Genomic DNA, 56,787 nt, shown 5'->3' with positions numbered 1-56,787 from the left:
CGGTAGCGCCTATGGGGTCGGACACGCCGAACGTTAAGATCAGAGGAGAAGTTTGGATTTGCACGGCCGGTAGATTAAGATGCCTGATTCGGCATTTTACTAGATAGAAGGGTAGTCCAACGTGAGCAGCAATGAATCAACCGGCGCAGCAGGCGCCGCTTTCCAGACCTGGATGTGCCTGATCTGCGGCTGGGTCTACGACGAAGCCGCCGGCATCCCGGAAGAAGGCATCGCCCCCGGCACCCGCTGGGCCGATGTGCCCATGAATTGGACCTGCCCCGAGTGCGGCGCCCGTAAAGATGACTTCGAAATGACAGTTATCTGATTGGCATGAGGCTTATTGCCGACACATGTTGACCAGCCGCAACATTAAGGGGACAAAAGGGTTGCCCTATGATATCGTTCATGCTCATGCCGAGTGAAACTGAATATGACGACATTGCCGCAACCGAACGTACTGAAAATCATGGTGATCGACGACAGCAGCACGATTCGTCGTTCGGCCGAGATTTTCCTCACCCAGGCGGGTTATCAGGTGTTGCTGGCCGAAGATGGCTTCGATGCCCTGGCCAAGATTAACGACCATCATCCGTCGCTGATCTTCTGCGACATCCTGATGCCGCGCCTGGATGGTTACCAGACCTGCGCGCTGATCAAGCGCAGTGCGCGTTTTCACGCCACCCCGGTGTTGATGCTGTCGTCGAAAGACGGGCTGTTCGACCGGGCGCGCGGCCTGATGGTCGGTTCCTCCGCCTACCTGACCAAACCCTTTAGCAAAGACAGTCTGCTTAGCGCGGTGCGCGAGCACACTGCCGATACCGTTTCAAAATAATTACTGGAGCCTCCCGTGGCCATACAAAAAATCCTGATCGTCGACGATTCCCCGACCGAGCGTTACTACCTGACCGACATCCTGGTCAAAGCCGGCTTCACCGTGACCACCGCCGAAAACGGCGAGGAAGCGCTGCTCAAGATCAAGGACGACAAACCTGAACTGATCCTGATGGACGTGGTCATGCCTGGCGCGAACGGCTTCCAGGTCACCCGCACCATCGCGCGCGACCCTGAGCTGGGCGACGTGCCGATCATCATCTGCAGCAGCAAGAACCAGGAAACCGACCGTGTCTGGGGCCTGCGCCAGGGCGCGCGCGACTACATGGTCAAGCCGGTCGACGCCGAACTGCTGCTGGCGAAGATCGCCGCCCTCGGCGGCGCCTAAGCCGTGAGCGACGTCGATTTCGCCCCAGTCGCATCCGCGCCCACCGATGGCGCCGGCCGCCGCACCCGCCTGCGCCAGTACCAGGTGCAGCTGCTCGAACGCATGCAGGCGGCCCGTACCAACAGTGGCGCGCGCGTCAACCAGCTGGGGGTCTTGATCGGCGCCGAGCGCTTCCTGCTCGACCTCACCCAGGCCGGCGAAATCGTGCCGGTGCCGCCGGTGACGGTGGTGCCGCTGACGCAGCCGTGGTATCTGGGACTGGCCAATATCCGGGGCAATCTGGTTGGCCTGATCGATTTCGCGCGCTTCCAGGGAGGCTCCGAAACGGTGGCCGGCCCGGACAGCCGCATCGTCACCCTGGCCACCCACCTGGGCTTTAACTGCGGCCTGCTGGTGGCCCGCGTGTACGGCCTGCGCCACGCAGGTGACATGGAAGTCACCGGCGACAGATTACGCGATACCGACGCAAACGAATGGATCCCGCTCGACCTGGCGGCCCTCGTCACCGATGCGCGGTTTTTGCACGTTGGATTTTAAGCCGCAGTCATAAGTGGCCATACCTTAAGAAACTGGGAGCTGGAATGGGATTTGCATGGAAGAGTACGCCAAAGGGTGAGCCGGTACCGGATACTGAATTCGGTCCCGACCTGGAGGCTGCGGCCTTGAACAAGGACGACGCGCCGGCGCTGGCCGGCGAGCAGAATGTGATCGACGACAGCCATCGCGCCGAACTCGATCAGCACGACGAACTGCGCCTGGCCAATATCATGGGCCGCAAGCGACGCGACGACGATGACGACGGCGAGGCCGAAGCGCGCCTGCCGCTGATCGGCCATTTGTCGTTGCCGCGCCAGCTGCGTATTTTGCTGATGGTGTTCGTGGCCGGTATCCTGGTCACCGTGGTGGCGCTGTGGCGCAACGCGGCCAGTAGCTCCGACGCATCGGCCCAGACGCAGATCGCGTCCGACGCCCTGATGCACTCCCAGCGTATCGGTAAAGCGGCGCCTAACGCGATCCAGGGTAACCAGGAAGCGTTCGTGCAGCTCGAACAAAGCCGTGGCCAGCTCAAGGCCGACCTGGACGCGCTCCAGCGCGGCGGCAAGATCGGCGGCGTCCAGCTGCCGACGCCACCGGCCAGCATGAACCGCCTGATCAGCGCGGCGAAAACCAAGTGGGTCAGCACCGACAACGCCGCCGGCACCATCATGCGCATGAAGCCGGAATTGACGGGCTTTGAAAAGACCCTGCGCCAGCTCGACACCCTCTCGCCAGAGCTGTTGACGATGACGGAAGAACTGCTCAACGACAAAGTCCAGCGCGGCGGCACGCCACGTGAACTGGCGGCGATCGGCCGTTTGATGATGCTGACCCAGCGCCTCTCGCGCAGCGCCAGTGAGTTCCTGACCTCCGGCGGTATTCGTCCTGAAACCGCGTTCCAGCTGGGCCGCGACACCACGACCTTCCGTACCACGGTCGAAGGCTTCCTGAACGGGAACGAGACGATGCAACTGTCCGCAACCAAGGATGCGGAACTGCGCGTCAAGCTCGAACAGATCAAATCGAAATTCGACACCTACCAGAAACTGGTCGCCTCGATCCTCGACAACCTGCCGAAATTCACGGCCGCAAAAGGCGCCGAACAGTCGATCTTCTACGAAAACGAAGAATTCAAATCGCTGCTGACCAAGGTGCAGGTGGGCTTTCGTAACGAGCAGGATTCGAACAACGTCTGGTTCTGGGTAATGGCCCTGGCCACCATGTTCACGCTGGGCGTCGGCGTCAGTATCGCCCGCGTCATGCTGCAAGACTCGCGTACCCGGGCTCGCGGCGCCGATGTGCGTCGCCAGGAAGCGGAATCGATGCGCCAGCTGGCGCAGACGAAGGAAGAAGAAGCGAAAGCGACCAACGACCAGAACCAGGCAGCTATTTTGCGCCTGATGAACGAACTCCAGGAAGTGGCCGATGGTGACTTGACCGTGCACGCAACGGTGTCGGAAGACATTACCGGCGCGATTGCCGACTCGGTTAACTACACGGTGGAAGAGCTGCGCGGGCTGGTCGAACGCGTGACGACGACGGCCGAGCAGGTTACCTCGGCATCGACCAACGCACAGAATATTTCGACCGACCTGCTGGCGGCGACCGAACAGCAGTCGCGCGAGATTCAGGAAGCGTCCGAGACGGTTCTGAAAATGGCGAACGAAATTACCGACGTATCGAAGTCGGCGAATGAATCGGCAGAGGTTGCGCGCCAGTCGGTTGCGGCGGCATTGCAAGGTTCGACGGCGGTGGAAAACTCGATCAAGGGTATGCACGAAATTCGCGAGCAGATCCAGGAAACCTCGAAACGAATCAAGCGACTGGGCGAATCGTCCCAGGAGATTGGCGAGATCACGGAACTGATTTCCGACATTACCGAACAGACCAACGTACTGGCGCTGAACGCGGCGATTCAGGCGGCATCTGCCGGCGAAGCGGGACGCGGCTTCTCGGTGGTTGCGGAAGAGGTTCAGCGACTGGCGGAACGTTCGGCGGAAGCGGCAAAACAGATCGGCGCGCTGGTGCGTACCATTCAGACCGATACCCACGACGCGGTGGCCGCTATGGAAAAATCGACGCAGGGTGTGGTCGAGGGAGCCAGGCTGTCCGATGCTGCGGGTGCCGCACTGTCCGACATTTCGCGCGTTTCGAACCGTCTTGCGGAACTGATTCAGGGCATTTCGTTTGCAACCGAGCTGCAAGCGACATCGGCGAACGATGTGGCGCACAACATTCAGCACATCCTGTCGGTGACCGAAAATACCCAGGACGGTACGCAGCAAACCGCCCAATCTATTCGCCAGCTGTCGCTGCTGGCGCAGGAACTGAAAAACTCGGTATCGCGCTTCCGCGTGGTGGCTTGAGAACCCGGTTGATTTATCAAGGTAAGCATGACCACTACTGACAATTCGCACGTGCCGCAGTTCGACACAGGACCGCTGTCCTGGGTCATGAGCGAGATCCGCGATGCGCTGGGCCGCTCCAACACCGCGCTGTCCGAGGCGGCGGAGCATACGGCGGAAGCCCAGGCAAGTTCGCTCAAACATGCGAAAGCCTATCTGCACCAGGCGCATGGCGCCTTGCAGATGGTCGATGTCGATGGCGCCGGCGCCATGACCGAAGCCGCCGAGAGCGCGCTGGACCGCTTCAAGGATGGCCTGCTCGACTGCACGCCCGAACGCGCGCAAGTCATCGCGCACGCCTACCAGGCGGTGATCGAGTATCTCGAAGAACTGCTTTCGGGCGCGCCACAGCAGCCGGCGCGCCTGTTCCCTTACTATCGCGCGCTCAAGGAAATGCTGGGCGCCGACCGGATTCACCCGGCCGACCTGTTTTTCGCCGACCTGTCGGCGCCGGTGTCGCTCAAGCGCCACGTGGCGACCGATGCGGAGCCGGACTACGCGGCCTGCCGCACGCGCTTCGAAAAAGCGCTGCTGCCGTTCCTGAAAAGCGCCGACAAGGCCAGCTGGCAGCAGCACGCCCAGGTGTTGCTGGAGGCGATCGCCCACGTGGCCGACGCCCAGGACCAGCCTTTGCCGCGCACCTTCTGGATGGCGATGCAGGGCTTCGCCGAACTGGTGGCCCAGGGCCATCTGGCCAGCGACCTGTATGTCAAGCAGCTCTTCGGCTTGATCAATCTGCAGATCCGCCGCCTCTCGCAAGGCCAGGTCAGCCTGCCCGAAACGATGCTGCGCGACGCCCTGTTCTTCATGGCCGCCGTGCCCAATCCGCCGCCGACGGCGCTGGCCCTGCGCCGCGCCTATCATCTCGACGGCATGGTGCCGGCCGATTACGATACGCGCCGCTACGGCCGCATCGACGCCGACGCGCTGAAAACCGCCAAGGAAGCCCTGGCCAAGGCCAAGAGCCACTGGGACCGCCTGTCGGTCGAACCGCTGCCGGCGCTGGAAGCCGAATTCGTCGAACTGCTCGGCACCATGGCCACCGCTGGCGACAAGCTGGGCGCCCCGGCGCTGGCGCGCCTGCAGCGGCAGATGGTACACGTGGCCACCGCCACGGCGGCCACAAAGCACAACAGCGTGTTCAGTCTCGAAATGGCGACCGCCATGCTGTTCATCGAGAACAGCCTGGATAAAATTCGCCAGCTGCCTGACGATTTCGACGCCCACGCCGACATCATCGGCGCCCGCCTCGCCGCGATTGGCGCCGGCGAAACGCCGCCGGAAGCGCCGCCATGGCAGGGCGAACTGTCGCGCCGCATCCAGCACGAGCAAACCGTCGCCGTGCTGGCCGCCGAAATGAAAAATGGCTTGCGCCAGGTCGAAAAAGTCCTCGACGACTATTATTCCGACACCAGCAAGCGCGCCACCCTGGCCCAGATCGATCCGGTCCTGCACCAGTTGCAGGGCGCCGTCGCCATCCTCGACCAGGAAGACGCGATGCGCGCCGCCCTGCACGTCAAGGATGCGGTCCGCACCCTGGCCGCGGCCGAAGGCAATCCGGAACTGGAAACGGCCTCGCTGCAGAACATCGCCCAGAACATCGGCGCGCTGGGCTTTTTTGTCGACATGCTGGCCAAGAACGTCGACGAGGCACGCGAGCGCTTCACCTTCGACAGCGTCGAGGGCATGCTGCGCGCCGTCCCGTTCGAAAAACCGGCGCACGGCGAATCGCAATTCGACCAGGAACCGGTACTCGAGATCGAGCCGGTCCCGATGATCGACACGCCTGCGCCAGCCGCGCCGGCCGAGCCGGAAGCGCAAGTCAAGGCGCCGGTGATGGTAGTGGCAGCGCCCGCGCCGCCGGGCGACGACGAAATCGAAGCCGAACTGCTCGAAATTTTCATCTCCGAAGCGCAGGAAGTGCTCGCTTTTGTGGGCTCGACGCTGCCGGCGGCGCAAAGCATGCCGAACAACCTGGAGACGCTGACGATGTTGCGGCGCTCCTTCCACACGCTCAAGGGCAGTGGACGCATGGTGGGCCTGAACAACTTTGCCGAAGGCGCAGCCGCCGTCGAAAAAGTGATGAACCTGTGGTTGTCGGAAGAACGCGCGGCCGACGCCAACCTGCTGGCGTTGCTCACGCGCGCCACCACCGACATGACCGCCTGGGTCGAGCAGCTTGCCGCCACCGGCAGCTCGCAGCGCACCAGCGACGCGCTGGTCGCCGCCGCCGAACGCGTACAGCATGGCGAAACCTTCGCCATGGATGCAGCCCCGGATGAAGCGCCAGTCGCCACGCCAGTGGTCGAGGAAATCGTGGCCGCCGCTCCCGTGGACGAGCATCACGACGACCACTTTGCGATCGACGATTCGTTCGAACCGATGATCCTCGACGACATCATCGCCCTGCCTGCGGCCGGAAGCGCAGCGCCTGGCAATGTGATCGAGTTCCCGGTTCCGGGCACCATCGCCGCGGCCGACGACAACACCAAGCGCATTGGCGAACTCGAAATCCCGCTGCCGCTGTATAACATTTACCTCGCCGAGACCGACGAACTGGTTCGCCTGTTAAGCCAGGACTTCGCCGAATGGCGCCACGAACCGCAGCGCCAGGTCACGCCGGCAGCCGAAAAAGCCGCGCATACCCTGGCCGGCACCTCGGCCACGGTGGGCTTCCACGCTTTGCGCGAAATCGCCTACGAAGTCGAAATGGTGCTCAAGAGCCCCGCGCCGGTGTTCGACGAAGCCCAGCGCGACCTGCTCGACGAAACCATCGAGCGCGTGCGCCACATGCTGCAGCGCTTCGCGCTGGGCGAACTTGCGCCGGCCGAGCCAAGCCTGGTGGCGCGCCTGCACGTTCTGCGCGAGCAGCTTGCGGCGCAGGAAGCGGCCGCCGTGTTTGCGGGCGCCGACGAAGACCTGGCACGCCGTCTGGACGGCCTGTTCGCCGAAACGCTCGATGAGCTGGTGGCATCGCCACCGGTGATGCCGGAACGCGAAGCGGCCGTAGCCGACGCCCCGTCCGAACCGGAAATCGACGCCATCGACGCCCTGTTCGGCGAGGACGATCCGTTCGATATTCCACTGCTGGACAATCCTGAACCGGCGCAGCCGGTGGCGCAAGAAGCGCAGCAGCCATTGCTCGAAGCCGAAGAAGTCATCGACGCCGAAGAAGTCATCGAAGCTGAAGCAGTCCTCGAGGCCGAAGAAGTCATCGAAGCTGAAGCAGTCATCGAAGCCGAAGCAGTCATCGAAGCTGAAGAAGTGATCGAGGCTGAAGAAGTCATCGAGGCCGAAGCAGTCATCGAGGCCGAAGAAGTGATCGAGGCCGAGCCGGTATTCGAAGAGCCAGCGCTGGAAGCCGAGCCAGTGGTCGAAGAGCCGGTCATCGAAGCCGAACCGGTTCTTGAAGCCGAGCCGGTCATTGAAGAGCCGGTCATCGAAGCCGAACCAGTGCTTGAAGCCGAGCCAGTGGTTGAAGAACCGGTTGTCGAAGAGTCGATCGCCGCGGCGCCGGAACCGGCGCCGATGCAGCCGATGACGGCGCACGTGCCGCTGCTCGAAGCCTTGCTGCAGCCGGAGTCCGACACGGCCGCCGTGCCGGTGGCGCCGGAAACGGCCTTCGCCGATGACCTTGACGTCGACCTGCTGCCAGTGTTCCTGGAAGAGGGTACCGATCTGCTGCCGGAAATCGGCAACAACCTGCGCAAGTGGCAGCAAAATCCGTCCGATACCAGCCCGGTACAGCAGCTGTTGCGTACCCTGCACACGGTCAAGGGCAGTGCGCGGATGGCCGGTGCGATGCGCCTCGGCCAGCACACCCACGAGATCGAAACGCAGATCGAGAACATGGTCCACGCCGGAACGTCGACGCCAGCCGCGTTCGACGAACTGATGGCCAACTACGATCACGCGCTTCTGCTGTTCGAACAACTGCAGCAGCCTGCCCTCGGCCTCGTGCCGGTGCCGGGCCTGGCCGCGGCAACCGCCGGCAGCGTGGACGATGCTCACGCAGCCCAGACCCGTACGCCGTTGGTGCGGGTACGCGCCGACATCCTGGACCGCCTGGTCAACCAGGCAGGTGAAGTGTCGATCACGCGTTCGAAGCTGGAAAGCCAGGTGTCGACCCTGAAGGCCTCGCTGAGCGACTTCTCGGACAATCTGGGTCGCTTGCGGCGCCAGTTGCGCGAAGTCGAGATGCAGGCGGAATCGCAGATTTCGTCGCGTATGTCGATTTCCAGCGAACGCGAATTCGATCCGCTCGAATTCGACCGCTTTACCCGCCTGCAGGAATTGACGCGGATGATGGCTGAATCGGTGAACGACGTTGCGTCGTTCCACGAAAGCCTGACCCGCACGGTCGACGGCGCCACCGACGACTTGAACGTGCAGTCGCGCCTGACGCGCGACCTGCAGCAGGATCTGATGCGGGTTCGGATGGTGCAGTTTGCCAGCCTGTCGGAGCGTCTGTTCCGCGTGGCGCGCCAGACCGCAAAAGAAATCGACAAACGGGTCAACCTGGACATCCGGGGCGGCACGGTCGAAATCGACCGCAGCGTTCTGGAACAGATGGCCGCGCCGTTCGAGCACTTGCTGCGTAACGCCATCGTGCACGGTATCGAATCGCGTGCCCGTCGTGGTGCGGCCGGCAAAGCCGAAACGGGCGAGCTGCTGATCCAGGTCAGCCAGCAGGGTAACGAGGTGGTTATCCAGTTCAACGATGACGGCGCGGGTCTCGACCTGGCCCGCATCCGCACCAAGGCGCGTGAAAACGGGCTGCTGGCGCCGAATGCCATCGTCACCGACGCCGAAGCGGCCGACCTGATTTTCGAACCGGGCTTCTCGACCGCCGATGCGCTGACCGAACTGGCCGGCCGTGGCGTGGGTATGGACGTGGTGCGCTCGCAAGCGCAAGCGCTTGGCGGCCGGGTGGCGATTTCCACCGAAACCGGCAAGGGCGCGCGCTTCACGATTCACCTGCCGCTGACCCTTGCGGTCACCCAGGTCGTGCTGACCACCAGCGGTACCAAGACGTTTGCGCTGCCATCGATCCTGGTGGAGCAGGTATTGCAGATGAAGGAAGCGGCAGTCAACGCCGCGCACGCCGAAGGCTTTGTCGAATTCCAGGGCCAGAAGGTCGCGCTGCATTACCTGCCAACCTTGTTGGGCGATACCGAAGCTCGGCCGATGTCGCAGCGTTCGTGCCCGGTGATGGTGCTCAAAAGCGGCACCGACCGCCTGGCGGTACAGGTCGACGACGTGCAGGGCAACCGCGAGGTCGTTATCAAGAATATCGGACCGCAGCTCTCGCGCATGATCGGTATTTCGGGTGCGACGGTGCTCGGTTCGGGCGATATCGTGTTGATCCTGAACCCGGTGGCCTTGTCGCATCACCTCGACCATCATCCGCAACTGCGTCAGCGCGTGGTGGTGGAAACGGTGGCGGCGGTGCCCGAGACGCGTGCGGCCGACTTTGTGATCATGGTGGTCGATGATTCGCTGACCGTGCGTAAAGTGACCCAGCGCCTGCTGGAGCGCGAGGGTTATCAGGTGGTGCTGGCCAAGGACGGCGTGGACGCGCTCGAGCATTTGCAAGAGACCGTGCCCGACCTGATGCTGGTCGATATCGAGATGCCGCGCATGGATGGTTTCGACTTGACCCGGAATATTCGCGGTAACAGCGGCACCAACGAGATCCCGATCATCATGATCACCTCGCGTACGGCGGACAAGCACCGCAACTACGCGCTGGACCTGGGGGTGAATGCCTACTTCGGTAAGCCGTTCCAGGAAGACATGCTGCTCGCGGCGATTGCCGGCTTGCTCAATCGCGAGATGCCGGTAGCGCATTAAGCGCCAGGTGGCACAAACAAAAACGCCTTGCACCGGTTAAATGGTGCAAGGCGTTTTTTATGATCGCTACCTTCAAAACCGTCGTTCCCGCGAAGGCGGGAACCCAAGTTGGTTCCGTAGCCTGGGGCGACGCAATGAGCTTGGGTTCCCGCTAAGGGGGCCGCCGAGCCCGGGAACGACGGTATCAGCCCGCCTTCACCGCCGCATACCGCTCCAACGTCTTCGCGCGCGCCTCGTCATGCCTGACCAGCGGCGCCGGGTAATCCTTCCCCAGCACGATCTTCTTCTGCGCCAGCACCATCGGCGGCACCGTCCACGGCGCGTGGATCTCCTTGTCCGACAAGCCATCGAGCTGCGGCAGGTAGCGCCGGATGAAGTTCCCCTTGGCGTCGAACTTCTCCGACTGCGTGACCGGATTGAAAATCCTGAAATACGGCTGCGCGTCGCATCCCGACGACGACGCCCACTGCCACCCGCCATTGTTGGACGACAGGTCGTAATCGTTCAGGTGCAGCGCAAAATACGCCTCCCCGCGACGCCAGTCGATCCCCAGGTCCTTGATCAAAAAGCAGGCCGTGACCATGCGCAGCCGGTTGTGCATGTAGCCGGTCTGGTTCAACTGCGCCATGGCCGCATCGACCAGCGGATAGCCGGTACGCCCTTCGCACCAAGCGGCGAACATCGCGTCGGCCTCGGGCCCGGTCTCGAACGCAATCGCGTCATAGGCGGGCTTGAATGCGCGCTCGACGACATGCGGATGGTTATACAAAATCATGGCGTAAAAATCGCGCCAGATCAGCTCCGACAGCCACACCGGCGCGCCTTCGCCGCCGGCTCCGCGCGCAATGAGCTCCGTGACCGTGCGCACCAGGTGGCGCAGCGACAAGGTGCCGAAGCGCAGATGCACCGACAGGTACGACGGCCCCTTGACCGAAGGGTAATTGCGCGCCTCGCCATAATCGGCAATGCGGCCAATGAAGTCGTCGAACAACTGCGCCGCGCCGCTCATGCCGGTTGGGATCGACAAGGCCGACAGATTGGTCGGTTCGAAGCCGATCTCGCGCAAGGTCGGCAGGCGCTCGTCGCCGGCGGGAGGCGCAAAGCGCGCCGCGTGCGGCTCCACCGCATACGCCACCACGCAATCCGGTTCGGCCGCCATGCGTTTGAGCCAGGCGTTTTTATACGGCGTGAAGACCGAGAAGTTCTGGCCCGCCAGCGTGAGCACCTCGCTCTTTTCGAAGATGACCTGGTCCTTGTGGCTGACCAGGCGCCGGCCGTCGGCCTCAAGGCGCGCGGCCACTTGCGCATCGCGCGCGATCGCCTGCGGCTCGTAGTCGCCGTTGACGAACACCGCGTCCACCCCAAGTTGCGCGGCAAGTGTTGGAATTAGCTCCACTGGGTCGGCATGGCGCACGATCAGGCAACCGCCCATCTGACGCAATTCCGTATCGAGTTCGGCCAGGCTGGCGTGAATGAATTCGACGCGGCGGTCCGCACGCGGTAAACTGTCGAGGATTGTGTTATCGTAAATGAACGCGCAATAGACGCTATTCGACGACGTTAATGCATGATGCAGCGCCGCGTGATCGAAGGCGCGCAAGTCGCGGCGAAACCAGACGAGCGATTTACTCATAATATTGATGGTGTTTGGTATCAAGAAAGGTGGGGGAATTATCGGCTACCATCGAAGTTAGCCGCGCGCGTGATGGCGCTTCCCGTGGTGGCGGCCGCAATTCAGTGTAAACTATCGAAAAATCCATCGTTTGCAAGCCCGGATACTAGCAGCAAAGCAGAACACCAGAGAGCGAGCAGAGAGAGTGACGAATATGAAGAAAAGCAAAATCGGCAAAACTCTGCCCGTGCCCGGCATGTCGCAGGACGACGAATTGCGTCCCGACGAAGGTCACGTCATGACATCGACCTTGAATTTAGCAAATCATTTCCTGATAGCGATGCCATCGATGCAGGACCCGATTTTCGGCGGCACCGTGGTCTATATCTGCGAGCATAACGACAAAGGCGTGCTCGGTGTGGTCATCAACAAGCCGACCGACATGACCATGGAAGTGCTGTTCGAACGGATCGACCTCAAACTTGCCGACGGCTTGCGCACCACCGTCGTCAATGAACCGATCATGTTCGGCGGCCCGGTCCAGGACGACCGCGGCTTCGTGCTGCACACCCCCGGCGCGCGCTATTCGTCGTCGCTCACCGTGACCGAGGACGTGGCCTTCACCACCTCGATCGACGTGCTCGAAGCGGTGGCCAACGGCGACGGCCCGCAACGGCTGCTGGTGTCGATCGGCTACGCCGGCTGGAGCCCCGGCCAGCTGGAAGACGAAATCGGCCGCAATGGCTGGCTGACGGTGGGCGCCGACGCGCGCGTGCTGTTCGACCTGCCGATCGAAGAACGCTACAACGCCGCCATCAAACTGCTTGGCATCGACCCGATGATGCTCGCCTCCGAGGCAGGCCATGCTTGACCACTCCTGCGGGAACCGCGCGCGTGGCTGAAGCGGTGATTGAACTCGTACTCGGCTTCGATTTCGGCATCAAGCGTATTGGCATCGCCATGGGGAATACCCTGACCGGTCAGGCGCAGCCGCTCGCGGTGGTCAACGCTATCGATAACGCGGCCCGCTTCAAGCAGATCGGCGAGCTGATCGCCGCCTGGGCGCCGGCCCGCCTGGTGGTGGGCGAACCGCGCCACCCGGACGGCGCCGAACACGAGATGACCCTGCGCTGCCGCCGCTTCGCCAACCAGCTGCACGGTCGCTTCAACCTGTCGGTCACGCTGGTCGACGAACGCTATTCGTCGGCCGTGATCAACGCCAGGCGCGGCCAGATCATCGACGACCAAGCCGCCTCCATCATTTTGCAACAATACTTTGACGACCATGCCAACAACAACTAATCAGCTCGACGCAATCAAGCAGTTCGACGCCGAGGCGCTGTACCAGACGCTGCTCGGCCAGGTGCGTGACGGCTTGCACGCAGTGCAGGACGCGGCCATCATCGGAATCCATTCGGGCGGCGCCTGGCTGGCCGAACGCCTCGCGGCGGACCTGGGCCTGAAAGAGCGCCTGGGCTTCATCGACGTGTCTTTCTACCGCGACGACTTTGCCAAGAAGGGCCTGCATCCGGACGTCAAGCCGACCCACATTTTGTTCAACGTCGACCGCGCCAACATCGTGCTGGTGGACGATGTGCTCTACACCGGGCGCACCACGCGCGCGGCGATCAATGTGCTGTTCGATTATGGCCGTCCGGCGCGCATCATGCTGGCGGCGCTGGCCGACCGCGGCGGGCGCGAGCTGCCAGTGGCGGCCGATTTCGTCGCCACCAGTGTCGCGCTGGAAGCCAATCAGTCGCTTGCGCTGGCGCGTGCCGGCGACGGGCAATTTTCGCTCACCATAGAAGAAGACCATGCTTAATCCGCAACTGAATAAAAATGGCGAACTGCAGCACCTGTTAAGCATCGAAGGGCTGCCAAAATCGATCGTCAATCATATCCTCGACACGGCGTCGAGCTTCGTCGGCATCTCCGATCGTGAAGTCAAGAAGGTGCCGCTCATGCGCGGCAAGAGCGTGTTCAACCTGTTCTTCGAGAACTCCACGCGCACCCGCACCACCTTCGAGATCGCCTCCAAGCGCCTCTCGGCCGACGTCATCAATCTCAATATCCAGGCGTCGTCGGCCAGCAAGGGCGAGTCGCTGCTCGACACCATCGACAACCTGTCGGCCATGCACGCCGATATGTTCGTGGTGCGCCACGCGCAGTCGGGCGCGCCCTACCTGATCGCCAAGCACCTGATCGACACGAAGCAGTCGCACGTCCACGTGGTCAACGCGGGCGACGGCCGCCACGCGCACCCGACCCAGGGCCTGCTCGACATGTACACGATCCGGCACTACAAAAAAGACTTCACCAAGCTGCGCGTGGCCATCGTGGGCGACATTTTGCACAGCCGCGTGGCGCGCTCCGATATCCATGCCCTGACCACCCTGGGCGTGCCGGAAGTGCGCGCCATCGGCCCGCACACCTTGCTGCCGGGCGGGCTGGAACAGATGGGCGTTCGCGTGTTTACCAACATGGACGAGGGCCTGAAGGACGTTGACGTCATCATCATGCTGCGCCTGCAGAACGAGCGCATGAGCGGCGCCTTGCTGCCATCGGCGCAGGAGTATTTCAAGAGCTATGGCCTCACGCCCGAGCGCCTGGCGCTGGCCAAGCCCGATGCGATCGTCATGCATCCGGGGCCGATGAACCGGGGCGTGGAAATCGATTCGGCCGTGGCCGATGGCGCGCAGGCGGTGATTTTGCCGCAGGTGACGTTCGGGATCGCGGTACGGATGGCGGTAATGAGTATTCTGGCAGGAGCGCAAGGGTGAACGTGAACAACCATCTTCATATCAAGAACGGGCGCCTGATCGACCCGGCCAACGGCATCGACGCAGTCACCGATTTGTTTATCATCGACGGCAAGGTCGCCTCGACCGGCACGGCGCCGGCCGGCTTCAATGCCGGCAACAGCATCGACGCCACCGGTCTCGTGGTCGCTCCCGGCCTGGTCGACCTGTCGGCGCGCCTGCGCGAGCCGGGCTACGAATACAAGGCCACCCTCAAGTCCGAGATGCAGGCGGCGATGCAGGGCGGCGTGACCAGCCTCATTTGTCCGCCCGATACCGATCCGGTGCTGGACGAACCGGGCCTGGTCGAAATGCTCAAGCACCGTGCCAGCAAACTGCGGCAGGCCAATGTGCACCCGCTGGGCGCGCTGACCATGGGCCTGAAGGGCAAGGCCCTGACCGAGATGATGGAGCTGACCGAAGCGGGCTGCATCGGCTTTTCGCAGGCCGAGGAAGTCATCGAAGACACCACCGTGCTGCTGCGCGCCATGCAGTACGCGAAAACCTTCGGCTTTACCGTGTGGGTGCGCCCGCAGGATGCGCACATCGGGCGCGGCGGCATCGCCCACAGCGGGCCGCTGGCCTCGCGCCTGGGCCTGGCCGGCGTGCCGGTGATGTCCGAAACCATCGCGCTGCACACCGTGTTCGAACTGGTGCGCGCCACCGGCGCGCGCGTGCACCTGTGCCGCATGTCGTCCGCCGCCGGCCTGGAGCTGGTCAAGGCGGCCAAGAAGGAAGGCTTGCCGATCACTTGCGACGTGGCGGTGCATCATGTGCACATGACCGACGCCGACATCGGCTTTTTCGATTCCAACGCGCGCGTCACGCCACCGTTTCGCAGCCAGCGCGACCGCGATGCGATCCGCGCCGCCCTGTACGACGGCACCATCGACGCCATCTGCTCGGACCACACTCCGGTCGACGACGACGAGAAGCTGCTGCCGTTCGGCGAAGCCTCGCCCGGCGCCACCGGGCTGGAACTGCTGCTGTCGCTGGCGATCAAGTGGGCCGACGATTACGCCGGCATGCAGCACGACGCCGCCGCCTCAAGCACGCCGCTCTCGCGCGCCATCGCCAAGATCACCACCGACGCGGCGCGCATCGCCGGCCTGGACGTAGGCCAGCTGGCGCCGGGTGCTCCCGCCGATGTGGTGGTGTTCGACCCGGCCGCGCGCTGGACGGTCGAGGCCTCGGCCCTGGCGAGCCAGGGCAAGCACACGCCTTTCCTGGGCTACGAACTGGCCGGGCAGGTCAGGGCGACCATCGTCGGCGGACGCATCGCGTTCCAGCGCTAGTGCTGATTGAGCACTTGCAGTGGCATGCGGCGCGCGACGCCGCATGCACATCGGGTCGTTCGCGCTCCCGGCTTTCCCGTTTTTTTGGAGTCGTTTGAAGATCAAGCTCTATTTCCGGCTGTGCCGCGTGTTTTTCCATCTGTTGACCGGCTTGTCCGCGTGCGCATTCGTGTTCCCGTGGGCCAGCCACGCGCTACGCGACCGCGTCACGCAAAGCTGGTCGCGCCGGCTGGTGGGCATCTGCGGCGTGACCGTGACGCCGTCCACCGGCGTGGCGGCGCTGGCGCACGCGATGGTGGTGGCCAACCACGTCTCGTGGCTCGATATCTTTGTGATCAATGCGCTGTACCCGTGCCGCTTCGTGGCCAAGTCCGAGATCCGCGAGTGGCCGGTGCTCGGCTGGCTGGCCGACAAGGCCGGCACGGTGTTCCTCGCGCGCGGCAACCGGCGCGACCTGCGCCAGATTTTCAAGGGCCTGGTGCACAAGCTGGAGCAGGGCGAGCGGGTCGCCTTCTTCCCCGAAGGGACCACCGCCGCGCAGGGCAGCCTGTTGCCGTTCCATGCCAACCTGTTCGAAGCGGCGGTCGATGCCGGCGTGATGGTGCAGCCGTACGCGGTGAGCTATGTGGACGCCAGCGGCGCGCTGCATCCGTCCATCGAATTCATCGGCGAGATGACCTTCGCCGAGAGCATGGTGGCGATCCTGTCCGGTCCCGCCGTGACTGCGCGCGTGGTGTGCATGGAGCCGATCGACGCCGCCGGCGCGCACCGGCGCGATGTCTGCGCCGCCGCCCACGCTGCCGTGGGAACGGCGCTGGGGCACAAGCCCGGCTAGCAGCCTGTCGGACTTGGGGAGTCGAAGCGAAAAAATAGCTGGGCGAGGCCAGATTTTGACGATTTCGCAGTGCCAATAGCGAGCTATTGGCCGAGAAAGCGGCGAAATATGGGCCGTCCCAGGTATTTTTGCAGCCGACGATCCCAAGTCCGACAGGCTGCTAGGCTTTCGGCTTGCCCGGTTCCTTGTACTCGGGGCAGTCGACTTGCAGCAGGCTGCGGTCGTTCAGGCACAGCGCGGTCAATTTGCCGCCCCACACGCAGCCGCTGTCGAGGCCAACCACGTCATCGCGCAGCAGCAGGCCAAGCGCCGACCAGTGGCCGAACACCACAGTGGCGCCCAGGCTGCGCCGGCCCGGCAGGTCGAACCAGGGCAGCAGGCTTGACCCTGGCGGCGCGCCCGCGCTTTCCTTTTCCTTGAAATCCATGGTGCCGTCGGGCGCGCACAGGCGCATGCGCGTGAGCGCGTTGACGATGCAGCGCAGGCGCGCCAGGCCGCTGAGCGCATCGTCCCAGCGCGCCGGCTCGTTGCCGTACATGTCGCGCAAAAAATCGATCCAGCCCGGCCCGCGCAGCACCGCTTCGACTTCGCCCGCCAGCGCCATGGTTTGCGCCGCGTCCCACTGCGGGGCTACGCCCGCATGCACCAGCAGGTGGCCTTCGGCCATCATCGCCAGCGGGCGATGACGCAGCCAGTCGATCAGCTCAGCGCGGTCGGGCGCGGCCAGGATGGCGTCGAGCGTATCGGATTTCGAGGTCTTTTGCGCGCCCACCGCCACCGCCAGCAAATGCAGGTCGTGGTTGCCGAGCAGCGCCTCGCCGGCGCCCGCGCGCTCCAGCGCGGCCACCCGGCGCAGCGCGTCGAGCGAGGCCGGGCCGCGGTTGATCAGGTCCCCCACGAACAGGACGCGCGCGGGGCCGCCCGCATCTTCTTCGATGCGCTTGAGCAGGACAGCGGTTTCGTGGGCGCATCCTTGCAGATCGCCGATGACATAAGTTCTTAACAATTCAATTCCAGTACGGGCAGGGTTCACATAAAATCATGGTGTCGCATTTCCAGGCCCGGCGGATACTAAATCATTTTTGTAAGCAATGGGGCCGGTTTGAGCTGTAACATGCATTGCTGTCATGCCACTAGCCGTCGTTTGAGCCTGATCAATATGGGTATCGATTGCGCGCGCGTATTTGCGTATCATATGCTGGTGCGGGCCGGTCCGGACCGTCCCGGCCAATAAAAGATAATGCTTACCGGCAGTATTTGATGCCCTTCGATGATAGGATTTTCTGATGAAAGTCACGCCCACCGCCATTCCCGAAGTCCTGATCCTGGAGCCGCGCGTGTTCGGCGACGACCGGGGCTTTTTCTTTGAAAGTTTTAACGAGCGCAAATTCGAGCAGTTGACCGGGGTCTGCGCGCATTTTGTCCAGGATAACCACTCCAAGTCGGCCAAGAATGTGTTGCGCGGCCTGCATTACCAGATCAGCCACCCGCAAGGCAAACTGGTGCGCGTGAGCGCGGGATCGGTGTATGACGTGGTGGTCGATTTGCGTAAATCGTCGGCCTTTTTCGGGCGCTGGATCGGATTGGATTTATCTGCCGAAAACCAGCGTCAGCTATGGGTGCCGCCCGGTTTCGCGCACGGTTTCATGGTCACCAGCGATAGCGCCGAAGTCCAGTATAAAACCACCGATTACTGGGCGCCCGAACTGGAACGGGTGATTCTATGGAATGATCCCGACATCGGCATTGAATGGCCCTTGCCCGGTTTGCCTATGCTTTCCGGAAAAGACAGCAAGGGTGCGCTGCTGGCGCAGTCCGACGTATTTCCATGAAGATTTTACTCACCGGCGCCAACGGCCAGCTTGGCCATGAACTGGCGCGCAGCCTGCGCCCGCTGGGCGAACTGGTCGCGCCCGCGCACGCCGCTTGCGACCTGGCCGACCTCGACCAGTTGCGCACCGTGCTGCGCACGGTGCGGCCGGACCTGATCGTCAACGCGGCCGCCTATACGGCCGTGGACCGCGCCGAGGACGAGCCCGCGCTGGCGATGCGCGTCAACGCCGATGCGCCGGCCCTGATGGCGCACGAGGCGAGGGCGCTGGGCGCGGCGCTGCTGCATTATTCCACCGATTACGTGTTCGACGGCAAGGCGACGGGCGCCTATGCCGAGACCGACACCCCCGCGCCGCTGAGTGTCTACGGGCAGAGCAAGCTTGCCGGGGAGCAGGCCATTGCCGCCGCCGGCATCCGGCATCTGATCCTGCGTACCAGCTGGGTGTACAGCTTGCGCGGCAATAACTTCCTGTTGACCATGTTGCGCCTGGCAAGGGAGCGCGCGCAGTTGCGTATCGTTGCCGATCAGCATGGCGCACCCACCTGGAGCCGCACCCTGGCCGACACCAGCGCGCATTTGCTGGGCCTGGCGGAGGCGGGCGGCGCCCCGTGGTGGGAGCGGCACGGCGGCCTGTACCACCTGAGCAGCCAGGGCTGCACCAGCTGGGCCGGCTTTGCCGGGGCGATTTTCAGCGCTGCCGGCGTCGCTTGCGAGGTGGTGCCGATCACTGCGGCGGAATATGGCGCCAAAGCACCGCGACCGGCCAATTCCAGCCTAAATTGCGGCAAGCTGACGGCCCTGTGCGGCCCTTTGCCGGACTGGCAAACGGCCCTGGCCGACTGCCTTTCTTCAGCAGACGCCGGCAGGGGTCTTGTCCAAGACTAAGCAAAAATGCCGCAACAGGCGTCGAAAGCGCTCTTTTTTGCATAAAACCTGCGTAGCGTCGCCCGCTGGCCCCCATCCTGGCGTATTTGGGGGGCGGGTAATCCGGTACAATCATGGATTACCTTCATACCAGATCATGGCGACCGCAACACTCACCGCATGCGTTGGTCCGCCGGGTAGGGCACGAGCCTGCCCGCGTTTTAGCATATATAAATAATAATGTTTTCATTTCTCGTGAGTTTCGTCGCTTCCGCCTTGCTGACCCTGCTTGTGATCAAGCAGGCCAGGCTGCATGGTCCCGCGCTCGATGCCGATTTCTTCGGCGTTCAAAAAGTCCATTCGCATACCGTGGCGCGCATTGGCGGGCTGCCGATTTTCATGGCGGTCGTGATCAGCGCGCTCATTTCGATCTGGCGCGTGCCGGCCATGGCCGTCTGGCTGATGTCGCTGATGCTGTGCGCCGGGGTGGCCTTTGTCGGCGGCATTGTGGAAGACTACACCGGCAATGTCAGTGCGCTGCGGCGCCTGATATTGACGATGGCGGCCGCCTTGCTCGGCTATTTCTTGCTCGGCGCCAAACTCGACCGCATCGATTTTCCGTTCAGTTCGTGGCGCATCGTGTATATCTGGGTGGCCGTTCCGCTGACCGTACTGGCGGTGGCCGGTATCGCCAACGCGATTAATATCATCGACGGATTTAATGGTCTGGCCAGCGTGGTAACCATCTGTATGCTTATCTCGCTCGGTTATGTGGCGTGGCAGGTGGGCGATGTGTTCGTGCTGGTGGCGGCGCTGATGGTGGCGGGCGCCACGGCCGGCTTCCTGATCTGGAATTACCCGGTCGGCCTGATATTCCTGGGCGACGGCGGGGCGTATTTTATCGGCTTCATGCTGGGCGAGCTGGCGCTGCTGCTGGTAATGCGCAACCCCGACGTGTCGACCTGGTATGCGGCTTTGCTGCTGATATATCCGGCGTTCGAAACGATTTTCTCGGCCTATCGCCGCATGTTCTTGCGCGGAAAATCGCCGGCTATGCCGGACGGGATACACCTGCACAGCCTGATTTTCCGGCGCATTGTGCAATGGGCGGTGGGCCGCAAAGAAGCGCGCGCCCTGATGCGCCGCAATTCGCTAACATCACCGTACCTGTGGATGTTTTCCCTGATGGCGGTAATCCCGGCCACGGTGTTCTGGAAAGATACCGGAGTATTGATTTTCTTCTGCTTATTGTTCGTCGTCAGTTATGTGTGGCTGTATGCGCGTATTGTTCGATTTAAGTCACCCCGATGGCTCATTCTTCGCAAGAAGGACTAGCATTAATGCGCGGATGTAGTATATTGCGACAATTGGTGAGATTTCACTTAATCTGTTTCAACCCACTTTGAAGGAACGATGATGGATCTGTCAAATATGTCGATCGGTGATCTGCGCAACCTGCAGGATCAAATCAAGCAAGAAATGAAGAAGCGCGAGCACCAGGAAGTCGCCAAAGCCCGCGAACAGATCCTGGCAATTGCCCAGAGCGTTGGTGTGCCACTAAAGGATCTGATCGGTACCGGTATCCGCGCCAAGACCGGCAGCGTCGCCGTGCGTTATCGTCATCCGGACAATGCAGCCCAACAATGGACCGGCCGTGGCCGTCAGCCGAAATGGGTCAAGGAATGGGTCGAAGGCGGCAAGGATATCGACAAGCTGCGCGTGTAATCGATTTTCATGTAGCGGCAGGATCGGCGGGCAATTCCCAAAGGCCCCGCTTGCCGCTACAATATCAGGCATTCCCGGTCTTTTTCTTTAATCGCTGTCCCCCATCATCATCCCGACGCACTGTTTGCAAGCCAGGTTACCGCCGTTTCCGCATGGCGCTCGCCAGCATCCTGCCGCGCCGCGACTTACCTGAGGTTTCTACTCCATGCTTCCACTTTCCAAGACGATCTTCAAAGCCTACGACATTCGCGGTGTGATCGGCAGCACGCTCGACGCCGGCATCGCGCACCAGATCGGCCAGGCCTTCGGCGCCGCCGCGCTGGCCAAGGGCGAAGGCACCGTCGTGATCGGCCGCGATGGCCGCTTGTCGGGTCCGGAACTGACGGCAGCGCTGGCGCAAGGCTTGCAGGCTTCCGGCGTCGATGTGATCGACCTGGGCGTGGTGGCCACGCCGATGGTCTACTTCGGCACCAATGTGCTGGGCGCGGCCTCGGGCATCATGGTCACGGGCAGCCACAATCCGCCCAACTACAACGGCTTTAAAATGGTGCTGGCCGGCGAAGCGATCCACGGCGAGACCATTCAAGCGCTGTACCACAGCATCGCCGCGCACGACGGCAGCGTTGCCGCCACGCCGGGCGCCTACAGCACCCACGACATCCGCACCGCTTACCTCGAGCGCATCATCGGCGACGTCAAGCTGGCGCGCCCGATGAAGATCGCGGTCGACTGCGGCAACGGCGTGGCCGGCGCCTTTGCCGGCGACCTATATCGCGGCATGGGTTGCGAAGTGATCGAATTGTTCTGCGAAGTGGACGGCACCTTCCCCAACCACCATCCCGATCCGGCCCATCCTGAAAACCTGCAAGACCTGATCCGCTGCCTGCACGAGACCGACGCCGAAATCGGCATCGCCTTCGATGGCGACGGCGACCGCCTGGGCGTGGTTACCAAGGATGGCCAGATCATTTATCCGGACCGCCAGATGATGCTGTTCGCGGCCGATGTCCTGTCGCGCAATCCGGGCGCGGAGATTCTGTACGACGTTAAATGCACGCGCCACCTGGCGCCGTGGATTTCGAAACATGGCGGGCGTCCGCTGATGTGGAAAACCGGCCACTCGCTGGTCAAGGCCAAGCTGCGCGAAACGGGCGCCCCGCTGGGCGGCGAAATGAGCGGCCATATCTTCTTCAAGGACCGCTGGTACGGTTTCGACGACGGCCTGTATTCCGGCGCGCGCCTGCTCGAACTGCTGACCAGAGAGGCCGATCCGTCGGCCATGATGAACGCGCTGCCGCAGTCCGACAGCACGCCCGAACTGCACCTGCACCTGGCCGAGGGCGAGAACGTGGCCCTGATCGAGCGCCTGCGCAATGAAGCGTCCTTCCCCGGCTCGGAGCGCATCATCGACATCGACGGCCTGCGCGTCGAGTATCCGGACGGCTTTGGCCTGGCGCGTTCGTCCAACACCACGCCGGTGGTGGTGATGCGCTTCGAAGCGGAAACGCCGGAAGCGCTGCGCCGCATCCAGGGCGAGTTCCGGCGCGTGATCGTGGCCGTGCGCCCCGACGCCGAACTGCCGTTCTGAGCGCGAGCCCCGCTTGGCGCGCCTGAACATCCTGCTGGTGCGCGTGTCGTCCCTGGGCGACGTGCTGCACAACCTGCCGATGGTGGCCGACATCTTGCGCCACCATCCCGACGCCAACATCGATTGGGTGGTGGAGGAGGGCTATGTCAGCCTGGTGCGCCTGAACCCGCGCGTGCGTCGCATCATTCCGTTCGCCTTGCGGCGCTGGCGCAAGAGCCTCGGCAAGAAGGAGACGCGCGCCGAGATACGCGGTTTTTTCAAGGCCGTGCGCGAGGAAGAATACGACTATGTGTTCGATACCCAGGGCCTGCTCAAGACCGGCATCATCATGGGCGCCGCGCGCATCAAGAAGGGCGGGCGCAAGGTAGGCCTGGCCAACGGCAGCGAAGGCTCCGGCTACGAAGGCGTCTCGCGCATCTTCCACACCCAAAGCATTCCTACCAACCCGCGCACGCACGCGGTGGCGCGCGGGCGCCTGGTGGCCGGCGCGGCGCTCGGCTACGCGCTCGATACCAGGCCCGACTTCGGCCTGCCGGGGCTTGAGCACGCCAACCGGCCGGCATGGATGCCGGCCGGGGACTACGCGGTGTTCTTCCACGGGACCGCGCGCAACGCCAAGAAATGGGCGCCCGAGAACTGGATCGCCACCGGGCATGCACTGGCGCCCATGCCGGTGCTGCTGGCCTGGGGCTCGCCCCTTGAGAAAACCGAAGCCGACACGCTCGCCGCCAGTCTCCCGAACGCCACCGTGCTGCCCAAACTGTCGATGGATGAAGCGGTGAGCCTCGCGCGCAACGCGGCGCTGGCGATCGGCGTCGACACCGGCCTGACCCACATCGCCGCCGCCTTCATGCGTCCCGTGATCGAAATTTACTGCGACTCGCCCAAGTGGAAGACCGAAGGCAACTGGTCGGAGCAGATCATCAACCTGGGCGACAAAGGCGCGCCGCCGGCGGTAGCCGAGGTGCTGGCGGCCGTCAAGCAATTGCGGGGCATGGCCTGATGCGCACCTTCTACAGCGTGATGTGGTACCTGGCCCTGCCGCTGGTGCTGCTGCGCCTGTGGTGGCGCGGCATGAAGGAGCCTGGCTACCGCCAGCACTGGCGCGAGCGGCTCGGTTTCTACCGCGAGCGCGCGCCGGGTTGGCACACGATCTGGGTGCACGCGGTGTCGGTCGGCGAAACGCGCGCCGCCGAACCGCTGATCGACGCGCTGGTCGAGGCCTATCCCGACAGCCGCATCCTGCTCACCCACATGACGCCCACCGGGCGCGCTACCGGCAAAGTGCTGTTCGCCAAGCATGGCGAGCGCCTGATCCAGGCCTATCTTCCGTACGACACCGTGGCCATGGTGAACCGCTTCATTCGCCAGTTCACGCCGCGCATCTGCATCCTGATGGAGACCGAGGTCTGGCCCAACCTGATCGCCGCCTGCGGCGAGCGCATTCCGGTCGCGCTGGTCAATGCACGCCTGTCGGAACGCTCGCTCAGGCGCGGCCAGCGCTTCGGTAAACTCATGACCGAGGCCGGCCGCGGCATCGCCCTGGTGGGCGCCCAGACCGAGGCTGACGCGGCGCGCCTGCGTTCTTTCGGCGCGCCCAAGGTGGAAGTCACGGGCAGCATCAAGTTCGACGTGGTGGTGCCCGCTGCGGCGTTGGCGAGCGGCGCCTGGCTGCGTACGCAAATCGGCGCGCGCCCGGTGCTGCTGTGCGCCAGCACGCGCGATGGCGAAGAAGCGCTGATCCTGGACGCCTTCAAGGCGATGGCGTGGCCGCATGGCGCGCCGCTGCTCATGATCGTGCCGCGCCACCCGCAGCGTTTCGATGATGTGGCGGCGCTGGTCAAGGAGCGCGGCTTTTCGCTGCGGCGCCGCTCAGGCATCGCGGAGCACGGCGTCGACGCTCAGGTAATGCTGGGCGACTCGATGGGCGAAATGTTCGCCTACTACGCCGCGTGCGACGTCGCCTTTGTGGGCGGCAGCCTGCTGCCTCTGGGCGGCCAGAACCTGATCGAGCCATGCGCGCTGGGCAAACCGGTGCTGGTTGGCCCGCATACCTTCAATTTTGCGCTGGCCACCGACGACGCCATCGCCGCCGGGGGCGCGATTCGCGTGCCCGACGCCACCGCACTGCTGAGCGAAGCGGCGCGCCTGCTGAGCGACCCTGAGGCCCGCGCCGCCATGGGTGCGCAGGCGGCCGCATACGCCCAACGCCATCGCGGCGCGACCGCGCGCACAGTTGGTTTATTGCGACGACTGATTTATTAGGCTTTGGTAACATGTCCCCACAATAAATAATAACTGGGGAAGCACATGTGGTTCAGTCATCCAAAGCAGGTGGGCAGCCGCAAGCCCGTCGCCATGCTGGTTCAACGCCAGCGCCTCGAGCCGGCCAACGGCATTACCATCGATAACCCGCTGATGTCGCTGCCGGTCCTGGGCCCCGGCCTGGTGCCGGCCAGCGCACCCGAAACGGTGCAGTTTTCGGTGCGCTATGCGCTGCCGGAATATGTCAGCTTCATGTGGCAGCACGCCGGCTATATCATCCGCCGGCGCCGCATCGGTACCCTGGCTACGTATTGGATGCAAATCAAAAGTACCTCGTCCGCGGCCCTGCATTTCGTCGCCCAGGGGCGGTCGCGCAATACCTATGAATTTACGATCGACACGCACGGCATCGTGCGCGCCAGCCGCAGCGGCGTAACCCTGGTGCCGTGGGGCGATGTATGTTCGATCCGGCGCTATTCGCGCGGCTTCATGATGGTGCTCAAACGCGGCACCCTGCCGATTCCGTTTCGCTGCCTGAGCCAGGCGCAAGGCGAGAGCATGGCGCGCTTCGGCGAATCGGTGCGGGCACTGAGAGGCTGAGAGTCTTTCGATCATGCCCGCTCATCACGCCAGAAAGCGCCCGCTCGTCGTTGCAAATGCTCGCCATAGCCCGAGCTATGGCTGTGTCCTAGCTCGGCCACTCTCTGGCGCGTTGCTCGGGCACGCCGAAAAACTCTTAACCTCTGACGCGGCTTTGATGCGGCTGCGAGCCGACCGGCATCTGTTCAGGCGCTGAACACCACCGGCATCTCCTGCGAGCGCTGGCGCAGCGCCAGCCTGGCGCCGTCATAGTCGGGATACACCGATTCCACCTTGGCCCAGAAGCGCGCGCTGTGGTTCATTTCGAGCAGGTGCGCCAGTTCGTGCGCCACCACGTAGTCGACCAGCGGCAGTGCGTAGTGGACCAGGCGCCAGTTCAGGCGGATGCGCCCATCGACCGTGCATGAACCCCAGCGCGTGCCGGCTGACGAGAGCGTGAGCGAGGCATGGCGCACCCCCAGTTTTTCGGCATACAGGTCGAGCCGTTCGGCGAACAGGCGCTTCGCTTCCGCCTGGAACCAGATTTTCACCCGCTCCTGCAACTGCCATTCGGCCAGCCCCGCCACGACGCCCACTGTGAGTACGCGCGCCTGCTCGTCGAACTCGCAGCGGCTGCGCGGCGCGTCGACCAGGCGCAGGGTGATGTTCGCGCCCAGGTAGGGCAGTTGGGCGCCGTCGACCCACACCACCGGCGCGCGTTCCTGACGCGTGGCGCGCCGCTCGCCGCGTTCGCGCAGCTTGGTGAGGATCCAGCGCTGCTTGGCGCGGATGGCGTTGTCGATGTCGGCCAGGGTGATGCGCCTGGGGGCCGTGACGCGCAGTCCCTGGTCGTCGATCATGAAGCCGATCGAACGCCGGCTCGAGCGGCGCAGTTCGAATTCGAGGCTATGGGGACCGAGCTGAATGCGCCGCAGCGGCGGCGCGTCCGGTGCGCGCACCGGCGTGGGAAAAACGACTTTGGGCGGCGCCGGCGGCGCCTTGAACAGCGGCTGCGGCGCGCTGGACTGCTTCGCGGCCGGTTCGATCGCCGCAAAAAAGTCCTGGGTAAACAGTTCGAGCTGGTCGCCGTCGATCTTGGGCGAGGACTCGTTCTTTTGCGGCGCCGATGACTGGATCAGGGCGCCGACTCCGCTCAGCCAGCGTTGTAGGCGTGGGGCGAAATGACGCGCATTTCGGATTCTATCCAATTTTCTACCTCTTGCATCAAGCTGTCGGGAGTGTGTCCATCGGGAGAAATCGGTTTGCCGACCGACACCGTGATCACACCGGGGCGTTTCAGAAAAGAGTTCTTGGGCCAGCATTCACCTGAATTATGCGCGATCGGCACCACCACCGCATTCGTTTCAATCGCCAGGCGCGTGCCGCCGCTTTTGTATTTGCCTGTTTGACCGACCGGGATGCGGGTCCCTTCAGGGAACATGATAATCCATTGGCCGGTGGCCAGGCGTCGTTTGCCATGCGCGACGACGTGCTTGAAGGCGTTCTTGCCCTGTTTGCGGTCGATCGGAATCATGCGCAGCAGCGCCATGGCCCAGCCGAAGAAGGGGATATACAAAATCTCCTTCTTGAAGACGAACACCAAAGGGCGGGTCAGGTTCGGCAGCAGAAAAATCGTCTCCCACGCCGACTGGTGTTTCGACAGCACGATGGCCGGTGCGTCGGGCAGGTTGTCGTAGCCCTTGAATTCGTAGCGGATGCCGCAAATGACCTTGGCGCACCAGATCACGAACACGTTCCAGCGCGAGGTGACCCAGAAGCGTTGGTTGTACGGCAGCGGCGCGGCCAGGAAGCACACGCAGGCCCACACAATGGTGGCCACGACCATGATCACGGTAAACAACAGGGAACGCAGGAACAGGAAGGTATGACGCAAAGAAGTCTCCGGGGATGCGTGAGGGGTGGTGTCAGGTTGCGCCATGGCCGGCTGGCGCGGCCGGGGCAGTGGCCTTGAGCAGCGCGCTGACCATCGTCGCCAGGTCGGGGAAGACCTGGGTGCCGGGCGGCAGGCCGCCGGTTTCGCGGGTCTTTTCGCCTTTGCCGGTCAGGACCAGGTAGGGCGTGCAGCCGCTGATGAAGCCCGCCTGCAGGTCGCGCAGCGAGTCGCCCACGGTCGGTACGCCTTTCAGGCTGACCTTGAAGCGCTTGGAGATTTCTTCGAACATGCCCGACTTGGGCTTGCGGCAGTCGCAGTTGTCGATGGCCGCGTGCGGGCAGAAGAAGATGGCGTCGATGTCCGCGCCGACCTGCTGCGCGCTGGCGTGCATCTTCTGGTGGATGGCATTCAAAATCGCCATGTCGAACAGCTCGCGCGCAATGCCCGACTGGTTCGACGCGATGACCACCCGATAACCCGCCTGGTTCAGGCGGGCGATCGCTTCGAGCGAGCCGGGGATCGGAATCCATTCGGCCGGCGACTTGATAAAGGCCGGCGAATCGTGGTTGATGACGCCGTCCCGGTCGAGGATGATCATCTTCATGCGCGCTTCTCCTAGGCCGCCAGCTTCGAAATGTCGGCCACGCGGTTCATCATGCCGTGCAGGACCGACAGCAGCGCCAGGCGGTTGTTGCGCAGCGCCAGGTCTTCGTCCATCACCATCACGTCATCGAAAAACCGGGCGACGTCGTCGCGCAGCTGGGCCAGTGTTTTCAGCGTGCCGGCAAAGTCGCGCGCCGCAAAGGCCGCGTCGATCTCGGGGCGCACGCGCGCAATCGCCGCGAACAGGGTGCGTTCGGCGTCTTCCTTGAGCAGCGCTTCGGAAGGTTCTTCGGCCACGGCGCCGTTTTTCTTGAGGATGTTGGTGATGCGCTTGTTCGCTTCGGCCAGGGTAACGCTTTCCGGCAGGGCGGCAAAGGCTTGCACCGCTTCCAGGCGTGCGACGATGTCGTGCAGGCGATCGACGTGCGAGGTGAGCACCGCTTCGACTTCGTTGGCGGAGAAGCCGCGCTCGCGCAGCACGCCGCGCAGGCGCTCGAACATGAAGGCGCGCACGTCCAGCACCGGATCGGTGAAGCCGGCGATGCCTTCGAAGCGCGCGTTGGCGAATCCGAGCAACTGGATGATCGACACGTCCATGCGCTTTTCGACCAGCATGCGCAGCACGCCCAGCGCGTGGCGGCGCAGTGCGAACGGATCTTTTTCGCCGGTTGGCTGCAGGCCGATGCCCCAGATGCCGACCAGGGTTTCGAGCTTGTCGGCCAGGGCCACGGCGGTGCCGGTGTCGGTCGATGGCAGGGTGTCGCCGGCAAAGCGCGGCTGATAGTGCTCGGTCGCGGTCAAGGCCACTTCTTCCGGCTCGCCGTCGTGACGCGCGTAGTAGGTGCCCATGATGCCTTGCAGCTCGGGGAATTCGCCCACCATGTCGGTCAAGAGGTCGGCCTTGGACAGTTGCGCGCCGCGCGCGGCCAGTTGTTCGTCGTAGCCCATGGTGCGGGCGATGTCGGTGGCAATGGCCACCACGCGCTGCGAACGCGCGGCCTGGGTGCCCAGCTTGTTGTGGTAGACCACATTGGCCAGCAGCGGCAGGCGCGACTCGAGCGTTTTCTTCTTGTCCTGCTCGAAGAAGAACTTGGCGTCGGACAGGCGCGGACGCACCACGCGCTCGTTGCCGCCGATGATGTGCTGCGCATCGTCCGTCTCGATGTTGGAGACGATCAGGAAGCGCGAACGCAGCTTGCCGGCGGCATCGGTCAGCGCAAAATACTTCTGGTTGGTCTGCATGGTGAGGATCAGGCATTCCTGTGGCACGGCCAGGAATTCTTCTTCGAAGCGGCACTCGTAGACCACCGGCCACTCGACCAGCGCCGACACTTCATCGAGCAGCGACTCGGGCATCAGCACCTGGTCGGCGCCGGCCGCTTGCAGCAGCGCGGCGCGAATTTTTTCCTTGCGCGCCTCGACATTGGCGATCACTTTGCCGTCGGCTTCGAGCGTGGCCGCGTACTGGTCCGCGTGGGCGATCGTCAAGGGCGCGCCATCGGTCAGGAAGCGGTGGCCGAGGGTTTGCTGGCCGGCGGCCAGGCCCAGCAGGGTCAAGGGCACGACGTCGGCGCCATGCAGCGCGACCAGCTTGTGGGCCGGGCGCACGAACTGCACGGTGGCGCCGTCCGGACGCTGGTAGCTCATTAATTTGGGGATCGGCAGGCGGGCGCAAGATTCTTCAAGCGCGGCCTGCAGGCCGGTTTGCAAGGCGCTGCCGGCCACCTGGCGGGTGTAGAACAGGCTTTCCGCCTTGCCGTCCACGGCGCGTTCCAGGGTCGCGATATCGAGGTCCGGCACGCCCAGGGCGGCCAGCTTCTTGGCCAGCGGCGCGGTGCCCTTGCCGTCGGCGTCAAGTGCGACGCTGACCGGCAGGACTTTTTCGCGCACCGATTTATCGGGCGACATGGCGCGCACGCCGGTGATCGAGACGGCGAGGCGGCGCGGCGAGGCGTAGCTTGTCGCCACGCTGTCGTCGCCGAGGAAGTCGCGCGATTTGAGTCCGTTCACAATGCCGGCGGCGAAAGCGGCGCCCAGTTTGGCCAGCGCTTTCGGCGGCAGTTCTTCGGTCAGCAGTTCGACGAGTAGGGTTTGATTCATCATTCTAATTTTATCTTTCAGGCGGCGAGCGGCGCTTTGGGAGCCATCGGGAATCCCAGCTTTTCGCGCGAGTCGTAATAGGCTTGGGCGACCAGGCGCGACAAGGTGCGCACGCGCCCGATGTAGGCGGCGCGTTCGGTGACCGAAATGGCGCCACGCGCGTCGAGCATGTTGAAGCTGTGCGAAGCCTTCATGATCTGCTCGTAGGCCGGCAGGGTCAGTTCGAGTTCGATCAGGCGCTTGGCTTCCGATTCGTGGTTGGCGAACTGGGTAAACAGCAGGTCGGTGTTGGCGTGTTCGAAGTTATAGGTCGATTGCTCGACTTCGTTCTGATGGAACACGTCGCCGTAGCTGAGCGACTTCATCTCCGGAGCGCCGGCCGCCCCGTTTTCTTCCCATTCGGTCCAGACCAGGTCGTACACGTTCTCGACGCCCTGCAAGTACATGGCCAGCCGTTCGATGCCGTAGGTGATTTCGCCGAGCACCGGCTTGCAATCGAGGCCGCCCACTTGCTGGAAATAGGTGAACTGGGTCACTTCCATGCCGTTCAGCCAGACTTCCCAGCCGAGGCCCCAGGCGCCCAGTGTCGGGCTTTCCCAGTCGTCTTCGACGAAGCGCACATCGTTCTTTTGCAAGTCCAGCCCGAGCGCCTTGAGCGAACCCAAGTACAGGTCGAGGATGTTTTCCGGCGCCGGTTTCAGGACCACCTGATACTGATAGTAGTGCTGCATGCGGTTCGGGTTTTCGCCGTAACGGCCATCTTTCGGGCGGCGCGAGGGCTGCACGTAGGCGGCGCGCCACGGTTCCGGTCCGATGGCGCGCAGGAAGGTGCCTGTGTGAAAGGTGCCCGCGCCGACTTCCATATCGTATGGCTGGAGCAAGGCGCAGCCCTGCTTGTCCCAGTAGGTTTGCAAGGTCAGGATAATTTGTTGAAATGTGAGCATCTTGGTGGCTGTCGCGCGGCTGACGGCGCGAACGAATGAGTTTGCTAAAACGACCAATTTTAGCGGGTTTTAGCGGGACGCTGGGGGGCAAGTGACGACAATGTCATGTTTGCTGCGTTTTTGCAAAGTGTCGACCCGAGAACCAGGCGACGCCGAACGCCAGCGCCGAAAGTAGCAGGAACAAATAATTGCCCATGCGAATGAACGGCGTCATGCCGCCCATGCCCTGCACCTGGGCCGCCAGGACGCCGTTGCTGTACATCGGCAGGGCATGGACGATCTTGCCGCGCCCATCGATCACGACCGTCGCGCCGGTGTTGGTGGCGCGCAGCATCGGCCGCCCGGTTTCGAGCGAGCGCATTTGCGACATCTGCACATGCTGGGGAATCGCCACCGATTCGCCGAACCAGGCCAGGTTCGACACGTTCAGCAGCATCGTGGCGGGATGCGGCATGGTGCGCAGCTGCATGGCGATTTCTTCGCCGAACACGTCTTCGTAGCAGACATTCGGCAGCACCAGCTGGTCCTTGACGGCAAACGCCGGCTGGACGTCGGCGCCGCGGCTCATGTCGCCCAGCGGAATGCGCATCATGTCGACGAACCAGCGGAAGCCCGCCGGGACGAACTCGCCGAACGGCACCAGGTGGTGCTTGTCGTAGCGGTAATCCTGACCGGACGGGTTGACGCCGATCACGCTGTTGGCATAGCTGTCGGGTCCGTCGGACATGGGAATGCCGGACAGGATGTGGCTGCCGGTGGCGGCGGCATATTTCTTGATCGACGGCAGATAATCGGGCGGCAGGTACTGGGGCAAGCTGGCGATGGCCGTCTCCGGCAGGGCGATCAGGTCGGCCGGCTGGGCGGTGATCATGCCGCGATACATCTCCAGCGCACGCAGTACGTGGTCCGGATCGAACTTTTTCTGTTGCTCGACGTTGCCCTGCAACAGGCGCACGCTGATCGGCTTGCCTTGCGGTGCGGTCCAGGCCACGAAGGTGAGTGCGTAGCCGGCCGCCAGGATGGCGCCCAGCAAACCCATGCCCAGCCAGCGCGCGCGCTGGGTCAGCATGACGATGCAACTGGCGCACACGGCGGCAATCACGCCGATCCCGTACACGCCGACGATGGGGGCGTAGCCGCCCAGCGGGCTGGCGTTATGGGCGTAGCCGGTGGCCACCCAGGGGAAGCCGGTCAGTACCCAGCCGCGCATCCAGTCCGACAGGCCCCACATCACGGGCAACACCAGCAGCAGGAAACTGGCGACCGGCAGCGACCAGCGGCGCCGCAGCCAGGTGGAAAAGCCGCTGGCGAACGCACCGAACAAGCCCATGTAGGCGCCCAGCAGGCACACCGCCGCCACCGCCATCGGTCCCGGAATGTTGCCGAAGCGATTCATGGTGATGTACAGCCAATGCATGCCGGCAACCGACCAGCCGAAGCCGAAGGCCCAGCCGATCAGGCTGCTGCGGCGCACATTGGTATCCATGCCGAGCTGGTAGAACAGGAAGGCGAGCGCGAGGATTTGCAGCGGCCACCAGCCGACCGGCGCGAACGCCAGCACGCAGGACGCGCCCGCGAGGGCGGCGAACAGCATGGGCAACAGCGTGGTGCGGGGAGCGCGCAGCACCGGATCGAGCGGAACGGTCGAGCGGCGCAACATCAATCGTGTTCGTCTTCGGGCAGCGGAAGTTTTTCCACCAACAAGACGTGCACCTGGCGCGCGTCGGCACGCAACACTTCGAAGCGCAGGTTGGCCACGTCGAAGGTGTCACCCTTGTGCGGCATGCGCCCGAGGTGGCTGGCAACGAGCCCGCCGATGGTGTCGACGTCGTCTTCGGGCAGGTTGGTGCCGAGTTCTTCGTTGAACTGGCTGATCTCGGTCAAGGCCTTGATGCGCCAGCGCGGGCCGAGCTGGCCTTCCTTGATCGACAGGATGTTGTCTTCTTCTTCATCGAAATCGTATTCGTCCTCGATGTCGCCGACAATCTGCTCGAGCACGTCTTCAATCGTGATCAGGCCGGCAACGCCGCTGTATTCGTCGACGACGATGGCCATGTGATTGTGATTGGCGCGGAAATCGCGCAGCAGCACATTGAGGCGTTTCGATTCGGGAATGAAGATGGCGGGACGCAGCATCTCGCGCACGTCGAACGTTTCTTCGGCGTAGTAGCGTAGCAAGTCCTTGGCCAGCAGGATGCCGATCACCTTGTCGCGTTCGCCCTCGATGGCAGGGAAGCGCGAGTGGGCTGTTTCCAGCACTTGCGGCATCCATTCCTCGATCGGCTTGCTGATGTCGATGACGTCCATCTGCGAGCGCGGCACCATGATGTCGCGCGCGGACAGGTCCGAGACCTGGAACACCCCTTCGATCATGGACAGCGCATCGGCGTCGATCAGGTTGCGTTCATGGGCGTCGTGCAGCACTTCAAGCAGCTCGGCGCGGTTTTCGGGCTCGGGAGAGATCAGTGCGGTCAGGCGTTCAAACAGTGACCGGTGGGTCTTGGCGTCCGTTCGGACGTCATTAGGGTGCTCTGGCATAGTTGGCGTGAGCCGTTGTTGCGATAGGCGTAGGATACACCAAAAGCGGGGTTGCCTGTTTTTTAAGCGGAACTGGGGCCGACAGGCGGGACACGATGGCGCTGGGCCGGGCTTCTTCGCCGGCATCGGCCACCGTTGCGCCGTTGGTGGGCATCAACGGGCAGTCGCGGGAAAGGCGCGCTGGCGAGCGAGGCGCTCGCGCGGCTGCGGGAAATAGCGCGCCCCTCTCGCCGGCGCCGCTTACACCATCGCGCCCGACGTCCATGCGCTGGCCAGTTCCGGCGGCCAGAAGGCGCGCGGCGCGATCATCAGGCACAGGGTGTCCGGGTGGGTCAAGACCGGGAACCAGGCGCCGTGCAGCACGTCGGCCGGCATGTGCTTGCGGATCGCCAGGAAGGACGAGATCATCACGCGCCGCTGCGTGAGCATGTCCGGCACCGCCATGTCCTGCGGGCGTTGCTGTTCGGCGGCCAGGCAGTGGGTGATGTGTTGCAGCGCGGCCGGCGCCTCCTTGCCCTTGTACGCAGACAGCTCTTGCGCGATGCGGTGCAGCGCTTGCGGGCGCGCTTCGAAATGGCGCTCGAGGCTGTACGCCAGCAGCGCCGGCATGTCGTGCGGACCCTGCGCGAACAGGGCCTTGTCGGCCTGGACCAGCGCGGCCCACACCACCATGCCTCTTTCGAGCAGCAGATGCTGGCGGCGGTAGATCTCGGCCAGGCTGTCGCCGCCCAGCCAGCCCGGGTTGTCGGCGCAGGTGGCGGCGTAGTCGGCCGGCGTGGCCGTGCGGCGCCACTTCATGACGGCGTTGCGGACCTGGTCGAGCGCCAGCGCCATCGCGGGAGCGGCCGGCCATTGTTCGATCTCGCCCGGCGCCAGCGGCCCGGCGCGTTCGTCGGCGGCCTGCGGCAGCAGCTTGCGCGCGTAGTCCTGCAGCGATTCGGCGCGCGCGTCGGCCAGCAGGGTGGCGACCGTGGCCAGCGGGTAGGTGGTGTGTTCCACGCTGTCGAGAAAAGCCATGAAGCCGCGCGCGCGCGCACGCTGGCGCGCAAAGGCCGGATAGGCGCGCACCATGTCGTCGTAGTTCATCCATTGCCACTGGCCGGGGTCCGCCGTGTTGCCGCGCACGACTTCCCCCAGATAGGCGCCGGCCGCGTCGATCACGCGCTCCAGTTCCGGCGCAGGCACGGCCGCGCCCTGCTGGCGCAGCTGCCCGAGCCAGGCGTCGAGGTGGCGCAGCGAGGCCACGCTGTAATCGAGCTGCTCGCGCGCCAGTTGCGCGGCGAGCGGCAGGGCGGCGGCGTCGCCCCCGAGCAGCAGCGCGCACAGCTGCGGGATGCGGGCGGCGATATCGTCGGCGCGCGCGCAGGCGCTGGCGTCGCTCACGGCAAGCCGGGCGTACCAGCGCGCCACGCTGTCGTCGGCGCCGTTGACGATGTGGTCGAGCACTTGCAGGTGCGGATGGCAGATGCGCCCGCGATGGGTGCGCACCACCGCCAGGCGCTGTCCGCCGCGCGTGATGGCGCCCCACTGGCCGCCGATCTGGCTGGCGACGACGCAACCGAGGTAGTCGCCAGCGCGCAGCGCCCAACTGGCGGCGAGCGGGCTGCTGAAGGCGGCGTTGGCCGGCTGCTTGGCGCGTTCGAGCAGGTACCAGGCGTGCAACTTGTCGAGCAGGGCCGACAGCGCATCGATGCTGGCGCCGCCGCCGTCGAGCGTGAGCTGGTATTTGGCGCGCACGAAGGCGGCCAGCCTGGCCTGTTCGGCGCGGGCGCCGGCATCGATCCCGCGCTCGCTGGCAAAGCCGGGGCGGTGCGTGGACAGGCCCGGACCGGGGCTGATCATGGTGGCGCTGTGGGCCAGCGGCCCCAGTTGCGCCGACGCCAGGAACAGGCGCGCGCTGTCGTCGTGCACGAAGCGGTAGAACGGTTGGTAGAGCGGATTGGCGCCAATGGCGGCGTCGACGCGCGCGGTCAGGTTGCGCAGCACGCGCAGGGTGGCGGCGTTGCAGGCTTCGGGGCGGAGTGCCAGCTCGATCGTCATTTCCTTGGCGCTGAAGTCGCCCTCGTCGAACAGCTGCAGGCCTTTGGCGTAGCGCAGGCTGGGAGGCGCCACGTCCGGCAAGCGGGTTTCCAACTGGTCGGGCCAGAGCTGCTGGGCGCTGTCGATCCGGCGCACGCCGTTGGCGCAGGCGGCCATCAATGCCGGCGGCAGGGCGCAGTCGCCGTGCAGCGGGGTGTACACCATCTCGAGCGCGTCGTCGAACACGGCGCAGCCCAACTCGCGCATGCACTCCCACACCAGTGCGCGCAGCGGCGCGTCGAAGCGCGGGCGTTCGAAGCCGACGCACAGGGCGCCGCCGTTGCGCGCGCCGATGAGGGTGGCGCCGGCCGCCAGCTCGTTGGCGAAGGTGATTTCGGTGTCGTACAGGCCGCGACCGGGTTTGCCGTGGCGCGCGAGGATGGAAAGCAGGACATCGAAAGGCATGACAGCGCTTTCGCCATCGGCGAAGCGCTGCAGGTAAAGAAAAGTCGTCACGAAAATCCCGGAAAGGTGCAAAGGCACGTCAGCGCCGCCGTACATACGATTTATACAGTGCCGTATGGTACTTCAGAGCCCCGTTCCGGGTCCATCAAAGCGTTAGCATTGTGGAAAGAAAGTGACAGGCGCGCGCGTCGCCGGAGGTTTCAGGACGCGTACGGATCGGGGTAGCCGAGCGCGGCGAGGATGTCGCGTTCGAGCTGCTCCATCTCGCTCGCTTCTTCATCGTCGTCATGGTCGTAGCCTTGCGCGTGCAGCACGCCATGCACGATCAGGTGCGCGGCATGCTCTTCCACGGTCTTTTTCTGTTCCAGCGCTTCTTTTTCGAGCACGTCGGTGCACAGGATGATGTCGGCGCGGGTGGGTTCATCCTCGGCGACGTCTTCGCCTTCGTTGTAGGCGAAGGTCAGCACATTGGTGGCGTAATCCTTGTCGCGGTAGTCGCGATTGAGCACGCGGCCTTCTTCGGCGTCGACGAAGCGGATGGTCAGTTCGGCCGGCGCCAACAGCGCCGCCTGCACCCAGCGCCGCACTTTCGGGCGCGTGATCGATTCGCGCAGGCGGGGGTCGGGATACTGGACCGACAGCGACAGCTTATTTTTTGCGGACATTTTTAGCGATAACAGGTTTCGGCAGGGCGGCCAGGTCGTCGACCGAGGCGGCCGATTCGTACGCATCGACGATGCGCGCCACCAGCGGATGGCGCACCACGTCGGCGCTGGAGAACTGGGTAAAGGCGATCCCGCGCACGTCTTTGAGCACATGCACGGCGTCGCTCAAGCCGCTCTTTTGGGTCTTGTGCAGGTCGACCTGGGTGACGTCGCCGGTGACCACGGCCTTGCTGCCGAAGCCGATCCGGGTCAGGAACATCTTCATCTGTTCGACGGTCGTGTTCTGCGCTTCGTCGAGAATCACAAACGCGTGATTGAGGGTGCGCCCGCGCATGTAGGCCAGCGGGGCGATCTCGATCACCTGTTTCTCGAACATTTTCTGGGTGCGGTCGAAGCCGAGCAGGTCGTACAGCGCGTCGTACAAAGGGCGCAGGTACGGGTCGATCTTCTGGGTCAGGTCGCCCGGCAGGAAGCCCAGGCGCTCGCCCGCTTCCACCGCGGGACGGGTCAGGATGATGCGCTTGACGGCGTCGCGTTCGAGCGCGTCGACCGCGCAGGCCACCGCCAGGTAGGTCTTGCCGGTGCCGGCGGGACCGACGCCGAAGCTGATGTCGTGTTCGAGGATCGAGCGCAGGTACTGGATCTGGTGCGGCGTGCGTCCGCGCAGGTCGTGGCGGCGCGTTTTCAGCGTCGGGCTGTTGATCTCGATGTCGGGTAGCGCTTCGGTCGGCGTGCTGTCCGGGCTTTGCTGGCTGTGCAGGCCGGAGCGCTGTTCGACCAGCGCCAGTTGCACTTCTTCGATCGGAACGATCTTGTTGGCCACGGCGTAGAAGCGCTCCAGGATCTGGACCGCGTGTTCGGCGTTATGGCCGCTGACGATGAATTTTTCGCCGCGCCGGAAAATGGTCACGTCGAGCGCCGAGGAAATCTGGCGCAGGTTCTCGTCGAGCGGTCCGCACAGATGGGCCAGCCGCGTGTTGTCGAGCGGCTCGGGAATGAAATAGTGGGGCTGGATAGGGGTCTTGGTTTTCAACTGGCGCAGGCTAAAGTGTCACCGCGCGCAACGAGTTCGCCGCGCAGGGTGTAGTTAAAACTCTCGGTGATGCGCACGTCGGCCATCTGGCCGATCAGCGCGCTCGCATTGATGCCGGGTTCGAAATTGACGACCCGGTTGTTTTCGGTGCGGCCCTGCAGTTCGGCGGCGTTCTTGACCGACGGCCCTTCGACCAGGATACGCTGCACCGTGCCGACCATGGCGGCGCTGTACGTGCGCGTGTTGGCGTCGATGGCCGCCTGCAGCTGCTGCAGGCGCGCCAGCTTGACGTCGTGCGGCGTATCGTCGGCCAGGTTGGCGGCCGGGGTGCCGGGGCGCTTGCTGAAGATGAAGCTGTAGCTGGTGTCGAAACCGACGTCCGCGATCAGTTTCATCATCGCGTCGAAGTCCGCTTGCGTCTCGCCCGGGAAGCCGACGATGAAGTCGGACGAAATCGACATGTTCGGGCGCACCGCGCGGATGCGCCGGATGATCGACTTGTATTCGATGCCGGTGTAGCCGCGCTTCATGGCGGCCAGTACATTGTCGGCGCCATGCTGGGCCGGCAGGTACAGGTGGTCGACCAGTTGCGGGATCTTGGCATACGCGTCGATCAGGCGCTGGGTGAATTCTTTCGGATGGCTGGTGACGAAGCGAATCCGTTCGATGCCGGGAATGTCGGCCACGTATTCGAGCAGCAGGGCGAAATCGGCGATGTCGCCGCCTTCCATCACGCCGCGAAATGCGTTCACGTTCTGGCCGAGCAGGGTGATTTCCTTCACGCCCTGGGCGGCCAGGCCCGCCACTTCGGTCAGCACGTCCTCGAAGCGGCGCGACACTTCCTCGCCGCGCGTGTACGGCACCACGCAGTAACTGCAGTATTTGCTGCAGCCTTCCATGATCGACACAAAGGCCGAGGCGCCGTCCACCTTGGCCGGCGGCAGGTGGTCGAATTTTTCGATTTCGGGAAAGCTGATGTCCACCTGGGCGGCGCCGCTGGCGCGCCGTTCGCGCATCATCTGCGGCAGGCGGTGCAGGGTTTGCGGGCCGAACACCATGTCCACATACGGGGCGCGCTTGACGATGGCGGCGCCTTCCTGCGAGGCAACACAGCCGCCGACGCCGATAATCAAGTCTGGGCGGGCCAGTTTCAGCTCGCGCAGGCGGCCGAGGTCGGAAAAGACTTTTTCTTGCGCTTTTTCACGGACCGAGCAGGTGTTGAGCAAAATCACGTCGGCATCTTCCGGCGTGTCGGTGCGAACCAGGCCGTCGGACGCGCTGAGCACGTCCGCCATTTTGTCCGAGTCGTACTCGTTCATTTGGCAACCGAAGGTTTTGATGAAGACTTTTTTCTGCATGGAATGATCAACGTGGCGCTGCAGCCTGGTTTCAGGCGGGGTTGCCAGTTTATCGTAAATCAGCGGGGGCGGCCATGTTCGCGAGGGCAAGCTCGGCACAGCCCGGGATTGCGCCTGTTCAACGGCCGGCTTAGCCGCCCGTCATTCTTCCATATCGCCCGGAAAAGTTTCCAGTAGAAATGTTTCACAATTGCCCGATTGGAGCTTAGCTATTTCTTCTTGTAAATCAATGAGTTCCGAGGGAATTCTGTGAACGGACTGAGCACAAGAAAAGTTCTTGCGTGCGCCACAATTTGTCTCGCTGTGTTGAAATGACGATGTGACAAGCTTTCCGGCGGATAGCTTGATTTCAAACAATGTCACCTATGCACAGGTAAGTTGTACTTATGGCATATGAGTCTAATAATGTGTTTGAAGTTTCAAGTGCGTTGGAAGTGAGTAGCGCAGAGCGCATACGATCCGGGAACGTGCTTTTAAGCCAGTTATCAGATTTGTTCTGTTTAATCACGCTCAAGGGCGATTTTCCGGGAACTTATTAAGACGCGTATGGGTCTTTAACATAGTTCGTAACGGCATTATTTCAACCACTCACCACGAGGTAAAATCATGGCACACCATGCTCTGGCATCACAGGAAAGTTATAACCCCAACCATCTGCTCGACATTTTGCTTGGCAAGATGCAGCTGAAAAACGATGCGGCGCTGTCGCGCATGCTCGAAGTCGCGCCACCGGTCATCAGCAAGATCCGCCACCACCGCCTGCCGGTCGGCGCCTCGCTGCTGATTCGCATGCACGAAGTGACCGGCATGAGCATCCGCGACCTGCGCGACCTGATGGGCGACCGGCGCACCAAGTACCGCCTGTCCGACGCCCAAGGCCGCCCCAAAGCGACCGAGGAAAAACCGGCGGCACCGGACGCATCGACGTCCGGAAACTATGCGCACTAAGTCCTCCGGCATGGCGCTTGCACGGGAACGCCGACAAACCTACTGCGCGGCACAATTTTTGCCCTGCGATGCTCACCGTACAGTCGTACGGCTGCGTGTCTCGGACAAAACTTGTGCCGCTCGCTACGGTTTTTCGGAATTCCCGGCCGTCATGCCAGCGGAACGGGGCGCCTGATTCCGCCTCTGCATGCAGAGGCGGGTCGGTCAGCCCATCAGGATCGTTGTGATTTCTTCGTACTGCAGTTCGGTTTCGCGGAACACCTGCAGGTAGCATTCTTCGTTCAGTCCCAGTGCGGTCCACGCCACCGGCGACACGGCGGGCACCAGATCGTCGCTTTCGCGCCCCAGGTCGAGCGCATGCACAATGGCGTTGGCCACATGCACGATAGTGGCCAGCAAGCCTGCGTCCGGCGCGCCCGGATCATGGTGAAAGGCAATCGCCATCTTCATGGTATCCGAAAAATTCCAGTGTTCGGCCAGCGCCACGCCGGCCTCCACATGGTCCACACCCATCACCGCCAGCTCGGCATCTTGCACATACGTATCGTTGGCCGCGCGGTATTCCATCACTTGTTGATACAAATCAGGGTAGCTGCTCACCAGCACCAGACGCCCGATGTCGTGCAACAATCCTGCCGTGAAGGCGTAATCCTGGTTGAAGCGCACCTTGCGCGCCAGCACCTTGGCGCAGCAGGCGCTGCCGATCGAGTGGCGCCAGAACGCCTTGTGATCGAAGGCGGCGCAGCGGCCCTCGGCGAAACAGCCGGTCAGGGCCGAGGCGGTGATCAGGTTGCGCGTGGTCTGGAAGCCGAGGTAGGTGATCGCCTGCTGGATGGTGGTCACGCGCACCTGCAAGCCGTACAGGGAAGAATTGGCCAGGCGCAGGGTCTTGGCGGTAAGGGCTTGGTCGTGCGAGACTTTTTTGGCCAGCACCGTGATGTCGATGTCTTCCTGGTCGATGCTGGTGAGCAGTTCCATCACCACCGCCGGCAGCGAGGGCAGGTCGGCCAGGCGCTTGAGGACGTCGTCGAGCACGATGGCGCTCACAAGGCGGCCTCGCGCGCGGCGCGGTAGTCTTCTATATAGCGGCGCAAGGCGCTGGTGGCCCAGTCGTGCGGTTCGTCCGGCTTGTGCTTGCGAAACAGCAGCGCCAGGCGCTGCACGCTGACGGCGTGGTCGGGTCGGGGACTGGCGGCCGGCGCGGCGCCGCTGCGCAGCACGGGGACGGCGTCGATGCCGTGGCTGGGCAGCAAAGCAATGGTGCGGTCGGTCAGGATCGCTCCCTTGGGCAACAGGATCTGTCCCTGTCGGTCGAGCAGATCGTCGGACAAGACCATTCCCGGGGCCACCTCGGCCAGTGCCAGGTGCTGGTAAGCTGCGCTCATAGGCATCCTCCCTCGTAAGGCTACGATCTTACCATTGCTGTCCGGGCCTGTGCGCCACGTAAAAAGCTTTACTTTTTGCATACCCGCACACGGCAATTTCTTGCCAATGAGAAGGGCTTACCGTACATTCGGAGATGCATCGCGCGCATGCTGTTTTTCGGGAGGAATCGGATGTTCGGTATTCAAAGCCGGCTGAAACTGCTGTTCGTGGTGATCGTCACCCTGGTGCTCACCATTTCCGGCAGCTACACCCAGTATTCGCTGGGCAAGGCCCTGGAGGAAAGCAACCAGCGCCTGCGCAAGGGGGTGATCACGCGTTTGCAGATCAGTCTGCCATCGGCCCTGTGGGACCTGGACAAGTCCAAGGTCGACAGCATCGTCGAGGCCGAGATGCTGCCGCCCGAAGTGGTGGCGATCCGCGTCTACGACAGCTCGGTCGGCCTGTTCGCCGGCAAGCTGCGTGCGCCCGACGGCAAGCTGGTCACGGTCGATGGCGCGCCCGAGCCGGTCGGCCAGGCGGTCGACGCCACGCTGGTGTTCCACGAAGGCGGCAGCGCCAGCGCCTCGATCAAGCCGGTCTCGGTGGGGCGGGTGGTGATCAATTTTAGCCGCGCCCAGATCGACAAGGCGCTCGCTTCCGAACTGATACGCAAGGTGATCGAAGTGCTGCTGCTCGACCTGATCCTGGTGGCGGCGCTGGCGCTGTCGCTGCGGGTGGTGTTCGAGCCGCTCAAGCAATTGCGCGACGGCTTGTTCGACCTGGCCACGCGCGGCAGCGACGAGGTGGAGGAGTTGCCCGAGAACCGGCGCGACGAGCTCGGCGAGGTGATCCGCGGCTTCAACCAGATCCAGCGCCGCCTGAAATCGACCATCGGGCGCATTCGCGACGCCGAGGATGCGGCGCGCCGCTCGTCCCAGCAGACCGCCCAGGCGATGCACGACTTGCGCCAGACCCAGGAATCGCTGCTCCAGGCGGAACGGTTGGCCTCGCTCGGGAGCCTGGTGGCCGGGGTCGCGCACGAAATCAACACCCCGGTCGGGATCGCCCTGACCAGCGCCTCGGTGCTCAAGGCCGCCACCGACGAGCTGGAAATCGCCGTCAAGGGCGCCGGCCTGAAAAAGTCCGATATCCTGCGGTACGTGGAAACGGCCAGCGAAAGCGCGCGCCTGATCATGAACAACGCCTACCGCGCGGCGCACCTGATCCACAGCTTCAAGCAGATCGCGGTCGACCAGACCAGCGAGGCGCGCCGTCGCTTCGGTCTGCACGAATACATCGAAGAAATCGTCTCCAGCCTCCAGCCCAAGCTCAAGAAAACCCCGATTGCGCTGGTGCTGAACTGCCCGGACGACATCGTGCTCGACAGTTACCCCGGCGCGTTTGCCCAGGTCATCACCAACCTGACCCTCAATTGCGTGGAGCACGCCTTCGAGGCCGATACCCCCGGCGAAATCATGATCAGCGCCCGCCTCGACGGCGAGGTGGTCGAACTGCACGTCAAAGATGACGGCAGGGGCATCGCCCCGGACGTACTCGACCGCATCTTCGATCCGTTTTTCACCACCAGGCGCGGGCAGGGCGGTACCGGGCTCGGCCTCAATATCGTGTACAACCTGATCGTCAAGCAATTCCTCGGCACCATCGCCGTGAGCAGCACGCTGGGCCAGGGCACCCATTTCACCTTGCGCATTCCCAGGGTGACGTCGGTCGAAGGCGCGCCCGACGGCGCGGCGTAGTCACCGTCCTTGCGTGCGCCCAAGCGCGAGCGCTCGTTTTATTGTACGCTTGCCATTCTTTCGACGCGCCGCCGTCCAGCGCGCCGCTTGTCCTGCGTGACCCTTCCACATTCAAAGGACCATCATGAAACTGTACTTCAGTCCCGGTGCTTGTTCGCTTTCTCCCCACATCGTCCTGCTCGAAGCAGGCTTGGCATTTACGACCGAAGCGGTCGATCTGCGCAAGAAGGTCACTGCCAGCGGAGCGGACTTCAGCGCCATCAATCCCAAGGGCTACGTGCCGGCCCTCGACACCGGGCGCGGCATGCTGCTGACCGAAGGTCCCGCCATCGTGCAATACCTGGCCGACCTGGCGCCCGAGAAAAAACTGGCGCCCGCCGCCGGTACCCCGGAACGCTATGCGCTGGCCGAGTGGCTCAACTTCATTTCCACCGAGCTGCACAAGAATTTCAGCCCGCTGTTCCGTCCCAACATCGGCGAAGAGCTGGTCAACTATGCGCACGGCAACCTGCGCACGCGCCTGGCCTATGTCGAACGCATGCTCGACGGACGCGACTACCTGACCGGCGCCCAGTTCACGGTGGCCGATGCGTATTTGTTTACGGTGCTGAACTGGGCCGGCGTGCTCAAGTTCGACCTGTCCGGCTTTCCTCTGGTGCAAGCGTTCCAACAACGCGTGAGCGAGCGGCCGATGGTGCAGCAGGCGCTGCGCGACGAAGGCTTGCTCAAGTAAGCGCCGGATGAACGGCGCACGCTGTATCGCCCTGTTGCGCGGCATTAACGTCGGGCGCGCCAAACGGATCGCCATGGCTGACCTGCGCCAGCTCGTTGGCGAACTGGGCTGCACGGATGTCCGCACGCTGCTCAACAGTGGCAATGTGGTGTTCCGTGCGCCGCCCAAGTTGCGTGCGGCCATGGCCGCACGCATCCAGGATGCGATGGTGGTCAAGCTGGGCGTGGTGGCAAGGGTGATGGTGCTCGGCAGCGATGACCTCGACCGCATCGTCGCCGCCAACCCCTTGCTGGCGGTGGCCACCGATAACGCGCGCTTGCTGGTGTTCGTGTTCAGCGATCCGCAGGCGCCAGCCTTGCTGGCGCCGCTGGCCGAGCGCGACTGGGCGCCGGACATGCTGGCCGTGGGCGAGCAAGCCGCATATTTGTGGTGTCCGGACGGCGTACTGGAAAGTAAAGTGGCGGGCGCGATGGGCAAGCTGATCGGCGACGGCCTGACCGCGCGCAACTGGAATACCCTGTGTAAATTGCAGGCGCTGTGCGCCGAACCGCCCAAGGGCTGACCCGCCTGCCATCCAGGATCGGGGCAGGCAAAAAAAATCCCGCGTTCGGCGGGATTTCTTTATGCAATTCTTTGATTACTGGAATTTTTCGCCACTTTCGCGGCGTGCGCGGTAACCGATCAGCACCAGGCCGAGCAGCATCATGGCGAAGACTTCAGGCTCGGGCAATTCCGACATCTGCGGGGCTGGCATCGTGGCCATCTGCATGGCGTTCATCTGCGGGTGGCTGTCCATGGCGGCGGCGCCCGCCTGCTGGTTGTCCAATACCTCGATAGCGCTCGCTGGTGCGGCGGCCACCAGGGCGAGCATGAAAGCTGATGCGACTGCGTATTTTTTCACGGTGTTTCCTCTTCTTTTTGGTTTCCGCAAGAGCATGATTACTCATGCTGCATTGCAACCAGATGAGCACTAAATGCGAATCATCCAGCCTTGTATTTAACCACGCTCGCCACCGAATTCAAAGCCATTCCGCTCTAAACGTCGTTTTTTTGATGTTTTATTGATCAGAGGAATTAACATTTCTCGATAAATGCTGCGCTGCATCAAAACGCAAGGAAACTGTCAAAAAAACACGAGGGTTGCCACTTGTTACAGCTCGCTCTCGCGCGACAGCAAGCCGTGGCAGTAGGCGGTATCGGACAGGTCGACTGCGCCGGTCAGAGGGTCGTCGGCGGCGGCGGAACGGGCGCCGAACAGGCTGGCGAAATAAGCGAGGAGACGACGCATGTCACTAATCCATTCGTGGGTTTTAAGGATCATCTAATGATCGCGATTTACCATCAAGGGCTGATACGAAATGTTACGAACATACCGGCATTTCCCAAGCGGGCCTTGATGTGGCTCAGGTCCACCACAAGACGCATTGTCGAGTTGATCAGAGGTGTTGCGTCGCAAAATTTTTTCAGCAGATCAAGGTATACCTGGCATTTTTTTGGCGGTATAGTCTCCCTAATCCATTGCCTTCAAGCATCAAATTGATGGCAAAGGAGCACGCATGGGCCACATCGCCCGTCGTGCGGATGTACCGTCAGGCGACATCGATCGGCCACATGGTTTGCGGAAATTATCATGGTCACATATCGAACGTCGCTGTCACTGCCGCTCCCCACCATCGCGCGGCAGAAGAACGATGTTTGCATAGTCATTCCGTCCGCAGCCACCATTCATAGAGTAACCACATGCCCAATCTTGCCCAGCTCCAGCTCGCCCTCAAGAATGTCTACGTGCGCATTGGCGCCGGACTCCTGTTCGTCCTGCTCGTCGGCTTGGTCATCTACAACGCCGATGTGGAGCAGGACACCAGCCCGCTGGTTCATTCGCAGGACATTTCGCGCATCACCGCGCTGGCCTCGCAGAAGGACAAGCTGGAATACCTGATGGTGGCCAAGCCGCTGTCGGAGTCGCCGCGCTACATCTTCAAATTCAAGGACGCGCCCCAGCTGCACGTGATCAAGGTGCCGAGCACCTCGCACCTGAGCCTGGAGCGCGAAGTGCTGCTCAAGAACGCGATTCCGTACTCGATCGCCAAGGAAGACTACCTGGCCTCGCACAAGGCGGTCCTGCTCGACGAAGGCCAGAACGCCGCCAGCGCCGAAGCGGTCGCTTTCCTGAAGCGCCACGCGCTCGATATCTTTTTGATCCTGCTCATTCTCTACGCGATCAAGTTCGGCATCCCCGGCATGGGCATGAGCGCCGCCGTCATCATGCCGGACAAGCTCAAAGGCAGCATGGATGACCTGATCGGCATGGACGACATCAAGCAGGAAGTGCTGCACCTGGAAGACATGATCCGCAACCGCAGCGAATACAAGTCGCACAACATCGACAAGCCGTTCAACGTGATGCTGACCGGCCCCGCCGGCACCGGCAAGACCAAGCTGGTTGGCTACCTGGCCAAGAAACTCAATGTACCGCTGATCCAGGCCTCCGGCTCGGCGCTCGAATCGGGCTACGTGGGCGGTGGTTCCAAGGCCTTGAATGCGCTGTACCGCAAGGCCTGCGCACGCGGCAGCTGCATCATCTTCCTGGACGAAGCGCAAACCCTGTTCATGCCGCGCGGCCGCGGCGAGAAGAAGTGGGAAGACGACACTGCCAACACGCTGCTCGGCCTCCTGGACGGCGTTAAGAGCGACAAGGGCGCCGGCGTGATCTGGGTGGTGGCCTCGAATTTCGACGACGCGTCGGTCGAGATGGATGAAGCGATGCTGCGCCGTTTTTCGGTCAAGATCAACTTCCGCCTGCCGAACAAGGGCGAGCGCGGTGCGCTGCTCAAGAGCTTTTTGGGCCGCAAGAAGGAGGGCCTGGTCGACTGGAACGACCTCGATCTGGGCCAGGTCGCCGAAATGACCGCCAACCTCAGTCCCGCGCTGCTGGAAACCGTGGTCGAACGCGCCAGCATGATCTCGATCCAGGAAAAGGCGATCATCAACACCGACTTGATGTTCCGCGCGTTCGAGCGCGCCACCCTGGGCTTGACCGACCGCGCCACTACCGCCGAAAAGCACAAGCAGCGCGAACGGGTGGCGCTGCACGAACTGGGGCACTTCTTCATGCAGATCGACCCGTACCTGCGCCAGGGCCTGAGCCTGGCCGAGGTGAAGGAAAAATCGCACCTGCTCAAGATCAGTACCGAGTCGGTGTCCAAATTGGGCGCGCTGGGGTATGTGCTGCAATCGGGCGATGACGTGTCGCTGCGCACCCTGGAAGAACTGGAGCAGGACGTGATCCAGCTGTACGGCGGCGTGGCGGCCGAGGAGCTGTTTTACGGAGCGCGCGGGATTTCGGTGGGCAGCCAGAACGACATCGAGAAAGCGACCAAGATGCTCAATTTGATGGTCAATCGCCTGTCGATGTATTCGCACTCCAAGATCGATTACACGCAGTTGAAGAACGAAGGCAGCGGCGAGCACACGGTCCGCCAGGTGGAAGAGAAGTCCGATGAGCTCTACACGTACACCCTGGGGGCGATCCGCGATTACAAGGCGGTGATCGAGTCGCTCAAGGATACCTTGCTGGACCAGTACGTGCTGTCCAAGGATGCCGTGTTCGCACTGCTGGAAGAGCGCCGCGATCTGCTGGCGTTTCACGTGGCCGGCCAGCGCTTGGGTAATCTGAAGCTGTGTACCGAGGCGGCGGCGGTTTAAGCATCGACTGTAAAGGTTGGTACCAGCTAAATATGCTTCGTCGTTCCCGGCCTCGGCGGCCCCCTTGGCGGGAACGAGGAGTTAGTTAGTGCGGCTTCACCGCCGCCAGATCCACGCTGATCCGCTCGGCCATACTGCGCGCCAGCTCCCTCTCCCCGACGAACACCTGGCTGCCGGTCTCCTTGCGCAGCAATTCCGCTTCCTCCTCGTTATGCGTGCGCACCAGCGTACGGATCCCCGGATTGAGCGCGCGCGCCGTTTCGATCATGGCGCGTACATGGAAGGTATCGGGCGTGGCAATCACCAGCAAGGCCGCGCGCGCGATGTGCGCCTGGATCAGCACCGCCGGTTCCGCCGCGTTGCCCGCCACTGCCGCAATATCGCGGCGGCGCAGCTGGTCGACCAGCTCGCGGTTCTGCTCCGCCACCACGATATGCACCCCCTGCGCCGTGAGCGCATCGGCGATCATCCGGCCAACCCGCCCGTACCCGACCAGCACCACCTGCCCGCTCAGGCGCTCCTGCGGCACCGACATCGGCAGTTCGGCCAGCGGATCGGTCGAGCGCTCCACCTTGCGCGCCGCGTCCGAGCGCGCGCGCAAGGCGCGCTGCAGCGGCTCGATCGCCTTGAACAGCAGCGGATTGAGCGCGATCGACATAATCGCCCCGGCCAGGATCAGGCTCTGGCCTTCTTTCGGCAGCAAGCCAAGCGACATGCCGAGCGCCGCCAGGATGAACGAAAATTCGCCGATCTGCGCCAGGCTGGCCGACACCGTCAGCGCCGTATTGAGCGGATAGCGCAACGCGATCACCAGCGCAAAGGCCACCAGCGACTTGCCGAACATGATCACGGCCACCACCGCCAGCACGCGCAGCGGGCTCTCGACCAGCACCATCGGATCGGCCAGCATGCCCACCGACACAAAAAACAGCACCGAAAACGCATCGCGCAGCGGCAGCGATTCTTCGGCCGCGCGGTGGCTCAGGGGAGACTCGCGCAGCACCATCCCGGCAAAGAACGCGCCCAGTGCGAACGACACGCCAAACAATTCCGACGAGCCGTAGGCAATGCCGACCGCGGTGGCGACCACGGCCAGCGTAAACAACTCGCGCGAACCGGTGCGCGCCACGCGCCACAAAAACCACGGGAACAGCTTGCGCCCGACCACCAGCATGAAGACGATAAAGGCGGCCACCTGCCCCAGGGTGAGCCCCAGGGTTTTCCAGATGTTCGCGTCGGCCCCGGCGGCGACGCCGTCCGGCCCTGTTCCGCCCAGCGCGCCGGCCAGCGCCGGCAGCATCACCAGCATCAGCACCGTCACCAGATCCTCGACCACCAGCCAGCCGACCGCGATGCGGCCGTTGATCGAATCGAGTATGCCCAAGTCCTCCAGCGCCCGCAGCAGCACCACTGTGCTGGCCACCGACAGCGCCAGCCCGAACACCAGGCCCGCGCCCAGGCTCCAGCCCCAAAAATACGCCATGCCGATGCCCATGCCGGTGGCCGCGCCGATCTGCAGCACCGCGCCAGGCACGGCGATGCCGCGCACTTCCATCAGGTCGTCCAGCGAAAAATGCAGGCCGACGCCGAACATCAGCAGCATCACGCCGATTTCGGCCAGTTGCCCGGCCAGCGCCACGTCGGCCACGAAGCCCGGCGTGGCCGGGCCGATCACGATCCCGGCGGCCAGGTAGCCGACCAGCGCCGGCAATTTGAGGCGCACCGCGATCATGCCGAATATGAGGCCGAAGCCCAACGCGGCGGCGATGGTGGTAATCAGGCTGATGTTGTGGTGCATACGGACGCTCTCCTCGTGATGGGCGGAGCCCCCAGTATAGTTTACATGGTCCTGTACAGACGCCTACGGAATGGTGGCCAGCGCCAGCAAAACCTTGCGCACCGAGGCGCGCACCGCCAGGAATTCGTCGCGGCGCCCGGTTTTATCGAGCCGGAACAGCATCAGGCCCTCGATCTGCGCCACCATCAGGATGGCGCGCTGGCGGTATTGCTCGTCGCCGATGGCGGGATTGAGGCCGCGAATGAGCTTGAAGATGGCCTTGCGCTCGCGCGCCATCATGGTATCCATCAGGTTCGAGGCGAAGGCGTTGCGCGAGGCCAGTGCCCAGATCTCGAAAAAGATCGCGTGCGTCACGGGGTCGGTGATCTCTTCCAAAAACATGTCGCAGGTCGACAAAAGCTGGTCCAGGCGCGGCTCGCTCGTCATGGCCGCCGAAATCGAATCCATCTTCGACTGGAACACGTCCATCGTATAGAGCAGCAGCGCTTCGAGCAGCGCATCCTTGCTCTGGTAGTAGTGCTGCACGTTCGACAGGCTGATGCCCACATCCGCCGCCACGCGCCGCATCGACAGCCCGGCATAGCCTTCGGTCGCCAGCAAGGTGCGCGCCGCACGCAAAATGTCGTGAGCCCGCCCCAATCCTTTTTCGGTGGTGACGGAGGCTTTGTGTTTGAGGGCGCTGGCGAGGGTCGGGGACATGGGCGCGATTATCGCATGGCGCTATGCAAAGCAGGTCGGCTGACCTATAATCGACGCACTAGGTCGAGCGACCTAGTTCATAAAAATATCCAGGAGACGCGCATGAGCCGCAAAGTTTTTGTCACTGGCGTGGGCATGATCCCCTTCGCCAAGCCGGGCGCCAGCGCGCCTTACGACCAGATGGGCGCGCTGGCCGCGCGCCAGGCGCTCGACGATGCGGGCGTGGCCTACGACGACATCGAGCAGGCCTACGCCGGCTACGTGTATGGCGACTCCACCAGCGGCCAGAAGGCGCTGTACCAGGTCGGCATGAGCGGCATCCCGATCGTCAACGTCAACAACAACTGTTCGACCGGCTCCACCGCGCTGTTTTTGGCGCGCCAGGCCATCGCCAGCGGCGCCGCCGAGTGCGTGCTGGTGCTCGGCTTCGAGCAAATGAGCCCGGGCGCGCTCGGCGCCGTGTTCGCCGACCGTCCCAGCCCGTTCGAGCCGTTCGACCGTGTTACCGATGAACTGGTCGGCATGCCCGAGCTGCCGCTGGCGCTGCGCTACTTCGGCGGCGCGGGCCTGGCCCACATGAACAAATACGGCACCCCGTTCGACGCCTTTGCCAAAATCCGCGCCAAGGCCAGCCGCCACGCCGTGAACAATCCGCTGGCGCTGTTCCGCAAGGAGGTCACGCCCCAGGACGTGCTGGACGCACCCATGATCTGGCCGGGCGTGATGACGCGCCTGATGGCCTGTCCGCCGACCTGCGGCGCCGCTGCCGCCGTGCTGGTGTCGGAAGACTTCGCGAAAAAGCATGGCCTCAAGGCCGACGTGTATATCGCCGCGCAAGCCATGACCACCGACCGCGCCAGCACGTTTGACTCGGGCGACATGATGCGCCTGGTCGGCTACGACATGAGCCGCGATGCCGCCGCCAAGGTGTACGCGCAGGCCGGCATCGGTCCCGACGAACTCGATGTCGTCGAACTGCACGACTGCTTCGCCCACAATGAGCTGATCACCTACGAAGCCCTGGGCCTGTGCCCGGAAGGCGGCGCCGACAAATTCATCAACGATGGCGACAACACCTACGGCGGCAAGGTCGTCACCAATCCGTCCGGCGGCCTGCTCTCGAAAGGGCACCCGCTGGGCGCGACCGGCCTGGCCCAGTGCTTTGAACTGACGCACCAGTTGCGCGGCAGCGCCGGCGCGCGCCAGGTCGACGGCGCGCGCGTCGCGTTGCAGCACAACCTGGGCCTGGGCGGCGCCTGCGTGGTCACCATGTACCGGGCCGCATGATGGAGATGAACGTGTGCGGCGCCTCGCCCTGGATGACCCCCGAACTGGAAGGCTTTCGCGACGCCGTGCGCCGCTTCGCGGCCAGCGAAGTCGCGCCGCACCAGCAGCGCTGGCGCGAGCAGCAGCACGTCGACCGTGATCTGTGGCACAAGGGCGGCGCCATGGGCATCCTGTGCGCCGACATCCCCGAGCAGTACGGCGGATCGGACGGCAGCTTTGCGCACCAGGCCATCGTGTTCGAAGAACTGGGCTACTGCGGCGACATGGCCTTCGGCATCCACGTGCACGCCATCGTTGCCCATTACCTGCTCAACCAGGGCACCGAGGCGCAAAAGCGCAAGTACCTGCCCAAGCTGGCCAGCGGCGAAATGGTGGCGGCGATCGCCATGTCGGAGCCGGGCGCCGGCTCCGACCTGAAAGGCATCCGCACCACCGCCGTCAAAACGGCCAGCGGCTACAAGGTCAATGGCTCCAAGACCTTCATTTCGAACGGCTACCTGGCCGACCTGGTCGTCGTCGTGGTCAAGACCGATGCCGAAGCGGGCGCCAAAGGCGTTTCGCTGCTGTTGATGGAGACCCGGGACAACCCCGGCTTTCGCGTCGGCCGCATCCTGGAAAAGGTCGGGCAAAAGGGCCAGGACACCTGCGAACTGTTTTTCGAGGACGCCCATGTGGCGCTCGACAACGTACTCGGAGGCGTGGAGGGGCAGGGCTTTGCCCAGCTGATGACCGAGCTGCCCTACGAGCGCACAATCCTGGGCGTGGCCGGCGTGGCCGCGATCGAACGGGCGCTGCGTTTGACGATCGACTACACGCGCGAACGGCGCGCCTTCGGCCAGGCCCTGATCGAGATGCAGAACACGCGCTTCGTGCTGGCCGAAATCAAGACCGAGGCCACCATTGCGCGTATTTTCATCGACCGCTGCATCGATGAGACCATGAAGGGCAACATGGATACCGTGACCGCTTCCATGGCCAAATACTGGATCTCGGACCTGCAATGCAAGGTGATCGACCAGTGCGTGCAGCTCTTTGGCGGCTACGGCTACATGCTCGACTACCCGATCGCCCAGATGTACGTGGACGCGCGCGTGCAGCGCATCTACGGCGGCGCCAATGAGATCATGAAAGAAATCATCGCCCGTTCACTGTAGGAGAAGCGCATGGCAGGACCGCTGGCAGGAATCAAGGTGATCGAAATGGCAGGCCTCGGACCCTGTCCGTTTGCCGCCATGATGTTGGCCGACATGGGCGCGCAAGTGATCCGCATCGAGCGCAAGAGCGCGCCCGGCGCGGCCACGCCGTTTCCCATGCTGGGGACGAAATACGACGTGCTGGCGCGCGGACGGCGCTCGCTGGCGCTGGACCTCAAGCAGCCGGCCGCGCAAGCGATTGCGCTGGACCTGATCGCCAAAGCCGACGCGGTGCTCGAAGGCTTTCGCCCCGGCGTGATGGAGCGGCTCGGACTCGGGCCGGACGCTTGCCTGGCGCGTAACGCCGCGCTGGTGTACGGGCGCGTGACCGGATGGGGCCAGAGCGGCCCGCTGGCGCAGGCGGCGGGGCACGACATCAACTACATCGCGCTCACCGGCATGCTGCACGCGATGGGCCGCGCCGATGCGCCGCCGGCGCCGCCCCTGAACCTGGTGGGCGACTTTGGCGGGGGAGCGATGATGCTCGCCTTCGGCGTCGTTTGCGCGCTGCTGGAGGCGCGCGGCTCGGGCAAGGGCCAGGTGATCGACGCCGCCATGACCGACGGCGCGGCGCTCCTGGGCGCCATGATGTACGGCTTGCGCGCCCAGGGCGGCTGGAGCGGCGGGCGCGAAGCGAACCTGCTCGACGGCGGCGCCCATTTTTACGACACCTACGCCTGCGCCGACGGCAAATTCGTCTCTGTAGGGGCGATCGAGCCGCAGTTCTACGCGCTGCTGCGCAAACTCGCCGGGGCCGAAGATCCCGCCTTCGACGCGCAGATGGAGCCGGCCGGCTGGCCTGAGCTGAGCGACAAACTGGCGGCCTTGTTTGCGCGGCGCACGCGCGACGCGTGGTGCGCGCTGCTGGAAGGGACCGACGCCTGCTTCGCGCCCGTGCTCGACCTGGACGAAGCGCCGCGTCATGCGCACAACGCCGCGCGCGCCACCTTCGTGGAGGTCGACGGCGTGATGCAGCCGGCGCCGGCGCCGCGCTTTTCGCGCACCGTGCCGGAACTCGGTAGCGCACCGGCCTGGCCCGGCCAGCACAGCGCGGCGGTGCTGAAAGACTGGGGCTGGGATGATGATGCGATTGCCGCCCTGGCCGCGCAGGGCGTCATTTGAGGAGCGTTCTTATCGATATGGCGCTTGTGTGGCCCGATTAACCAGCGCTTGGGGCGATCAGGAGTAAGATTGTCACAGTCAAACACCCTGCGGAGGCACTATGCAAGATACCCTGAGCGGCCCTGAGTCCTTCCCGGACGACAGCACGGCCGAATCTGAAGCGATTCCGGGGCGCGACCTGTTCATCGTCGCCAAATTCTTCACGCCGACCGAAGCGCACCTGGCGCGCAGCTTCCTGGTCGCTTCCGGCATTCCGGCCGTGGTGGCCGATGTCAACCACGCCCAGGCCGACCAGTTCCTGCTGCCCGCGATGGGCGGGGTGCGCGTGCTGGCGCCCCAAGAATACCTGGAACAGGCGCAGCAACTGCTGGCCGCGCGCGAGCACGGCGACTTTGCCCTGAGCGACGATGCCGATGTGGGCCAGCCCGAGTAAACGCGCGGGCTAAGCGTCGATGGTCGAGGTCCATCCCGGCAGGGCGCCGATGCGTGCCGCCAGGAAGTCCATGAACAGGCGCGAGCGCGCCGGCTGGTAGCGGCGCGACGGATACACCAGCGCTAGTTGCTGCGGCGTGCCGCTCCACGCGGGCAGCACGCGCACCAGCCGGCCCGCTTGCAGCATGTCGTGCATCAGCCAGTGCGGACACAGGCCGATTCCGGCGCCGGCAAGCAGGCAGTCGCGAATGGCCAGCGCGTTATTGACCCGATAGCGCCCGCGCGTCGTCACCGTGACCGCTTCCACCCCGCGTTGCAGTGTCACTTCGTCGCCGTCCGCCAGCCAGGCAAAGCGAATGAAATCGTGCTGCGCCAGGTCCTCCGGCCGCTCAAGGCGAGCATGTGCCGCCAGGTAGGCCGGCGCCGCCACCAGCGAGCGTGGCGAGAGCGCAATCGACCGTGCTACCGAATCGGGCGGAAGCGGACCGCCCAGGCGCACCGCCACGTCCACGCCATCGCCGACCAGGTCGACGAAACGGTCATTCAAAATCAGCTCGATCCCGATGTCCGGATGCAGCGCCAGGAACTCCTGCGCCAGCGCGTTCAGGTGAAACTGGCCCAGCGCCACCGGCGCGTTCACGCGCAGCAGGCCCGTTGCCTGGCGCGCGTGGCCGCGTACGTCGGCCAGCGCATCCTCGTATTCGTCAAGCAGGCGGCGGGCGCGCTCATGAAAGCGCAAGCCTTCGGCCGTCGCCAGCAGGCCCGTGGTGCTGCGCTCGAGCAGGCGCACGCCCAGGTGGGCCTCGAGCGCGTTGATCGCCTTGCTGACCGTCGGCTGCGTGGTGCCGGCCTCGCGCGCTGCCGCCGACAGGCTTCCCAGGTCGACCGCGCGGGTGAACAGGTGCATCAAGCGCAAGGTATCCATCGTTGCTCCTTATTCCAGATTGGAATGGATGATAGTCGATCCGGCTGTCTACCGGCGCAATGCGGAATGGCCTACCTTGTGCCTTCACTTCATTCAAGGGGAAATGCCATGTCGGGATTACGCGCGCTGCCGGTCTTGTTATTGTTTTCATTGCAGCTTGCCGTCGCCAGTGAGCCGCACTGGGTCGCCAGCTGGGGCGCCAGTGCGCAGGCGCGCTGGGACGACAGTTTCATCCTGCCGGTGGGCGTGCCGGCGTCGTTCGAACAGCAGTCGGTGCGCGACGTGGTGCGCCTGAGCGTGGGTGGCAAGCGCCTGCGCATCGTGCTGTCGAACCGCTACGGCGCCACGCCGCTGCAGGTGGGCGAGATGCGCGTTGCGCTGGCCGGCGACGGGGCCGCGCTGATGGGCAGGAGTCGGGCGGTCACCTTCGGCGGCAGTGCCAATGCCAGCGCGGCACCCGGTGCGGTGCTGGTCAGCGATCCGGTCGACCTGGCGGCCGGCGCGCTGGCGCGGCTGGCCATCACCACCTACTACCCGGCGCCCACGCCGGTGTCGACCTTTCACTGGGGCGCCCAGCAAACGCCGTATCTGGTGCGCGGCAATGCCACAGCGGCGGCCGACCTGCCGGCGGCCGTGCGCTTTCCGGGGCGCGCATTTTTGACTGCGGTGCTGGTCGAAGCGCCTGCCGCGACGCGCAGCGTGGTGGTGCTGGGCGACTCGATCACCGACGGTAACGGCTCCTCGCCCGACCGGGACCGGCGCTGGACCGACGTGCTGGCGCAGCGGCTCGCCCCAAGCGGCGTGGGCGTCGTCAACGCCGGCATTTCGGGCGCGCGCCTGCTGGGAGAGCGCATGGGCGCCAATGCGCTGGCGCGCTTCGACCAGGATGTGCTGGCGCGGCCCGGCGTGGCCAGCGTGATCGTCATGATGGGGATTAACGACATCGGCTGGCCCGGCAGCCCGTTCGCGCCGGGCGATGCCGCCGTCAGCGCGGAGCAGGTCATCGAGGCCTATCGCCAGCTGATCGCGCGCGCCCGCGCGCACAAACTGCGCATCGTCGGCGCCACGCTGCTGCCGTTCGAGGGCGCGCTGGCCGGCACGCCCTACGAAGGCCATTACAGTCCCGCCAAGGAAGCAGTGCGCCAGCGCGTGAACCGCTGGATTGTGGGCAGCGGCCAGTTCGATGCGGTATTCGATGCCGATGCCGTGCTGCGCGACCCGGCGCGGCCGTCGCGCATGCGGGCCGATTACGACTCGGGCGACCATCTGCATCCGGGCGACGCCGGCTACCGCGCGCTGGCAAAAGCGCTCGACTTGGGCCAGCTGATGGGGAAAAAGCGGGTGCGGCACTGAACCAGATGGCGGCGGGCGACGTCCAAGGAGGTGAGATCACCTGCCAGGGAGTTGTCCATGAACGATTTTTTTGACGCACGCAACAAAAAGCTGATGCGCGACCTGCAAGCGGCCGCGCTCAATGTGCTCGACCATAACCAGACCGAAGCGCTGTGCATTCCCATCGACGGTACCGATCCGGTGCTGTACGTGTTCGTGGGCGACTCCGCCGCCCTGGCGCGGGTGTGCGCGATTGTCGACAGCGAGGGTGGGCCGATGAATTTTACCTAAGTAAGTGCGCATAAATTCTTGTAATTTCTAGCTTCCATAAGCGGTGCCTTGCTGCGTTGCCCACCGCTAGCAGCCTGTCGGACTTGGGATCGTCGGCTGCAAAAATACCTGGGACGGCCCATATTTCGCCGCTTTCTCGGCCAATAGCTCGCTATTGGCACTGCGAAATCGT

Annotated in this window: 52 protein-coding genes (1 of these 52 only partly in view); 31 read left to right on the top strand and 21 right to left on the bottom strand. The window is 63.8% G+C overall.

What is annotated here, in order from left to right:
- Positions 1-64: the 5' portion of a hydroxymethylpyrimidine/phosphomethylpyrimidine kinase gene (locus F2P46_RS07790; RefSeq protein ID WP_166887120.1), read on the bottom strand. The gene continues 773 nt to the left of window position 1, outside the view; 64 of the gene's 837 nt are visible here — the first part of the coding sequence; the start codon lies at positions 62-64; its stop codon lies off the left edge, out of view.
- 108 nt (positions 65-172) lie between these two features.
- Here F2P46_RS07790 and F2P46_RS07785 point away from each other — a divergent pair, with 108 nt between their 5' ends.
- The 6 genes from F2P46_RS07785 (at position 173) to F2P46_RS07760 (ending at position 10,014) form a co-directional block, all read left to right on the top strand.
- Positions 173-325 (top strand): rubredoxin, encoded by a 153-nt coding sequence (locus tag F2P46_RS07785; RefSeq protein WP_054268606.1) that lies wholly within the window; start codon positions 173-175, stop codon positions 323-325.
- A gap of 105 nt (positions 326-430) precedes the next feature.
- Positions 431-832, top strand: a complete 402-nt coding sequence (locus F2P46_RS07780) for a PleD family two-component system response regulator (RefSeq protein ID WP_166887118.1) — start codon at positions 431-433, stop codon at positions 830-832.
- 15 nt (positions 833-847) lie between these two features.
- Positions 848-1,219, top strand: a complete 372-nt coding sequence (locus F2P46_RS07775) for a response regulator (protein ID WP_166871988.1) — start codon at positions 848-850, stop codon at positions 1,217-1,219.
- Positions 1,220-1,222: 3 nt separating this feature from the next.
- Positions 1,223-1,756 carry a chemotaxis protein CheW gene (locus tag F2P46_RS07770; RefSeq protein WP_368737892.1) on the top strand — a complete coding sequence of 178 codons (534 nt, stop codon included), beginning with the start codon at positions 1,223-1,225 and terminating at the stop codon, positions 1,754-1,756.
- 44 nt (positions 1,757-1,800) lie between these two features.
- Positions 1,801-4,122, top strand: coding sequence for a methyl-accepting chemotaxis protein (locus F2P46_RS07765; RefSeq protein WP_229509153.1), 2,322 nt, complete (start codon positions 1,801-1,803; stop codon positions 4,120-4,122).
- Positions 4,123-4,149: 27 nt separating this feature from the next.
- Entirely contained in the window at positions 4,150-10,014 is a 5,865-nt protein-coding gene (locus F2P46_RS07760; protein WP_166887116.1) for an Hpt domain-containing protein, read from the top strand.
- Positions 10,015-10,198: 184 nt separating this feature from the next.
- Here the strand turns inward: F2P46_RS07760 and F2P46_RS07755 are convergent, their stop codons facing one another.
- On the bottom strand, positions 10,199-11,647 hold the full coding sequence (locus F2P46_RS07755) for a deoxyribodipyrimidine photo-lyase (RefSeq protein ID WP_166887113.1): 1,449 nt from the start codon (positions 11,645-11,647) through the stop codon (positions 10,199-10,201).
- A gap of 193 nt (positions 11,648-11,840) precedes the next feature.
- On the opposite strand from F2P46_RS07755, the gene F2P46_RS07750 reads away from it, so the two are divergent.
- From F2P46_RS07750 to F2P46_RS07725, 6 genes are all read left to right on the top strand, one after another.
- A complete protein-coding gene (locus F2P46_RS07750) occupies positions 11,841-12,497 on the top strand; it encodes a YqgE/AlgH family protein (RefSeq protein WP_166887110.1) in 657 nt (218 codons plus the stop codon).
- 89 nt (positions 12,498-12,586) lie between these two features.
- Positions 12,587-12,928: a Holliday junction resolvase RuvX gene (gene ruvX / locus F2P46_RS07745; RefSeq protein WP_229509165.1), complete on the top strand. Its 342-nt coding sequence runs from the start codon at positions 12,587-12,589 to the stop codon at positions 12,926-12,928.
- Entirely contained in the window at positions 12,912-13,448 is a 537-nt protein-coding gene (gene pyrR / locus F2P46_RS07740; protein WP_166887107.1) for a bifunctional pyr operon transcriptional regulator/uracil phosphoribosyltransferase PyrR, read from the top strand. The genes ruvX and pyrR overlap by 17 nt, the downstream gene beginning before the upstream one ends.
- A complete protein-coding gene (locus tag F2P46_RS07735; protein ID WP_166887104.1) occupies positions 13,441-14,406 on the top strand; it encodes an aspartate carbamoyltransferase catalytic subunit in 966 nt (321 codons plus the stop codon). The genes pyrR and F2P46_RS07735 overlap by 8 nt, the downstream gene beginning before the upstream one ends.
- A 2-nt stretch (positions 14,407-14,408) precedes the next feature.
- Positions 14,409-15,719, top strand: a complete 1,311-nt coding sequence (locus F2P46_RS07730) for a dihydroorotase (protein WP_166887101.1) — start codon at positions 14,409-14,411, stop codon at positions 15,717-15,719.
- A 94-nt stretch (positions 15,720-15,813) separates the two neighbouring features.
- Positions 15,814-16,554, top strand: a complete 741-nt coding sequence (locus F2P46_RS07725) for a lysophospholipid acyltransferase family protein (RefSeq protein WP_229509151.1) — start codon at positions 15,814-15,816, stop codon at positions 16,552-16,554.
- A gap of 160 nt (positions 16,555-16,714) precedes the next feature.
- On the opposite strand, the gene F2P46_RS07720 is transcribed toward F2P46_RS07725, so the two are convergent.
- Complete coding sequence (locus tag F2P46_RS07720; protein WP_166887095.1) at positions 16,715-17,560, bottom strand: symmetrical bis(5'-nucleosyl)-tetraphosphatase; 846 nt, start codon at positions 17,558-17,560, stop codon at positions 16,715-16,717.
- Positions 17,561-17,840: 280 nt separating this feature from the next.
- Between F2P46_RS07720 and rfbC the strand changes: the two genes are divergently transcribed.
- From rfbC to F2P46_RS07680, 8 genes are all read left to right on the top strand, one after another.
- Positions 17,841-18,386 (top strand): dTDP-4-dehydrorhamnose 3,5-epimerase, encoded by a 546-nt coding sequence (gene rfbC, locus F2P46_RS07715; protein ID WP_166887092.1) that lies wholly within the window; start codon positions 17,841-17,843, stop codon positions 18,384-18,386.
- Positions 18,383-19,273, top strand: coding sequence for a dTDP-4-dehydrorhamnose reductase (gene rfbD / locus F2P46_RS07710; RefSeq protein WP_166887090.1), 891 nt, complete (start codon positions 18,383-18,385; stop codon positions 19,271-19,273). Before rfbC ends, rfbD begins: the two co-directional genes overlap by 4 nt.
- A gap of 219 nt (positions 19,274-19,492) precedes the next feature.
- Positions 19,493-20,587 carry a glycosyltransferase family 4 protein gene (locus F2P46_RS07705; RefSeq protein ID WP_166887087.1) on the top strand — a complete coding sequence of 365 codons (1,095 nt, stop codon included), beginning with the start codon at positions 19,493-19,495 and terminating at the stop codon, positions 20,585-20,587.
- An 81-nt stretch (positions 20,588-20,668) separates the two neighbouring features.
- Positions 20,669-20,977, top strand: a complete 309-nt coding sequence (locus F2P46_RS07700) for an H-NS family nucleoid-associated regulatory protein (protein WP_166887084.1) — start codon at positions 20,669-20,671, stop codon at positions 20,975-20,977.
- A 205-nt stretch (positions 20,978-21,182) separates the two neighbouring features.
- The gene (locus tag F2P46_RS07695; protein WP_166887081.1) at positions 21,183-22,565 is read left to right on the top strand and encodes a phosphomannomutase/phosphoglucomutase; all 1,383 of its coding nucleotides are present in this window, start codon (positions 21,183-21,185) and stop codon (positions 22,563-22,565) included.
- Between the two features lie 22 nt (positions 22,566-22,587).
- Positions 22,588-23,568 (top strand): lipopolysaccharide heptosyltransferase I, encoded by a 981-nt coding sequence (gene waaC / locus F2P46_RS07690; RefSeq protein WP_166887565.1) that lies wholly within the window; start codon positions 22,588-22,590, stop codon positions 23,566-23,568.
- Complete coding sequence (gene waaA, locus F2P46_RS07685; RefSeq protein WP_166887079.1) at positions 23,568-24,830, top strand: lipid IV(A) 3-deoxy-D-manno-octulosonic acid transferase; 1,263 nt, start codon at positions 23,568-23,570, stop codon at positions 24,828-24,830. The genes waaC and waaA overlap by 1 nt, the downstream gene beginning before the upstream one ends.
- A 45-nt stretch (positions 24,831-24,875) precedes the next feature.
- Entirely contained in the window at positions 24,876-25,430 is a 555-nt protein-coding gene (locus F2P46_RS07680) for a YcxB family protein (RefSeq protein ID WP_229509149.1), read from the top strand.
- 185 nt (positions 25,431-25,615) lie between these two features.
- Here F2P46_RS07680 and F2P46_RS07675 read toward each other — a convergent pair whose 3' ends face one another.
- The 11 genes from F2P46_RS07675 to miaB all read right to left on the bottom strand — a co-directional run bounded on the left by F2P46_RS07675 (position 25,616) and on the right by miaB (position 39,028).
- Positions 25,616-26,548 (bottom strand): SprT family zinc-dependent metalloprotease, encoded by a 933-nt coding sequence (locus F2P46_RS07675; RefSeq protein WP_166887559.1) that lies wholly within the window; start codon positions 26,546-26,548, stop codon positions 25,616-25,618.
- 14 nt (positions 26,549-26,562) lie between these two features.
- Positions 26,563-27,303: a 1-acyl-sn-glycerol-3-phosphate acyltransferase gene (locus tag F2P46_RS07670; RefSeq protein ID WP_166887076.1), complete on the bottom strand. Its 741-nt coding sequence runs from the start codon at positions 27,301-27,303 to the stop codon at positions 26,563-26,565.
- Between the two features lie 31 nt (positions 27,304-27,334).
- Positions 27,335-27,907 (bottom strand): D-glycero-beta-D-manno-heptose 1,7-bisphosphate 7-phosphatase, encoded by a 573-nt coding sequence (gene gmhB / locus F2P46_RS07665; RefSeq protein WP_166887073.1) that lies wholly within the window; start codon positions 27,905-27,907, stop codon positions 27,335-27,337.
- Between the two features lie 11 nt (positions 27,908-27,918).
- On the bottom strand, positions 27,919-30,006 hold the full coding sequence (gene glyS / locus F2P46_RS07660) for a glycine--tRNA ligase subunit beta (protein ID WP_166887555.1): 2,088 nt from the start codon (positions 30,004-30,006) through the stop codon (positions 27,919-27,921).
- 17 nt (positions 30,007-30,023) lie between these two features.
- Complete coding sequence (gene glyQ, locus F2P46_RS07655; protein WP_166887070.1) at positions 30,024-30,950, bottom strand: glycine--tRNA ligase subunit alpha; 927 nt, start codon at positions 30,948-30,950, stop codon at positions 30,024-30,026.
- 103 nt (positions 30,951-31,053) lie between these two features.
- Entirely contained in the window at positions 31,054-32,610 is a 1,557-nt protein-coding gene (lnt, locus tag F2P46_RS07650) for an apolipoprotein N-acyltransferase (protein ID WP_166887067.1), read from the bottom strand.
- Complete coding sequence (locus F2P46_RS07645; RefSeq protein WP_166887064.1) at positions 32,610-33,488, bottom strand: HlyC/CorC family transporter; 879 nt, start codon at positions 33,486-33,488, stop codon at positions 32,610-32,612. Before F2P46_RS07645 ends, lnt begins: the two co-directional genes overlap by 1 nt.
- 240 nt (positions 33,489-33,728) lie before the next feature.
- On the bottom strand, positions 33,729-36,023 hold the full coding sequence (locus F2P46_RS07640) for a hypothetical protein (protein WP_166887047.1): 2,295 nt from the start codon (positions 36,021-36,023) through the stop codon (positions 33,729-33,731).
- Between the two features lie 149 nt (positions 36,024-36,172).
- Positions 36,173-36,637, bottom strand: coding sequence for an rRNA maturation RNase YbeY (ybeY, locus tag F2P46_RS07635; protein ID WP_166887044.1), 465 nt, complete (start codon positions 36,635-36,637; stop codon positions 36,173-36,175).
- Positions 36,621-37,670 (bottom strand): PhoH family protein, encoded by a 1,050-nt coding sequence (locus F2P46_RS07630; protein ID WP_166872046.1) that lies wholly within the window; start codon positions 37,668-37,670, stop codon positions 36,621-36,623. The genes ybeY and F2P46_RS07630 overlap by 17 nt, the downstream gene beginning before the upstream one ends.
- A complete protein-coding gene (miaB, locus tag F2P46_RS07625; protein ID WP_166887041.1) occupies positions 37,667-39,028 on the bottom strand; it encodes a tRNA (N6-isopentenyl adenosine(37)-C2)-methylthiotransferase MiaB in 1,362 nt (453 codons plus the stop codon). The genes F2P46_RS07630 and miaB overlap by 4 nt, the downstream gene beginning before the upstream one ends.
- Positions 39,029-39,634: 606 nt before the next feature.
- Between miaB and F2P46_RS07620 the strand changes: the two genes are divergently transcribed.
- Complete coding sequence (locus F2P46_RS07620; protein WP_166872052.1) at positions 39,635-39,976, top strand: hypothetical protein; 342 nt, start codon at positions 39,635-39,637, stop codon at positions 39,974-39,976.
- Between the two features lie 204 nt (positions 39,977-40,180).
- On the opposite strand, the gene F2P46_RS07615 is transcribed toward F2P46_RS07620, so the two are convergent.
- Both F2P46_RS07615 and F2P46_RS07610 read right to left on the bottom strand, forming a co-directional pair.
- Complete coding sequence (locus F2P46_RS07615) at positions 40,181-41,023, bottom strand: HDOD domain-containing protein (protein ID WP_166887038.1); 843 nt, start codon at positions 41,021-41,023, stop codon at positions 40,181-40,183.
- Positions 41,020-41,361, bottom strand: a complete 342-nt coding sequence (locus F2P46_RS07610) for a hypothetical protein (RefSeq protein ID WP_166887035.1) — start codon at positions 41,359-41,361, stop codon at positions 41,020-41,022. The genes F2P46_RS07615 and F2P46_RS07610 overlap by 4 nt, the downstream gene beginning before the upstream one ends.
- 171 nt (positions 41,362-41,532) lie before the next feature.
- Here F2P46_RS07610 and F2P46_RS07605 point away from each other — a divergent pair, with 171 nt between their 5' ends.
- The 3 genes from F2P46_RS07605 (at position 41,533) to F2P46_RS07595 (ending at position 44,393) form a co-directional block, all read left to right on the top strand.
- Entirely contained in the window at positions 41,533-43,098 is a 1,566-nt protein-coding gene (locus F2P46_RS07605) for an ATP-binding protein (protein ID WP_166887032.1), read from the top strand.
- A 124-nt stretch (positions 43,099-43,222) separates the two neighbouring features.
- Entirely contained in the window at positions 43,223-43,831 is a 609-nt protein-coding gene (gstA, locus tag F2P46_RS07600; protein WP_166887029.1) for a glutathione transferase GstA, read from the top strand.
- Positions 43,832-43,838: 7 nt separating this feature from the next.
- The gene (locus F2P46_RS07595) at positions 43,839-44,393 is read left to right on the top strand and encodes a DUF1697 domain-containing protein (RefSeq protein WP_166887027.1); all 555 of its coding nucleotides are present in this window, start codon (positions 43,839-43,841) and stop codon (positions 44,391-44,393) included.
- A gap of 75 nt (positions 44,394-44,468) precedes the next feature.
- On the opposite strand, the gene F2P46_RS07590 is transcribed toward F2P46_RS07595, so the two are convergent.
- The gene (locus F2P46_RS07590) at positions 44,469-44,732 is read right to left on the bottom strand and encodes a PEP-CTERM sorting domain-containing protein (protein WP_166887024.1); all 264 of its coding nucleotides are present in this window, start codon (positions 44,730-44,732) and stop codon (positions 44,469-44,471) included.
- A gap of 249 nt (positions 44,733-44,981) precedes the next feature.
- On the bottom strand, positions 44,982-45,119 hold the full coding sequence (locus F2P46_RS07585) for a hypothetical protein (protein ID WP_166887021.1): 138 nt from the start codon (positions 45,117-45,119) through the stop codon (positions 44,982-44,984).
- A 452-nt stretch (positions 45,120-45,571) separates the two neighbouring features.
- Here F2P46_RS07585 and F2P46_RS07580 point away from each other — a divergent pair, with 452 nt between their 5' ends.
- The gene (locus F2P46_RS07580) at positions 45,572-47,536 is read left to right on the top strand and encodes an AAA family ATPase (protein WP_166887018.1); all 1,965 of its coding nucleotides are present in this window, start codon (positions 45,572-45,574) and stop codon (positions 47,534-47,536) included.
- A gap of 85 nt (positions 47,537-47,621) precedes the next feature.
- On the opposite strand, the gene ybaL is transcribed toward F2P46_RS07580, so the two are convergent.
- Both ybaL and F2P46_RS07570 read right to left on the bottom strand, forming a co-directional pair.
- Positions 47,622-49,334: a YbaL family putative K(+) efflux transporter gene (gene ybaL, locus F2P46_RS07575; protein ID WP_166887015.1), complete on the bottom strand. Its 1,713-nt coding sequence runs from the start codon at positions 49,332-49,334 to the stop codon at positions 47,622-47,624.
- A 63-nt stretch (positions 49,335-49,397) separates the two neighbouring features.
- On the bottom strand, positions 49,398-50,033 hold the full coding sequence (locus tag F2P46_RS07570; RefSeq protein ID WP_166887012.1) for a TetR/AcrR family transcriptional regulator: 636 nt from the start codon (positions 50,031-50,033) through the stop codon (positions 49,398-49,400).
- 102 nt (positions 50,034-50,135) lie between these two features.
- Here F2P46_RS07570 and F2P46_RS07565 point away from each other — a divergent pair, with 102 nt between their 5' ends.
- The 4 genes from F2P46_RS07565 (at position 50,136) to F2P46_RS07550 (ending at position 54,068) form a co-directional block, all read left to right on the top strand.
- On the top strand, positions 50,136-51,320 hold the full coding sequence (locus tag F2P46_RS07565; RefSeq protein WP_166887009.1) for a lipid-transfer protein: 1,185 nt from the start codon (positions 50,136-50,138) through the stop codon (positions 51,318-51,320).
- The gene (locus F2P46_RS07560; RefSeq protein WP_166887552.1) at positions 51,320-52,474 is read left to right on the top strand and encodes an acyl-CoA dehydrogenase family protein; all 1,155 of its coding nucleotides are present in this window, start codon (positions 51,320-51,322) and stop codon (positions 52,472-52,474) included. The genes F2P46_RS07565 and F2P46_RS07560 overlap by 1 nt, the downstream gene beginning before the upstream one ends.
- Before the next feature lie 9 nt (positions 52,475-52,483).
- Entirely contained in the window at positions 52,484-53,635 is a 1,152-nt protein-coding gene (locus F2P46_RS07555; RefSeq protein WP_166887006.1) for a CaiB/BaiF CoA-transferase family protein, read from the top strand.
- 100 nt (positions 53,636-53,735) lie between these two features.
- Positions 53,736-54,068, top strand: a complete 333-nt coding sequence (locus F2P46_RS07550) for a DUF2007 domain-containing protein (protein WP_166887003.1) — start codon at positions 53,736-53,738, stop codon at positions 54,066-54,068.
- A gap of 9 nt (positions 54,069-54,077) precedes the next feature.
- Here the strand turns inward: F2P46_RS07550 and F2P46_RS07545 are convergent, their stop codons facing one another.
- Entirely contained in the window at positions 54,078-54,992 is a 915-nt protein-coding gene (locus F2P46_RS07545; protein WP_166887001.1) for a LysR family transcriptional regulator, read from the bottom strand.
- 108 nt (positions 54,993-55,100) lie between these two features.
- Here F2P46_RS07545 and F2P46_RS07540 point away from each other — a divergent pair, with 108 nt between their 5' ends.
- On the top strand, positions 55,101-56,345 hold the full coding sequence (locus F2P46_RS07540) for an SGNH/GDSL hydrolase family protein (RefSeq protein WP_166886998.1): 1,245 nt from the start codon (positions 55,101-55,103) through the stop codon (positions 56,343-56,345).
- Positions 56,346-56,402: 57 nt separating this feature from the next.
- A complete protein-coding gene (locus F2P46_RS07535; RefSeq protein WP_166886996.1) occupies positions 56,403-56,615 on the top strand; it encodes a hypothetical protein in 213 nt (70 codons plus the stop codon).
- Positions 56,616-56,787: the final 172 nt, after the last annotated feature.

Origin of the sequence: Massilia sp. CCM 8734, assembly GCF_011682155.1 — a bacterium.
In the GTDB taxonomy this organism is placed as follows: Bacteria; Pseudomonadota; Gammaproteobacteria; order Burkholderiales; family Burkholderiaceae_D; genus Telluria_A; species Telluria_A rubra.
Note: the sequence above shows the minus strand (reverse complement) of the source record. Positions and strands in the feature narration are given on the sequence as shown.

What these genes read in the sequence shown, in the direction of transcription:
- F2P46_RS07700 (WP_166887084.1), top strand. Translation starts at nt 20,669, where the DNA reads ATGGATCTGTCAAATATGTCGATCGGTGATCTGCGCAACCTGCAGGAT.
- F2P46_RS07780 (WP_166887118.1), top strand. Translation starts at nt 431, where the DNA reads ATGACGACATTGCCGCAACCGAACGTACTGAAAATCATGGTGATCGAC.
- F2P46_RS07645 (WP_166887064.1), bottom strand. Translation starts at nt 33,488, where the DNA reads ATGCCAGAGCACCCTAATGACGTCCGAACGGACGCCAAGACCCACCGG.
- lnt (WP_166887067.1), bottom strand. Translation starts at nt 32,610, where the DNA reads ATGTTGCGCCGCTCGACCGTTCCGCTCGATCCGGTGCTGCGCGCTCCC.
- glyS (WP_166887555.1), bottom strand. Translation starts at nt 30,006, where the DNA reads ATGAATCAAACCCTACTCGTCGAACTGCTGACCGAAGAACTGCCGCCG.
- F2P46_RS07705 (WP_166887087.1), top strand. Translation starts at nt 19,493, where the DNA reads ATGTTTTCATTTCTCGTGAGTTTCGTCGCTTCCGCCTTGCTGACCCTG.
- F2P46_RS07735 (WP_166887104.1), top strand. Translation starts at nt 13,441, where the DNA reads ATGCTTAATCCGCAACTGAATAAAAATGGCGAACTGCAGCACCTGTTA.
- F2P46_RS07585 (WP_166887021.1), bottom strand. Translation starts at nt 45,119, where the DNA reads ATGCGTCGTCTCCTCGCTTATTTCGCCAGCCTGTTCGGCGCCCGTTCC.
- F2P46_RS07550 (WP_166887003.1), top strand. Translation starts at nt 53,736, where the DNA reads ATGCAAGATACCCTGAGCGGCCCTGAGTCCTTCCCGGACGACAGCACG.
- waaA (WP_166887079.1), top strand. Translation starts at nt 23,568, where the DNA reads ATGCGCACCTTCTACAGCGTGATGTGGTACCTGGCCCTGCCGCTGGTG.
- gstA (WP_166887029.1), top strand. Translation starts at nt 43,223, where the DNA reads ATGAAACTGTACTTCAGTCCCGGTGCTTGTTCGCTTTCTCCCCACATC.
- pyrR (WP_166887107.1), top strand. Translation starts at nt 12,912, where the DNA reads ATGCCAACAACAACTAATCAGCTCGACGCAATCAAGCAGTTCGACGCC.
- F2P46_RS07555 (WP_166887006.1), top strand. Translation starts at nt 52,484, where the DNA reads ATGGCAGGACCGCTGGCAGGAATCAAGGTGATCGAAATGGCAGGCCTC.
- F2P46_RS07680 (WP_229509149.1), top strand. Translation starts at nt 24,876, where the DNA reads ATGTGGTTCAGTCATCCAAAGCAGGTGGGCAGCCGCAAGCCCGTCGCC.
- F2P46_RS07605 (WP_166887032.1), top strand. Translation starts at nt 41,533, where the DNA reads ATGTTCGGTATTCAAAGCCGGCTGAAACTGCTGTTCGTGGTGATCGTC.
- F2P46_RS07560 (WP_166887552.1), top strand. Translation starts at nt 51,320, where the DNA reads ATGGAGATGAACGTGTGCGGCGCCTCGCCCTGGATGACCCCCGAACTG.
- F2P46_RS07535 (WP_166886996.1), top strand. Translation starts at nt 56,403, where the DNA reads ATGAACGATTTTTTTGACGCACGCAACAAAAAGCTGATGCGCGACCTG.
- F2P46_RS07760 (WP_166887116.1), top strand. Translation starts at nt 4,150, where the DNA reads ATGACCACTACTGACAATTCGCACGTGCCGCAGTTCGACACAGGACCG.
- F2P46_RS07565 (WP_166887009.1), top strand. Translation starts at nt 50,136, where the DNA reads ATGAGCCGCAAAGTTTTTGTCACTGGCGTGGGCATGATCCCCTTCGCC.
- ybaL (WP_166887015.1), bottom strand. Translation starts at nt 49,334, where the DNA reads ATGCACCACAACATCAGCCTGATTACCACCATCGCCGCCGCGTTGGGC.
- F2P46_RS07540 (WP_166886998.1), top strand. Translation starts at nt 55,101, where the DNA reads ATGTCGGGATTACGCGCGCTGCCGGTCTTGTTATTGTTTTCATTGCAG.
- F2P46_RS07580 (WP_166887018.1), top strand. Translation starts at nt 45,572, where the DNA reads ATGCCCAATCTTGCCCAGCTCCAGCTCGCCCTCAAGAATGTCTACGTG.
- F2P46_RS07755 (WP_166887113.1), bottom strand. Translation starts at nt 11,647, where the DNA reads ATGAGTAAATCGCTCGTCTGGTTTCGCCGCGACTTGCGCGCCTTCGAT.
- F2P46_RS07750 (WP_166887110.1), top strand. Translation starts at nt 11,841, where the DNA reads ATGAAGAAAAGCAAAATCGGCAAAACTCTGCCCGTGCCCGGCATGTCG.
- glyQ (WP_166887070.1), bottom strand. Translation starts at nt 30,950, where the DNA reads ATGCTCACATTTCAACAAATTATCCTGACCTTGCAAACCTACTGGGAC.
- F2P46_RS07570 (WP_166887012.1), bottom strand. Translation starts at nt 50,033, where the DNA reads ATGTCCCCGACCCTCGCCAGCGCCCTCAAACACAAAGCCTCCGTCACC.
- F2P46_RS07765 (WP_229509153.1), top strand. Translation starts at nt 1,801, where the DNA reads ATGGGATTTGCATGGAAGAGTACGCCAAAGGGTGAGCCGGTACCGGAT.
- ruvX (WP_229509165.1), top strand. Translation starts at nt 12,587, where the DNA reads ATGGGGAATACCCTGACCGGTCAGGCGCAGCCGCTCGCGGTGGTCAAC.
- F2P46_RS07545 (WP_166887001.1), bottom strand. Translation starts at nt 54,992, where the DNA reads ATGGATACCTTGCGCTTGATGCACCTGTTCACCCGCGCGGTCGACCTG.
- rfbC (WP_166887092.1), top strand. Translation starts at nt 17,841, where the DNA reads ATGAAAGTCACGCCCACCGCCATTCCCGAAGTCCTGATCCTGGAGCCG.
- F2P46_RS07610 (WP_166887035.1), bottom strand. Translation starts at nt 41,361, where the DNA reads ATGAGCGCAGCTTACCAGCACCTGGCACTGGCCGAGGTGGCCCCGGGA.
- F2P46_RS07595 (WP_166887027.1), top strand. Translation starts at nt 43,839, where the DNA reads ATGAACGGCGCACGCTGTATCGCCCTGTTGCGCGGCATTAACGTCGGG.
- gmhB (WP_166887073.1), bottom strand. Translation starts at nt 27,907, where the DNA reads ATGAAGATGATCATCCTCGACCGGGACGGCGTCATCAACCACGATTCG.
- miaB (WP_166887041.1), bottom strand. Translation starts at nt 39,028, where the DNA reads ATGCAGAAAAAAGTCTTCATCAAAACCTTCGGTTGCCAAATGAACGAG.
- F2P46_RS07620 (WP_166872052.1), top strand. Translation starts at nt 39,635, where the DNA reads ATGGCACACCATGCTCTGGCATCACAGGAAAGTTATAACCCCAACCAT.
- ybeY (WP_166887044.1), bottom strand. Translation starts at nt 36,637, where the DNA reads ATGTCCGCAAAAAATAAGCTGTCGCTGTCGGTCCAGTATCCCGACCCC.
- rfbD (WP_166887090.1), top strand. Translation starts at nt 18,383, where the DNA reads ATGAAGATTTTACTCACCGGCGCCAACGGCCAGCTTGGCCATGAACTG.
- F2P46_RS07695 (WP_166887081.1), top strand. Translation starts at nt 21,183, where the DNA reads ATGCTTCCACTTTCCAAGACGATCTTCAAAGCCTACGACATTCGCGGT.
- F2P46_RS07785 (WP_054268606.1), top strand. Translation starts at nt 173, where the DNA reads ATGTGCCTGATCTGCGGCTGGGTCTACGACGAAGCCGCCGGCATCCCG.